Genomic DNA, 55812 nt, shown 5'->3' on the forward strand with positions numbered 1-55812 from the left:
TCCTGCACCGTGCATTGGATAAACGATTTTATCACCAATTTGAAACAAATCATCCACCTCCGTATGTGGTAACTACTTTTAATGATAACATACTAGGATAAAAATGTCAAATTTTATATGATATCACATCTGATATGCTGTAGTCAATATATAAAAGTCGTTTTTTTGTTTGTTTTTTTGCTCTTATAAGTTGAATAAATAGGGGGGATTTTTTTAGAAAAATAGTACAGGCGCAGAAAGAGGGCATATCCACTTATTTTTAAGCATAAAATATAAAATCGCTAATACAATATACCTAAATCCGTTCTTTGCAAGGGAGGGAGAGAAGGTGGGGCGCACAATTAGAATTGATATTACAAATAAAGTTGTAGCTAAATTTAGGCAAGATTATTTGGAATTATATACGAGTAAGTTTATGATAGGTAAGTTTTATGTCTATACTGAAGATAAACAATATGTGTTAGAAGACGGATATATATATGAAGATGGAAAGTTTTATCGCATCATAGATACGCACCGTGGCAATAAACAAGCGGCGGAGGGCTGCGATCTAGGATGGTGTTAACATGATTCGTGTGAAAGTGTTTGATGAAAGTCATGAAAAAGACTTAGAAGACGCTGTAAATGTATTTTTGAAAAAAATTGATGATAGTAACTTTGTAGATATTAAGTACCAAGTCGGTGTTTCTATTAACGATGACGAAAACCAAATTTATTGTTTTTCAGCAATGATCGTTTATAAAGCATAAAAAAGAGCTGGGTGAGCCAGCTCTTTTTTATGTTTTATGTTGGGACAACATGTGTCGGTAATACGTTCATAATAGATTGAGTTGTGCCTAATTTCTTTGTCGCTAAAAGAGGCGCCCCTGTTTCATGGTTTTGGGCATCTGTACACATACCAAGGTGATAACGATCACCTAAAAATGGATCAATATAAAAACCGTTTTTAAAAACTTTATCATTCGGGTGTTTTTCATGGTGAATTTCAGAACAGTTAATGCAATAGAACATAGCTTTCATCTCCTTTTTATTTTTGTTTGAAAAAGTGGGTCGGTAGTCATTTCGCTCCTAAGGAAATGTTGAGGAGAAGAGAAATAACTACCTACCCAAATGGCGGGCATACTCCTTCTGATTTTTACATATCTCGCGTATTGTCCCCGAGGGAAGGAGGAGAGACGAAGTACAGATGAGATAAGTTAGGCGCTTCTCTCAATAGGAGTGATAGAGTTTCATATTGAGGGAATTTTCTATTTTTCATTGCCTTTGTGAGTATATTATGAAGGAATGGTGAGAGGGTGTTTGTCCTGTTGAAAAAATGTTGAGAATTTCTCAACAGTGAAAAAGAGTCTTTCTTGACATGAAACCAAAAGGTGTTATATTGTTAATATGAAACTAAAAGGTGTTATATTTTAATGCCGAATAAAGGAGATATAAAATGGAACAACAAAATACATTAAATGATATTAAACAAACAATCGTTTTTAACGCGCCTATTCAAAAAGTATGGAATGTAGTATCGACTGCAGAAGGAATTGCGTCATGGTTTATGCCAAATGATTTCGAATTGGCGGTAGGACATGAGTTTCATGTGCAATCACCTTTCGGACCATCACCATGTAAAGTGTTAGAGATTGATGAGCCGAATTATTTATCTTTCTCATGGGACACAGATGGCTGGGTTGTTTCATTTAATTTGAAAGACCTAGGAGATAATAAAACAGAATTTACGTTAATTCACGGCGGCTGGAAACATCCTGATGAAATCCTTCCGAAAGCGAATGCGAAGAGCTCTATTATTCGCGATAGAATGAATGGTGGCTGGGTAGCGATTGTAAATGAAAAACTGAAAAAGGTTGTCGAAGGTTAAGTGTCCTCGTCAGCAGCGAAATATGATGTATTTCAAGCAATTGCTGATCCAACCCGCCGAGAAGTGTTACGGTTATTAAGTGATAAAGAGTTACCAATTTCAAAAATAACGGATCATTTTCCGATGAGCCGTACTGCAGTTGTAAAGCACCTTCATATTCTTTCAGAAGCGAATTTAGTGAGTGGAAGAAAGAGTGGAAGAGAGAAGATATATCGTTTGCACCCAGAACCATTAGAGGAATTACAGCAGTGGCTCTCGTACTATGAACGATTTTGGGATAATAAATTGTCCGTGCTTAAACATATTGTGGAGAATGAAGAGTAGATTTTATGCAAAAAGGATGACCAAAATGGTCATCCTTTTTTTATTGTTCACTTGTTTGTTTAGCTGGCTTTAATAGGATCCAAGCGATAATTAATGTGAATACCGCTAATACGAAAGTGCTCATATAAATGACGTGTACACTTGATGCTAATGCGGATTGTGACTCGGTTACCACGTTTGCTGTAGTTCCGCCGTGTCCGCCAGATACAAGATCAAGGTTTTTAATGCCACGTGCATGGATCATCGTATTGAAGATCGTTCCGAAGATTGCAGCTCCTAGTGTTTGACTAAATGTATTAATAAATGTATTTAAACCAACTGCCGTTCCGCGCGTATGGGCCGGTACAGCTGCTTGAATTGTTACCATGTAAATTGGTGTAACAAGCCCCATTCCTAAGCCGAATAATCCGACTGCAACATAAATAAGGAATGATGGTGAATCTGTTGATAATGTAAATAATAAGAAAGTAGCAACTGATAAAATGCTAGCTCCAAGTAAAATAATTTGTTTCGTTTGTAACTTGCCAACTAAGTTACCGGAGAACATAGCACCGAATGTCCACATAACAGGAATCGGCATTAAAATGAGTCCAGCCTCTGTCGCATTTTTTCCTAAAACACCTTGGCTCCAAATTGGAAGATACACTGTAATACTAATAATCATTGCGCCAGCAATAAGTGTTAGTATGTTTATTGTAGATAATGTACGGTTAGAGAAAAGTGCTAGCGGAATTAATGGCTCCGGAGACTTTTTCTCGATGTATAAGAAAATAATGAATGAAACAGCGGCAAAGATTAATAGGCCGATAATTGAAATGTCTCCCCAGTTTTGCTTACTGCTACCTGTTAATAATGCGTATAGTAAAGCAATTGTACTTAATGAGAAAACTGTCGCACCAAGATAGTCGATATGTTGCTTAGCGGCGGACTTAACAGATTCCTTATAAGAAGTGGCAAACATTAAGCAAGCGATAATTCCAAAAGGAACGTTTAAGAAGAAAATATAGCGCCAAGAAAGAGAATCAACTAAAAATCCACCTACTAACGGCCCAATAACACCAGATACACCCCAAACTGCACTCATCCAGCCTTGTGCTTTCGCGCGGTCTTTCGCTTCGCTATATAGATCTCCAATAATCGTCATTGTGATCGGCATAACAGCACCAGCCCCTATACCTTGAAGAGCACGGAAGAAGATTAATTGTTCCATTGATGTAACGACTCCGCAAAGTGCAGAACCGATTAAGAAGATTGTTGCTCCGATGAGCAGAACTTTTTTACGGCCGAATAAATCAGCTAGCTTTCCGTATATTGGAGTCGAAACAGCTGTTGCAAGCATATAGATTGCATATACCCAACTAACAAGTTCGACACCTGACAAATCACTCGTTATACGAGGGATCGCTGTACTAACAATCGTTCCTTCTACCGCAGAAAGAAACGTCATTAGCATTAAAGACATCATGACTTTTTTTCTCATTTGTTTTCCCCTTACCCTTTTTCGAATATTCAACAATATAAAATATAAAGGTACTAAGGTATATAAAGCAACAAAAAAGCAATGGGAAGTTAGGAGGAAGGGACATTTTTGAAGAAACGGTCGATATATTTAAAGTATCGCCAATATAATTTCGTGTACTGCTTTGCTATTTCAACATACTAAAAAAAGAAACAGGAGTCCCTGTTTCTTTTTTTAGTATTGCATTTTCGCATTTTGTCCTGCTGTTGTTCCGGCAATTCGGCCAGTAACAAGGGCAGATGTAATGTTATAGCCGCCAGTATAACCGTGAATATCAAGAACTTCTCCGCAGAAGTATAAACCATTCGTGAATTTCGAAGCCATTTCTTTCGGGTTAATTTCTTTAACGGATACCCCTCCGCCAGTAACGAATGCTTTTTCAATTGACTGCGTACCATTTACATGGACGGTAAATTCTTTAAAGTCTTTCACAAGTGCGCGAATCTTCTCATGAGAAACTTGTCCAGCTTGTTCGCTACCGTCAATTTCATTTTTTTCTAATAAGAATAGGAAGTAACGTTCAGGAACATAGCCTTTTAAAACGTTTTTAATTCCTTTTTTCGGATCTTCTTTCATTTGTTTCAGCATGCGCTGGAACAGTTGCTCACTATTTTCTTCTGGCAATGCATCGATACTCATGTGCACTGTGTTCGTTTTAAACTTTTTCATCGCTTTCACAACGAATTGGCTACAGCGAAGAGCAGCAGGACCAGATAGGCCGAAGTGAGTGAAAAGCATGTCCATTTTATGAGAAATGATAACTTTTCCTTTTGGGTTTAATACACTTAAGTTTACATCTCGTAAAGCAAGACCTTGTAATGTGCGGTCACGAATAAACGGTTCGTTTGAAAGAATTGGTACTTCTGTTGGGAAAAGTTCTGTAATTGTATGCCCAGCTTTTTCAGCCCAAGCGTATCCGTCTCCAGTAGAACCAGTTTGAGGAACAGATTTTCCGCCAACAGCGATAACGACGTGATTCGTTTCTAACACTTCACCTGTTTGTAATACAACTGCTTTCGTTTGACCATTTTCATATTCAATCGTTTCAACAGGTGTATTCGTACGTATTTTCACACCTAAATCTTTTAATCGTGTTAACAGTGCATCTACAACAGATTGCGCTTTATTTGATACTGGGAACATGCGGCCATGATCCTCTTCTTTCAGTTGTACACCGAGATTTTCGAAGAATGTAATAATATCTTCATTACTGAAAATAGAAAAAGCACTGTATAAGAAGCGACCATTTCCAGGTATATGTTTAACGATTTCATCAAGTGGTAGACGGTTCGTTACGTTACAACGACCACCACCAGAAATCGCAAGTTTACGTCCTAGTTTATTTCCTTTATCAAGAAGTAAGACGCTTGCGCCTTCTTCAGCAGCACCGATTGCAGCCATTAGCCCTGAAGGACCGCCGCCGATGACAATAACATCATAATGCATAATATATCGACCTCATTTTCTACATTTCCTGCCTAAAAGAATAGCATGTTTTCCCTTAAAAGAAAAATAGAGTGAAGTACTGCTTAAGAGGAGAATTGTGGTACAATACAAAAGTTAGAGTTCAGCATTATCCTGCTATTTATGGGCAATAAGACTACTATCTTAAGATTTATGAGAAGTAAAGAGGGAGTTAAAAAGGTCCGTAAATGCTCGAATGATTAGTAGGAGGGGAGTCTCCCACTAATTATAGTTTCACTTTATGTAGATGTAGGAGGATTTTCGTATGTCCGATTCAAAATTTCTGCGCGGAACGCTTATTGTGACGTTAGGGACATTTTTAGTAAAGTTCTTAGGCATGATTTACGTTTTTCCGTTTCATGCATTAGTAGGCACAGAAGGCGGAACGCTCTATACATATGGATACATTCCATATACGATATTTTTAAGTATCGCAACGGCAGGAGTGCCGCTTGCTGTTTCTAAGTTTGTTTCCAAATATAATGCACTTGGAGATTATAAAACGAGCCGGAGAATGTTCCGCTCGGGAATGGTTATGATGATAGTAACAGGAGTTCTTTCCTTCTTAGTACTGTACATGACCGCACCATTATTTGCAGAAGCAATGCTTGGTAAACAAAGTTTACAAAATAAGATAGAAGAAGTTACGACGATTATTCGCCTCGTAAGTTTTGCGCTTATTGTTGTGCCGGCAGCAAGTTTGATTCGTGGTTATTTCCAAGGCCACCAATCGATGGGACCGACTACGGTTTCACAAATTATTGAGCAAATTATTCGTATCGTCTTTTTATTAGCGGGTAGTTTCATCGTTATTAAAGTACTTGGCGGTACAGTAGCAACGGCAGTTGGGGTTGCGACATTCGCTGCGTTCGTTTCAGCAGTTGGAGCACTTGGCGTATTAATTTGGTACTGGTTAAAACGTAAAAAATATTTGGATCAATATTTAATTGAGCAAACTGTACCAGAATCGACGGTAAGTACCGCTCAATTGTTTAAAGAGTTGTTTGCATATGCAATCCCTTACGTTGTAATTGGATTAACAATTCCTTTATATCAACAAATTGATACATTGACATTTAACTCTATTATGCAGGCGATTGGTCAAGGAGATATCGCAGAGCGAGCACTCGGTATTTTCACGATGTGGACGCATAAATTAATTATGATTCCAGTATCACTTGCAACAGCGTTTAGTTTAACGCTCGTGCCAGCGATTACAAAGTCGTTTACTGAAAAGCAATACCGTTATTTGAAATTACAAATTACACAAACATTCCAGGCGAATATGTTTTTAACATTGCCAGCAGTTGTCGGTATTTCTACACTTGCATATCCGATTTACACTGCTTTCTACGATTCAGACCCACTAGGTGGACAAGTATTAATGTGGTATGCACCAGTTGCATTGTTATTCGCTTTATTCACAGTAACAGCAGCAATTCTGCAAGGGATTAACCAGCAGAAACATGCGGTTATTGCACTTGTGATGGGTGTTATTTTGAAATTTGCATGTAACGTAATCTTTATTCGTTATTTCGGTACAGTTGGGGCGATTTTGGCTACTGCAGTCGGTTTCTTAGCTTCCGTATGGTATACGAATAGACAAATCAAAAAACACGCACACTATTCATTTGGTGTTGTATATAAGAGAACATTCCAAATTGCAGTATTAACACTTGTAATGGTTATTGCTGTAAAACTATCACAATGGCTTCTATCCTTCGTGATTTCGCCTGATGGCCGTATTGGTGCTCTTATTACAGTTGCGATTTGTGCAGGTATTGGTGGCCTTGTTTACGGATTGTTAGCGATTCGCACGGGAGTACTAGAAAGAGTATTTGGCGGAGAAGCTTTAGAGAAAATCCAGCGTAAACTTGGTAGTAGATTCAAAATAAAGTTGAAATCAAAAGGGGCGTAAATACGTCCCCTTTTCTTATGATAAATGAAGAAGGTGAAGAACATGAGATTAGATAAATTATTAGCGAATATGGGACACGGAAGTAGAAAAGAAGTAAAGAAATTACTGAAAGACGGCGTTGTGAAAATTGATGGAGTACCAGTGAAAGATGCGAAGTTTCATGTGAATGTAGAAGAGCAAGAGGTTATGATTCACGGTGAAGTTGTAGAATATAAAGAGTTTGTTTATTTAATGATGCATAAACCACAAGGTGTTATTTCAGCGACAGAAGATGATAACCATGAAACAGTAATAGATTTATTAGAATTAGAAGATGCGATTTTTGATCCATTCCCTGTTGGAAGGCTCGATATTGATACAGAAGGTTTCTTATTAATCACAAATGATGGGAAGTTAACGCATCAACTATTATCTCCGAAAAAGCATGTGCCGAAAAAGTATTATGCGCACATTTCAGGCGTTGTAACGGAAGAGGATGTAATAGAATTCGCCAAAGGTGTTATTTTAGAAGATGGCTATGAAACGAAGCCAGGCGAACTTACAATTTTAAAAAGTGATGATATTTCTGAGATTGAACTCGTTATTACAGAAGGAAAATTCCATCAAGTGAAGCGTATGTTTGAAGCGGTAGGGAAAAAAGTAGTTTATTTAAAGAGAACAGAGATGGGACCTTTAATGTTAGATGAAGAGTTAGAACTTGGGCAATATCGTGAATTAACAGATGAAGAAGTAGAGATGTTAAAGACGTATCAAGTAGATAACGAAAAGTAACGCCAATTTCAGAGCATAGAAAAGACCCCTTTCAATGAGTTAGAAAGGGGTATGTATTTATTTACATACAATTATTTTTTATTATGAGGTCATTCTCACTTTCTTTCCTGTCGTTGTCCACTTGCCGCGGCAAGGGCTATACACGAGTTCATTAAACTGCAACACATTTAGATCACGTTGTATTGTTCGCGGTGTGATCCCGAACTCATCTACAAGGTCTTTCGTTGTTACCGTACCGTTTTCATTGATGTACATATAAATCGATTTAATGCGTGTTAGCATACGAGTAGTTGTAGGTTTCAAGAGAAAACCGCTCCTCTACTAGTTTTTTTGACCCCATTCAGGAAAGAAGGTCGTTACTACCATTGTACTCTACATGATAAAATTCATGCTTTAATCTACTTAAATTTTACAAAAGTTTAACAAATATTCATATAGAAAAATATTGGTAGTTGACATTTTATATTTGGTCAGTCAACTAACTCATAAATTTCTACGTAAAACGCCAAATTCCTGCAAATTTTTTTGAGAAAATAAAAGAAAAACTAATAAGAAAAATCTGAAATATTATAATTGTTTGTTATTATATTTTCATGTATGGCATAAGAGATTTTCGTTTGCTATGATGAAAGAGACAATATAGTGAAGGATGGATGCGCGATGTCGACGATTAATTGGACAGAAGAAGTTACAAAACGAAAAGATGATTTAATTCGTGATACACAACAATTTTTACAAATTAAAAGTGTATGGGAAGAAGAATCTGCGAAAGAGGGCGCACCATTTGGTGAAGGTGTAGAAAAAGCCTTATCTTTCATGTTACATAAAGGATACGCAGAAGGTTTCGCTTCTAAAAATTTAGAAGGATATGCAGGTCATCTTGAAATGGGACAAGGAGAAGAATTAGTAGGTATTCTTTGTCACGTTGATGTTGTACCAGAAGGAGATGGCTGGACAACTCCTGCGTATAGTGCGGATATTCGCGACGGGAAGATTTTTGCACGCGGTGCAATTGATGATAAAGGGCCGACGATGGCAGCTTATTATGCGATGAAAATCGTTAAAGAATTAGGCTTACCTCTTTCAAAACGTGTTCGTATGATTTTAGGAACAGATGAGGAAAGTAATTGGAAGTGTGTAGATCATTATTTTAAAAATGAAGAAATGCCAACAATCGGTTTTGCGCCGGATGCAGATTTTCCAATTATTAATGCGGAAAAAGGAATTTCTGACATACAAGTTGTGCAAAATGGTGGCGAAGAGAAAGAAGGCGCATTTAAGCTTATTTCATTTGAGTCAGGTCGTCGTTTAAATATGGTTCCTGATTTTGCAGAAGCAGTTATTACAGGAGAAGATGTAAATGCACTTACAGTAGCATATGAAGAGTATTTACAAACTGCTCAAAAAATAGGTAAAGCAATTGTAGAAGGAAATACGGTGACATTGCAAATTAAAGGGATTTCAGCTCACGGATCTACTCCAGAAAAGGGAGAAAATGCAGGTTTATTATTGGCAAACTTCTTAACGACGGTTTCTCTTGATGGAAAAGGGGCTTCATTTGCATCGTTTGTAACAGAAACATTTACAGGTGATATTATTGGAGAAAAAGCTGGTATTTCTTATAAAGATGATATTAGCGGTCCGTTAACAGTGAATGTTGGTCGCTTGTCTTATTCGCAAGAAAACGGTGGTAATTTAGGATTAAATGTACGCTATCCAGTTACAACTAACTTTGAAGAAACGATTGCAAAGTTAAAAGAATATGTTGGTACTCACGGATTTGAAGTAGCGGATTATTCTAACTCTCGCCCGCATCACGTTGACAAAGATCATACGTTAATTCGTACTTTGCAACGTGTATATGAAGAACAAACGGGTGAAAAAGCTGAATTGTTAGCAATTGGCGGTGGTACTTATGCTCGTTCATTGAAAGCTGGCGTTGCATTTGGCCCGTTATTCCCAGGAAAAGAAGAACTTGCGCATCAAAAAGATGAGTACATTGAAATTGAAGATTTATTAAAAGCGACAGCGATTTATGCGCAAGCAATTCATGAATTAGCGAAATAATGAGAGGCCGTCCCAAAAGGTTTTTTGGGACGGTTTTCTGTTAGGAATAGGTTGCTTTTATTGTTGTATTTTGTTGTTAAGTCGATATTTCTTGTCGAAACGTCGATATGATTTCATTTATTATCGCGATCTTAACTAAGAAGAAAATAAATCTATTCAAAGGTTAGACTTTTTGGATGGTTCCCTTCTTTTTAGCTGAATGAGATAAGCAAGAAAAGCAACAATAACATAAAGGAGACGATGTAGATGGTGCCGCATTATTTTGTCGCAGTAACTTTACCACGTCATATAAAAGAAGTGCTCTCTAATTATAAAGAGGAAATGAAGGATGAATTACCATTTCGCTCGTGGGTACATGAAGAAGACTATCATATTACACTTTCATTTTTAGGAAGTGCGACAGAGGAACAATTAGAAGGAATAAAGAATGGATTACAAATGCTTACAGAAACAAAAGAACTATCGTTCACGTTACAAGGATTTTCAACGTTTGGCCTAGAAGAAGAGCCACGTATTTTTTGGGCGAAGGTAAGTGAGAATAATGATTTGGTTCAGTTGCAAAAACAAGTGCATACAATTTGTGAAGAAAATGGTTTCTCTCTAGAGACACGTCCCTATCATCCACATATTACTGTTGCGCGTAAATGGGCAGGAGGAAAAGTATTTGATCTGACAAATGTAAAAGATTTACCCGTAACATCATTTCAAGCAGATACGATTACTTTGTATGAATCCCACGTTAAGGAAACGCCGAAGTATAAATCGATTACTGAAATAAAACTACAAACATAGAATGTATGAAAACGTTTTTTATACAGGTGAATATACTATAGGGAATAATGTGTTACTGTATAGAGCTTCGCTGATAAGAAAACCCTTATCATTTGCAGCTCGTTTCATTTTAACTTTAAGAATGATGGTGATTTTTTATGTTGAAAGTAAAACGTCCATTTGATGCCTATTTAGATGAAATGAATAAAATTACAATTTTGCTCCCGCATGCGTATGGAACAAGCCGGACATTTCGTTTACAAGAAGGAAGCAATGTGAAAGAGTTACCGATTGTTCATACTATTGCTCTTCCAGATGCAACGAAGTATGAATGTTTTATAGAAGAGCCGATAGATGTGGGGAAGTATTATACAGTACGGGATGAACGGAATGAAGAAACAGATTTACAAATAGGCGCTGTGATTCGAACAGTAGTTTTCGATGAAAAATATTATTACGAAGGTACCGACTTAGGTGCTGTGTATAAAAAAGAAGAAACAATATTTAAAGTATGGGCTCCGACTGCAAGGCTTGCGAAAGTACGGATTTATAAAAGTGATAAAGAATATATTGATTATGAAATGTACAGAGAAGAAAACGGAGTGTGGATTCATACATTACAAGGTGATCATGATGGAGCACGATATACATTCCTTGTTTGTATTAATTTAATATGGAACGAAGCGGTTGACCCTTATGCAAAGTCTGCGACGATAAATGGAAAATACGGCGTCGTTATCGATTTGGAAAAAACGAATGTGACAAAACGAGTAGAAGTATCACCATTACAGTCAATGACAGATGCCATATTGTATGAACTGCATATTCGTGACGCTACTATTCACCCAAACAGTGGAGTGAATAAAAAGGGAACATATAAAGGATTGATGGAAGAAGAGACAATGGGACGAAATGGGACATTAACAGGATTGTCTCATATAAAAGATTTAGGCGTTACACATGTTGAACTATTACCTTTACATTGTTTTGGTGGTGTAGATGAAGTGAATCCTGCTTCCGCATATAATTGGGGCTACAATCCGTTATATTACAATATACCAACAGGATTTTATGTTACAAACCTTTCTGATCCATATAACAGGATAGTAGAGTGTAAACAACTAATTGAAACATTTCATGATCACGGCATTCGAGTGATTATAGATGTTGTATATAATCATGTGTATGAAAGAGAATTATCATCATTTGAGAAGCTTGTCCCGGGATATTATTTTCGTCATGGGGAAGACGGTATGCCTTCTAATGGGACGGGAGTTGGAAATGATATAGCATCTGAACGGAAAATGATGAGGAAATTTATTATAGAATCTGTTTTATATTGGCTTACTGAATACAATGTTGATGGATTCCGATTTGATTTAATGGGAATTTTAGATGTTGAAACGATGAATGAATTAGAAAAAGAAGTACGAAAAATAAAGCAGGATGCGCTGTTATTAGGTGAAGGATGGGATTTGCAAACACCGCTTCCTCTTGAAGAGAAAGCGACGTTAAATAATGCGAATAAAATGCCATGTATCGCACAGTTTAATGATCAATTTCGTGATGGAATAAAAGGAAGTACTTTTAATATAAATAAACGTGGCTTTGCATTTGGTGGGCATGTAGACTGTAATCATTTGCAGTATATAGTAGCTGGTAGCCTTTTAAGTATGAAAGAAACAGGATTGTTCCTAGAGCCAGTACAAAGCATCAACTATGTAGAATGTCATGACAATATGACGATGTGGGATAAACTAGTGCAAAGTAATCCAGAATCAGAAGAAATTTTGAAAAGGCGTCATCGTTTAGCAACTGCAATGGTTATTCTTTCACAAGGGATTCCTTTCTTACATGCGGGGCAAGAGTTTTATCGTACGAAGCAAGGGAACGAAAATAGCTATAATGCAAATGATGAAATTAATCAATTAGATTGGGATCAAAAAGAGAAAGAGATGGAGACCGTTAACTATATAAAAGGGTTAATTGCGATTCGCAAAGAGCACGGGGCATTCCGGTTACAAAATGTAGACCTTATAAAAAAGCATATGACTTTTTTGCAAACATCTACAGAAGTACTGGCATACCACCTAGAGCATGTAGAATTATTTGGACCGTGGAAAGAGATTGTAGTTTTATTTAATAGCGGTTTGGAAGCTAAAACGGTGCAGCTTTCAAAAGAAGAAACGTGGCATGTGTTAGTAAACGAAAAGCAAGCGAAAATAGAGCCAATTTCTTCATTTAGAGGAAAGGAACTTCAATTGGCTCCAATTAGCACGTATATATTGACGATAATGTGACAAATCGCTACTTGACGATGAGAATGTAATAAATGTAGAATTGACAAAGGTGACGATTTTCATAAGTTGTCATTCCATGATTGATTTTGTAAAATAAACTAGAAGAACAGGTGATTTATCCTGTTTTCGGCTTATGCCAAGTTTTTTCATTCAAATACAGTAAAATATATGAATCCACAACATGTGTAGAAATGTTGCGGTTTTTCTTTTCATAACTATAAAAGATAAGGATTTGTTAACGGGTAATGAATATGGAATGGTTGGAACAATTATTAGGAAAAGAGTGGAGTCTTATACCGGCTGGTGGAGTAACGGGCGATGCATATATTGCGCAAAACGGACAACAAAAGTTATTTTTAAAGCGGAATACATCGCCCTTTTTAGCGGTATTGTCAGCAGAAGGAATTGTTCCAAAATTACTTTGGACAAGAAGGGTAACGAACGGTGATGTAATTTCTGCTCAAAAATGGCTTCCGGGACAGAAGTTAGAGCCAGAGGATATGAAACTAGAACGTGTTGCGAAACTTTTGAAGAAAATACACTCCTCTAAAGCGCTTGTGCAGATGATTCAAAGGCTAGGAAAGCAGCCGCTTCATGCGCAAGAGTTATTACAACAATTACAGCTCGTTTTAAGAGGAGATATAAGAGTTGATGAAACAATTCAGCAAGGTCTTCAATATTTAACGGATTCATTAAAAGATATTGAGTACAATGAATTCGTTGTATGCCATTGTGATGTAAACCATAACAATTGGATATTGTCGGACGAAGATGAATTGTTTTTAATTGATTGGGATGGGGCTGTTATTGCTGACCCAGCTTTAGATCTTGGTATGTTATTATATTGGTATGTTCCGCGTCATGAATGGAGTGAGTGGCTCGGATATTATGAGATTGAACTAGATGAATCATTGCTTAGGCGTATGAGATGGTATGTGATAGCACAAACGATTTTATCTATGCAATGGCACACAACAAAAAAGCAGCAAGCAGAAGCTAAATATTGGCATCAATATTTACAGCAACTACTTGCTTCAGAATAATACTTAAGAAAAATTGTCCATTCCAGCAATCCACTGAGTAAGTTGTTCTTGATTATTGGAAATATGGTTGTCCAAATTAGAGGAAGATTTACCCGATTGACTATAAGAATATACATCGTTTAGCATTACTTTAGTGTCACTACTTATACTATCGTTTGCGAGTAACGATTGAATGAGTCGCTCTAATTGCTCGCATTCAGAAACTGTCCCGCAGCAATCACTTTGATGGTTGATTAAAATATCTTTTAACACTTCTAATTGATGCTGTTGATTAATTGGCATGAACGGATCATCCTTTCGAGTGTTTTTCTCTCCCTAGAAATGTAAGAGAAAAAGCTGTTTCGTCATGGAATGTTTAATGCTTTATGTAGTTTTTATCAAAATGGTACATCTTATACTTGAAAGAAACGGACCGAGTGCTCGTACGTACTTGGTTTTTTGTTTGATAGATTGATTAAAACAGAAAGAAGGAATTTTTCCTTTAAAATAGTTTTGTAAAGAGAGGGAGACATCTATGCGTTTAAGACATAAGCCTTATGCAATGGATCGAATTAATGAGTATTCACATATCGTAATTGGAAACCCAGAGGAGAGCGCTGGTAACTGGAAAGAAATATTTGGAAATGAACAGCCAATTCATATTGAAGTAGGTACAGGACGTGGCCGCTTCATGTATGATATGGCAAAAGCAAATCCGCATATTAACTATATTGGAATTGAAAAATTCACAAGTGTTGTTGTAGATGCACTTGATAAATTAATTGAAGAAGAAGTACCGAACCTAAAGTTAATTAATAAAGATGCTGAAGATTTAACAGTTTTCTTTGCGAAAGGTGAAATTGACCGCGTTTATTTAAACTTCTCAGATCCATGGCCGAAGAATCGTCATACGAAGCGTCGTTTAACGTATAAAACATTTTTACGCAATTATGAAGAAGTGTTAGTAGATGGCGGAGAAATTCATTTCAAAACTGATAACCAAGGTTTATTTGAATATTCTATTATGAGTATGGCTGAGTATGGTATGTTATTAACTTACCTTAGCCTAGATCTTCATAATAGTGATTATGAAGGAAACATTATGACAGAATACGAAGAGAAATTTTCTAGTAAAGGTCATCGTATTTATCGAGTTGAAGCAAAATATCGTACGGAGCCTATGCAGTAATGCATAGGTTTTTTATATGAAAAATAATCGGAATATTATGTTAAAATTAAATGGAAAAGGGGGATGGGATATGGAACAGTTACAAATTGGAAATATAAAAGTGACGTGGCTAAAAGGTGGGAATACACATTTAGATGGAGGCGCGATGTTTGGAGTTGTGCCAAAAGTACTTTGGTCACGAAAATATAAACATAATGATACAAATCATATTTATTTACGAACAGATCCGTTACTCTTACAAACGAAAGAAGGAAACATGCTTATTGATTCAGGGATAGGGAACGGTAAATTGAATGAGAAAATGAAGCGGAATCAAGGTGTAACAGAAGAATCATCAGTTAAGGAATCTTTAGAAAAATTGGGACTGCATAATGAAGATATTCATTACGTCTTAATGACGCATCTTCATTTTGACCATGCATCTGGTTTAACAAAATGGGAGGGAAATCGCCTTGTTCCGGCGTTTCCGAACGCAACGATTTATGTAAGTGAGACTGAATGGAATGAAATGAAAAATCCGAATGTTAGATCGCGTAATACATATTGGAAGGAAAATTGGGAGCCAATCGTTGATAAGATTGTTACGTTCAAGCAAGAAATAGAAATTACGGATGAAATAAAGATGGTGCATACGGGTGGTCATAGCGATGGACATGCCGTTGTCGTCCTTGAAAGTCAGGGTGAAACGATGCTTCATTTAGCGGACATTTTACCGACGTATGCACATCAAAATGTATTATGGGTAATGGCATATGATGACTATCCAATGACATCGATTGAACATAAACAAAAGTGGATGAAGTATGGTGCTGAAAAAGAGGCGTGGTTTACTTTTTATCATGATGCATATTACCGTGCAGTAAAGTGGAATGAGGAAGGGCATATAGTGGAGAAGATAGAGAGAAAAACAAATATAGAAGCTTAATATTAATAAGAGGAAGGTGTCCAAAAATATTTATTGGAACAATCTCCACTTATTATGTATTGCTGTTATTATCAGCTTTTGTTGGTAATTCTAAAAAAAAAAGAGGTTCACCTAATGGGAAACCTCTTTTTATGCTGCTATAACCTCTAAAACAGTACCTGTTTTAGCATCAACTAAAAATTCAAATCGTTCTTGTATTTCATCTAACATCGTTGTAAGACCGCCGCGATAAACTTCGTACGCGACATCATATTTTTCAAATGCCTCTGGAACCATATGTACCCAAGAGCCAGTAATTTCACCTTTATGACTTAATGCTTGTTTCACCATTTTCAATGCTTTTTCTGAAGAAATATGGGATTGTTCTTGTACTTTGTTTGCAACGAAATAACCAGCTGCGAACCCAACGCCAAGACCTGTGACTAAACCTTTCCAGCTCATATATTCACCTCAATTCTGTAAAATAAAAATAGTGTACCAATAATAATTATAATGCAAATGCAACTAAAAAAGAAGAAACTAGAAACATTTCGAAAATTTCGTTACAATAAAAGAGGTATTCTACTAAGGTTTGAAAGAAGGGGACTTCGTGAATAAAGAGACATTACAATTATTTCGTACGTTAACAGAATTACAAGGTACATCAGGTTTTGAACATGATGTGCGCAGTTTTATGAAGCAAGAATTAAGCAAATATGCTGATGAGATTGTGCAAGACGGTTTAGGTAGCGTATTTGGCCTGAAAAAAGGGGACGAAACTGGCCCGCGCGTTCTTGTAGCAGGTCATATGGATGAAGTAGGTTTCATGGTTACGCAAATTACGAAAAATGGGATGCTTCGTTTTCAAACGTTAGGTGGCTGGTGGAGCCAAGTACTATTAGCTCAGCGTGTACAAGTTATGACGAAGAATGGTCCTGTTATTGGGGTTGTTGGTTCCATTCCTCCTCATTTATTAAGTGATGCGCAACGTGCAAAACCGATGGATATAAAAAATATGTTAATTGATATAGGTGCAGATAGTTATGAAGATGCGATTGAAATTGGCATAAAGCCAGGGCAACAAATCGTTCCAATCTGCCCATTCACGCCAATGGCAAATGAAAAGAAAATTATGGCGAAAGCTTGGGACAACCGCTATGGATGTGGCCTTGCTATCGAATTGCTAAAGGAATTAAAAGATGAAACATTACCAAACACATTATACTCTGGTGCGACTGTACAAGAAGAAGTAGGTCTTCGCGGAGCACAAACTGCTGCAAATATGATTCAACCAGATATTTTCTATGCGCTTGATGCGAGTCCAGCAAATGATGCATCTGGTGATAAGACGCAGTTCGGTCAATTAGGAAAAGGCGCTCTTCTTCGTATTTATGACCGTACAATGGTAACACATAGAGGAATGCGCGAATTCATTTTAGATACAGCAGAAACACATAACATTCCGTACCAATACTTTATTTCACAAGGTGGTACAGATGCGGGCCGTGTGCATACAAGTAACTCTGGTATCCCATCAGCAGTAATTGGTGTTTGTGCACGCTACATTCATACACATGCTTCTATTTTACATGTTGATGATTATGCGGCAGCGAAGGAATTAATTACGAAGCTTGTGAGAGCGACGGACAAAACGACGTTAGAGACAATTAAGAATAACGCGTAAAGAGGAAGGGTGAAAAACCCTTCTTTTTTTAGGTTGAATAGATGACCCAGCGATGAATGGGAGCGGTCAATGCCTAGTTGGTGTTCGAGCGATGTATTAAGACCGCGGGTAGGAAGAGAGAGGAAGGCTGTTTTTGGAAAACCTTTTCTTTTTTTAGGTGGGAGAGATGACACAGAGATGCGTGTGTGCGGTCAGGCGCACTACGGTATAAATCTCAGTCATGAAGACTGATTTGGTGTTCGAGGCTAGTATTAGGATAGAGTGATGAATTTATATAGAGGTGAATGAAATGAAGGTAGTAGTTGGATCGAAGAATAAGACGAAGGTTGGGGCTGTGGAGAAGGTTTGGGAAGATGCTGAAATTACATCTCTTTCTGTTCCATCAGGAATAGCAAATCAGCCTTTTTCAGATGAAGAGACGATGCAAGGAGCAGTAAATAGAGCGAAGAGAGCATTGCAGGAAGGTGCAGCTCATATCGGCATTGGGCTAGAAGGCGGCGTTATGAAAACGGAGCATGGGTTATTTATGTGTAACTGGGGTGCTTTAGCGACGATTGAAGGTAAAACATTTGTTGCGGGTGGGGCGCGTATTAAGTTACCAGACGATTTTTTAGCACCGCTTGAAGAAGGAAAAGAGCTAAGTGAAGTGATGGAAGAGTTTGTAGAGCGAAAAGATATTCGTAGTCACGAAGGTGCTATCGGTATTTTTACAGATGATTATGTCGACCGAACGGAATTATTTGTACACGTTGTTAAGTTACTTGTTGGGCAATATAAGTATGATGAAAAGCAAGCATAAACCTTGCACCATGCGCGATGTATGGTAGTATAAAGAAAAGATTATAGTGTGAAAAAGTGCACTCGTTAGAGGAGGAAATATAGATGAAATCATTAGAAAGCATGGAACAATTCCAAGAATTAAAAAATGAAGAGAATGTAGTCTTCATGTTCTCAGCAGAATGGTGCCCAGATTGCCGTTTCGTTGATCCATTTATGCCAGAAGTAGAAGAGAAGTATAGTGATTTCTCATTTTACTATGTAGATCGTGATGAATTTATTGATTTATGCGTGAAAGTAGACGTATTTGGCATTCCAAGCTTTGTAGCGTACAATAAAGGTGAAGAAACTGGACGCTATGTAAATAAAGATCGTAAAACACAAGAGCAAATCGAAGAGTTTATTGAAGGTTTAAAATAAGACAATTAGCCAATTGAATTGTAAAAACAACCTCTACCTTCGCGGGGGAGGTTATTTTTTTGGAAGGGAGGAAAAAGAGATGAAAATGACAAGTAAAAAGATGAAAGACGAGTTAATGAAGAAATTATCTCGACCAGAATGGGACTGTCATTATGATAGCGAGAAAGAAGTTCTTCGTATTGAACAAACAGACTCGAAAAAAGGTATTAACGTATCACTTCCAGGAGTAGTTGCAAAATGGGAAGTGAACAAAGAAAAAGCAATTGAAGAGGTCGCTTATTACGTACAAGAAGCGCTAATTGCAATGCATAAAGAAGAAAATAGCACGGCGAAAATTTTACCTGTTATTCGCTCTACTTCTTTCCCGAAACAATCAGAAGAAGGAAATCCGTTTATTATGACGGACCATACGGCGGAAACACGTATTTACTATGCGCTAGATTCTAATAAAACGTATCGATTAATTGATGAGCGCTTATTGCAAAAATTAGAGCTTACAGAGGAACAAGTACGTGAAATGGCATTATTTAATGCTCGCTCATTAGGCTATGAATTTAAGCAGGAGACAGTAGCAGGTAATACATTCTACTTTTTAAACACAAATGATGGATACGATGCGAGTCGTATTTTAAACGAATCGTTACTACACTCGATGCGTGAAAAGATCTCTGGTGATATGGTTGTTGCAGTTCCTCACCAAGATGTATTAATTATTGCTGATATCGTCAACGAAATCGGTTATGATATTATTGCACAAATGACAATGAAATTTTTTGCCGAAGGGCATGTTCCGATTACATCACTTTCATTCGTATATGAAGATGGGGACTTCGAACCAATCTTTATTTTAGCGAAGAATCGGAAGAAGACAGATGGAAAAGAGAAAGGATGAACGAAGTGAACGTTTTTTACAACCTTGAAGGAATTGGTGACACTTTAATTGTTACCTTACAAGATATTACTTTAGAAAACCGTACATTTGACCGCAAAGGAGATGTTGCTCGCGTATACGATCGTGAAAGCAACGTAACAGCAGGATTCAACATCTTTAATGCGTCTTCTTATGTAGAAGTAACAGACAACGGAAACGTTACATTAACGAAAGAGTTTGTTGAAAAAATTAACGGAATTTTAGCGAAGAATGGCTTTGAAGAAAAAGTAGAAGCTGATTTCACGCCGAAATTTGTTGTAGGCTATGTAGCTGAAAAAGAGAAGCATCCAAATGCTGATAAATTAAACATTTGTACAGTAGAAATCGGTACAGAAACATTACAAATCGTATGTGGTGCACCAAACGTTGATGCAGGACAAAAAGTTGTTGTTGCAAAAATCGGTGCTGTAATGCCAAGTGGTATGTTAATTAAACCAGCTGAACTTCGCGGTGTTCCTTCTTCTGGAATGATTTGCTCTGCACGTGAGTTAGAGCTTCCAGATGCTCCAGAAGAAAAAGGTATTCTTGTATTAGAAGATAGCTTTGAAGTTGGACAAGAATTTAAATTTTAATTGATGTTAGAAAAAGTAGTCTCGCATATGTGAGGCTATTTTTTTGTGCGAAATTCCTAGGATTGTAACGTTTCCTCTCAAAATCTATATTGTATTTCAAAAACGGATTAGGTAAAATTTAGAAAAAAGAAGGGGGTAGACGTATGAAGCAACAACCAAAAATTGCAGAACTTCTGAAACGAATTGAAACTTCAAAACAGCAAGATATCGAACTAGGTTCCTATGAAATATATGTGTTTAGCGAAAATGAATTAGAAAAAGGACAAATCGGTTATCGATATGATAAACATAAAAATTCATTAATAAGTGAAGAAAGTGGAAAATGGAAAGAGGAATGGATTGTTATCGGATATGAAACGGATATGGGGGATCCTGTTTTCGTAAATGTAGCTGATGATGCTTATCTAGTCTATACCGCAGAGCGTGGTACAGAAACGTGGCAACCCGTTCATATTGGAAATATGGATGAAATTATAAAACAATTATAAGAAAAACTTTGAGACCGGTGCAAAGTGATAGGAGAGAAAAATGAAGTATATAAAAATAATGAGCGCTATTGCAGTCATTGGAATATATATGGGAGGTTGTTCGCAAGAAGAGCCGAAAAAAGAAACAACCTCTTCTATACAAGAAAAAAACAAAGATAATAAGGAAGACGCACCGGTAGAAAAGCAGCAAGAAGAACAAGAAAAGAAAGAACAGCCGCAAGCAATTCAAACGAATGAGCAAGTGGAACATAAGCAGGAGGAAGTGCCGGCTGAGGAAAAGAAAGAGGAAACTACGCCGCTGCAGCCAACTGAGCAACCAGTACAAAATAATGAACAAAAAGTAGAGAGTAATGAAAAACAAGAAAAGTTTCTCGTCGTTATTGATCCAGGGCATCAACAAAAAGCGAATTTAAATTTAGAGGCAATTGGTCCAGGAGCAACTACGCAAAAATATAAAGTAACAGACGGAACAGCGGGAGTTGTAACGAAAAAGAGGGAATCAGTTCTTGTATTAGAGATGGCTTTTATATTGAAAGAAAAACTGGAAGCAAAAGGTATACAAGTATTGATGACGAGAACGTCACATGAGGTTGATATAAGTAATAAGGAACGAGCAACATTCGCGAATGATCATAAAGCGAATTTATTTTTGCGCCTTCACGCAGATGGTTCTGAAAATCCAAATCAAAGTGGATTTGCTGTATTGACACCGGCAGAAGGAAGTCCGTATACGAAAGAGATTTATGCTGAAAGTCTTCAAATCTCTCAAACGATAGTAAATAAAATGAGAGAGAATCATCAAGTGAAAGTAAATGGAATTAAATTTCGGGATGATCTTTCTGGATTTAATTGGTCAAAAGTTCCAGGAGTACTATTAGAACTTGGATTTATGTCAAACCCTGAAGAAGACAAAAAATTATCTGACCCACAGTATGTAAATTCTTTATTGCAAAGTGTAACGGATAGTGTGGATGAATATCGGAAGGGTAAAGATTAAACGAGGTCTTACATGTAAGACCTCGTTTTTCTATATGAAAAACAATCGTGAATTAGAATATTATGGATAAAACTAATATGCTTAATTTTACCTGCACTTTTTGCCGAATGCTGATACAATAAAGGATGTTACTATTTAGTAGAAAGAGTGGTAAACATGTTAGATTGGATGAAAAAGCTGTTTAACAAAGAGGAAGAAAAAACAGTGATGAATAAAGAAGTACCGGCACAAATTGAAAGTCAGCCGAAAATTCCTCGTGTAAACCACTACACTGAAGCAAGAGAAGCACAAATGGCAAGTCGGAATGCAGGGAAATGTCGTTTTCCATTAATACCAGATAATGGCTTCGATGAGGAGGATGTAAGAGAACTGCCTAACTTTGAAGAACAACCTATTCAAAGAGGAGCATATGAAGAACAGCCTACTCAAAGAGGAATAAAAGTGGAAAGAAGCAGACGACCGTATGTGGAAACAGAAGCACCTACATATGAGGAACCGGAATTGCAATATGAACCGGAACCAGAGCCTGTCGTAAAAAAAGCATTCGTACCGTCGCAAGAAAGTAACCGTAGACCATTTCGTCCAACAGAAATGATTTCTCCGATTTATGGATATAACCGTCCTTCAGTAGAAACGAAGGTTGTGCAGGAGGAAGAAAAGGTAAGAGAAGATCTTGAAATATCTGTTGAAGGAAAAGCTGTTGTTGACGCATGGTTAGAGAAAAAGGGATATACATTATCTGACTTTTCGGGAGTTCTACAAGGAAGTTCATCTGTTAAGAACGGAGTGAACGAACGAAGTAATAAAGTAGAAGAAAAATCGGTTGTGGATACATGGTTAGAGAAAAACGGTTACGAAGTTGAACGTCAAGCCCCTTCATTAGAAGAAAGCCTAAGTGATGATTTGCTTCATAAAACAGTAGGACAGCATGTGGAAAAAGAGGCTACAATTGTACAAGCCTTGAAGCAGGAGCAAGATGTAGTGGCGTTATCATCTACAGAAGATAACGAAGAAACTTTACAAGAAGAGTCAATAGATTCTAAAGTAGAGCATGTGTATTCGATATTAACAGAAGAAAATGAATGTAATACAGAAATAGAAGAAACTGTTGCTGAAGTTGCAGCAAATCAAGTCGAAGAAGAAACCTTAGAAGATGTAGTGATTGTAAAAGCAGATGAAAAGCTTGAAGAAACAATTACTATAGAAATACCAGATGCTTTTGAAGAAGCTAAGGAAGCAGAAGAAGTTGTGGAATTAGAAGCAACTGAGGAAGCAACAGAAGAAGTTGTGGAATTAGAGAAATCTGAGGAAGCGACAGAAGAAGTTGTGGAATTAGAAGAAGCTAAGGAAGCGACAGAAGAAGTTGTGGAATTAGAGGAAGCTGAGGAAGCAGCAGAAGAAGTTGTAGAATTAGAGAAATCTGAGGAAGCGACAGAAGAAGTTGTGGAATTAGAAGAAACTAAGGAAGCGACAGAAGAAGTTGCAGAATTAGAGAAATCTGAGGAAGCGACAGAAGAAGTTGTGGAATTAGAAGAAACTAAGGAAGCGACAGAAGAAGTTGCAGAATTAGAGAAATCTGAGGAAGCGACAGAAGAAGTTGTGGAATTAGAAGAAACTAAGGAAGCGACAGAAGAAGTTGCAGAATTAGAAGAAGCTAAGGAAGCGACAGAAGAAGTTGTGGAATTAGAAGAAACTAAGGAAGCGACAGAAGAAGTTGTGGAATTAGAAGAAACTAAGGAAGCGGCAGAAGAAGTTATGGAATTAGAGAAATCTGAGGAAGTGACAGAAGAAGTTGTGGAATTAGAAGAAACTAAGGAAGCGACAGAAGAAGTTGTGGAATTAGAGAAACCTGAGGAAGCAGCAGAAGAAGTTGCAGAATTAGAGGAAGCTGAGGAAGCAGCAGAAGAAGTTGCAGAATTAGAAGAAGCTAAGGAAGCGACAGAAGAAGTTGCGGAGTTAGAGGGTACTAAGGAAGAAGAACCAATTTCTCAAGAAACAGTAATTGAAGAAACGATGAATACAGATTTAGTGGAAAATACACCAGTTGCAGAGCAACCAGTGATTTCTCAGCAAGAAACAATTACGTTCAAGGAAGAAAGTGAAGTATTCGTACCAGTTTCAGAAACGGATGAGCAAACAAAGAAAGATGTTCAAAACTTTGCGAACGTTTTAATTGAAGAAGCGGAAGAAAAGAAGCAAGTTGCTGAAGAACAGCCTGCTTTACAAATAGAAGAACCGAAACGTGAGAAAAAACGTCATGTCCCATTTAATGTTGTCATGTTAAAGCAGGATAGAAAGAAATTAATGGAAAGACATGCAGCAAGAACGAACGTAATGCAATCAACTGTCAGTGAACGAGTGGAAGAAAAGCCAGTGCAGCAAGTGGTAGTAGAACCACAAGCAGAAGAAAAGCCAATGCAGCAAGTGGTAGTAGAACCACAAGTGGAAGAAAGTCCAGTGCAGCAAATGGTAGTAGAACTACAAATGGAAGAAAAGCCAATGCAGCAAATGGTAGTAGAACCACAAATGGAAGAAAAACCGATGCAGCAAGTGGTAGTGGAACCGCAAGTGGAAGAAAAACCGATGCAACAAGTAGTGGTGGCTGGACAAGTACAAGAGTCAATTTCTAGTACGGAAGTACAAGAGAAAGCATATGTTGTAAATCCAAAAGAGAACGATATGCGTAACGTACTACAAGCGCCACCGAAGTATGAACTTCCGCCATTAACGTTGTTGTCAATTCCGCAGCAGGCAGCATTAGATAATACGGAGTGGCTAGAAGAACAGGAAGAATTATTAAATACGACATTTAATAATTTCCATGTTGGAGCACATGTTATTAATGTGTCACAAGGGCCGGCGGTAACTCGTTTTGAAGTACAACCAGACCCAGGTGTGAAAGTAAATAAAATTACAAATTTAAGTGATGATATTAAGTTAAGTTTAGCTGCGAAAGATATTCGAATTGAAGCGCCAATTCCAGGGAAGAGTGCAATTGGAATTGAAGTTCCAAACAAGGAAAGTAAGCCAGTATTCCTGCGTGAAATTTTAAGAAGTCCTGTATTTACAAAGAGTGAATCACCGCTTACAGTTGCGCTGGGGCTTGATATTTCAGGTGATCCAATTGTAACGGATATTCGAAAAATGCCACATGGACTTATTGCGGGTGCAACTGGTTCAGGGAAAAGTGTGTGCATTAACGCGATTTTAACGAGCATTTTATATAAAGCGAAGCCGCATGAAGTGAAGTTGATACTAATTGATCCGAAGATGGTTGAGCTTGCACCATACAATTCTGTTCCACATCTTGTAGCACCTGTTATTACTGACGTAAAAGCAGCTACAGCTGCGTTAAAGTGGGCGGTTGAAGAGATGGAACGTCGTTATGAATTGTTTGCTCATGCTGGCGCTCGTGATTTAACTCGTTACAATACGATTGTAAGTGGTAGAGAAATCCCAGGTGAGACATTACCTTATATTGTAATCGTCATTGACGAGTTAGCGGACTTAATGATGGTTGCTCCTGGTGATGTGGAGGAAGCGATTTGTCGTATTGCACAAAAAGCTCGTGCTTGTGGTATTCACTTATTAGTTGCGACGCAGCGTCCATCTGTAGACGTTATTACAGGTTTAATTAAATCAAACATTCCAACGCGTATTGCGTTTACAGTATCATCTCAAGTTGATTCGCGTACGATCATCGATATTGGGGGCGCGGAGAAGTTACTTGGCCGTGGTGATATGCTATTTTTAGGAAACGGCACATCTAAACCAGTTCGTGTACAAGGTGTATACGTATCAGATGATGAGATTGAAAGAACAGTTGATCATGTGAAAAAGCAAATGAAGCCAAACTACTTATTTAAGCAAGAGGATTTATTAGCAAAATCAGAGCAGAGTGAGTCTGAAGATGAACTATTTTTTGATGCATGTCAATTTGTTGTAGAGCAAGGGGGAGCGTCCACATCTTCTGTACAGAGAAAATTCCGCATAGGTTATAATCGCGCGGCACGTCTAATTGAAGAGATGGAGTCGCAAGGGATTATTTCTGAAGGAAGAGGAACGAAACCGAGAGATGTCCTTATTTCTGAGGATGAATTCGCTGCTATGCAGGAAACAAATGTATAGGAAACGGTTTTGCTGTATACTAATAGAAAATGTTGGATAGTAAAGTAGGGAGTAAAGCGACATGAAAGAAATTGAATTAAAATTAAAAGGTGAAATAAATCGACTAACAAATAAAACATTTAAATTTGATGAACGTGTTGGAGAAGGCTGGTTCTCTGCCGTTTACTTTTTAAAAACTAGAGAAATCATTGAAGAATTTCGCCCGAAAAGTGTTGTAACAATGCAGTTTTTTCAAAAAGAACATGCAGTTCTTTGCGGAGCAGATGAGGTAATCGCATTGCTACAAACATTTGCCAAAAATCCTGAGGAATTAGAAATTCATTCTTTAAAGGATGGCGATAATATTAGTCCGTTTGAAACAGTTTTAACAATTCATGGTCCTTATGAATACTTCGGCTTTTTAGAAGGTGTAATTGATGGGATTTTAGCTCGTCGTACATCAGTTGCGACAAATGTATATAACGTTGTCCAAGCTGCACGTAGTGTAGATAAAGAAAAACCGGTTATTTTCATGGGAGATCGTGATGATCATTATACGCAACAAGCTGGTGACGGTTATGCGGCATACATCGGAGGTATGAGCGCACAAGCGACGCATGCAATGAATGAATGGTGGGGAAGAAGTGGTATGGGGACAATGCCTCACGCATTGATTCAAATGTTTAATGGTGATGTTGTTGAAGCTGCAAAAGCATATCATAAAAAATTCCCAGAAGATGAATTAGTTGTATTAATTGATTACAACAATGATGTCATTACAGATGCACTTCGCGTAGCGCGTGAATTTGGATCAACATTAAAAGGTGTACGTGTCGATACGTCTCGCACAATGATTGATCAATACTTCATTCGTCACCCAGAAGTACTTGGAACATTTGATCCACGTGGTGTAAATCCATCACTTGTATTTGCACTTCGTAAGGCTCTTGATGAGGAAGGGTTCCAACATGTAGATATCGTTGTAACTGGTGGGTTTGATGAGAAGCGTATTCGTGAATTTGAAGCTCAAAATGTTCCTGTCGATATATACGGAGTAGGAAGTAGCTTATTAAAAATGAATATTGGTTTTACTGGTGATAACGTAGAATTAAATGGAAAACCAGAAGCAAAAGCTGGTCGTAAATACCGTCCAAATTCACGTCTAGAGCGTGTTCAATTAGAAACAAAAGAAGATATGTAAAAGCGAGAAAAACTGATAGGTGATTGACCCTATCAGTTTTTCTGTTATCATAGTATAGCGGCTTGTTTTTTGCTATAATAAATGTGTTATGGACATAAAAGAAGTACGTACGAGTTTATCACTGATAAGTGAATATAAAAAGAAATTCACTGCATCAGAAATGTATGATGATTACCAAAATAAGAAAAGATTCATATACTGTCTTATAGATAGGCCGTTGTATTAGTTCGAAATGTTGGAGGTTCTTTAAGATGACAGTTTACCATTTTGTAGGAATTAAAGGAACAGGAATGAGTTCATTAGCGCAAATTCTTCATGACATGAAGCATACTGTTCAAGGGTCTGATTATGAAAAGCGTTTCTTTACACAAACAGCATTGGAAAAGCGTGGTATTTCCATCCTTCCTTTTGATAAGAATAATATTAAAGAAGGACAAGTGATTATCGCAGGAAATGCATTTCCTGATACGCATGAAGAAATCGTAGCAGCAAAAGAATTAAATATCCCAGTACATCGTTACCATCACTTCTTAGGTGATCTTATGAATCAGTACACAAGTGTTGCTGTAACTGGTGCACATGGAAAAACATCAACAACTGGTTTGTTAGCCCATGTAATGCAAGGTGCACACCCAACATCATACCTTATTGGAGATGGAACGGGGCATGGGGTAGAAAATAGTAAGTATTTTGTATTTGAAGCTTGTGAGTATCGTCGTCATTTCTTGTCTTACTATCCAGACTATGCAATCATGACAAATATCGATTTCGATCACCCAGATTATTTTGCAGACATCAATGATGTATTTAATGCATTCCAAGAGATGGCATTGCAAGTGAAAAAAGGTATTATTGCATGTGGTGATGATGAAGAACTTCAAAAAGTTCAAGCGAAAGTACCTGTTATTTTCTATGGATTTGGAGAAGATAATGATTTCCAAGCACGTAACATTCAAAAGAGAACTGATGGTACTATATTCGATGTATTCGTTCGTAATACGTATTATGACACGTTCAAAATTACAGGATACGGCGATCACAGCGTATTAAATGCATTAGCAGTAATCGCGCTTTGCCATTATGAAAACGTTGATGTAGAAGCAGTTAAGCATCAGCTAACAACTTTTGAAGGCGTAAAACGTCGCTTTAATGAAAAGCCAATGGGAGAACAAGTTATCATTGATGACTATGCACACCATCCGACAGAAATTAATGCAACGATTGAAGCAGCTCGTCAAAAACATCCAGAGCGTGAAGTTGTCGCTGTATTCCAACCACATACATTCTCACGTACAGAGAAATTTTTAGATGAGTTCGCGGAAAGCTTAAGTAAAGCTGACCAAGTATACTTATGTGATATTTTCGGATCAGCACGTGAAAACAAAGGTGAATTAACAATTGAAGATCTGCAAAAACGTATCGATGGCGCAGAACTAATTACAGATACAACAACGGATGTGTTAAAGAAACATAAAAACGGCGTTCTTATTTTCATGGGCGCAGGTGACATCCAAAAATTCGAAGCAGCTTACGTAAAAGAAGTTCAAGTTGCAGAGAAGTAATAGAAAAGACGCATAGCTTGGCTGTGCGTCTTTTTTGTTGTGTTCGATATATTTTAAAAAGCGTTGATATGTTGGTATTGTTCATTTTTTTTGTATAGTTGTTTTAATAAGAATATATATAGTGAACTAAAAAGTACATATCCAATTAAATAATAGAATGAAAACATATCGAATTGTTTTGTTATCATAATTCGAATCGCGAAAAAAGTAAATGGAAGAGCGATTAACAGTCTTGAACTAATGGAAATAATTGTTTTAAAGTATTTTAATAAATCTGTATTCCAATGATTTTCTCTAAAAATAAACCAAATGTTGCTGGCAACAAAGGCAAGTAAGAATGGCAAGTTAGCTGAAATATTTATAAACCCAAGTGCAATAGGTACTGATAAAGCACCAAGTGGACCGATAGATAGACCAGAATAATATTTAATAAATGTATTTGTAGATTGCTGTGCATCTTGAATAACATCTGTATATTCTACTGTAATTTCCTTTGCTAATTCTTTTGGAGGAAGAAATTCTTCAATCACTTGTGAAGGAATGCTTGCTGATGGTATCCCTTCACTTTCTTTACTTAATGCATTTTCATATAAATCGGATTTGATTTCTAGCACATGTTGTTCTCTTGCTGACGTAGGTAAGTTCATTAAACCTTTATGAAGATCGTGTAAGAAAGAAACAATGAGTTCATTTGAAAAGAATTGTTCCTTGTTCATTTTTTATCCTCTCCTTTAGCTAGTAACATTAGAGCTTGGTATACTGCATCATAATCATGTAAGCGACTATTTAAAATTTCTCTCCCTTCGTCTGTAATGCGATAGTATTTTCTTTTTGGCCCATCACCGGACTCTTCCCAATAGGAAACAGCCCAATTGTTTTTCGTGATTCGATTTAATATAGGGTAAATCGAACCGTTCGGGATATGAAACACAGGGATATCTTGTAAGGCACTTGTAATTTCGTATCCATACATAGGTTGTTTGCTTATTAAAGACAAAATAGCGAGATCAAAAACACCTTTACGTAATTGAATTATAAAATTATCATTTTTTTCCATACTTTAACTATATATGATTCATATCTAGATATCAATCATATATAGTGATTATTCTTATATAAAACCGAAAAAGTGCGAATGTTTAACTTTTTTCACCTATAAGTGTTAGAATAATAGGAAAATTAAAAGGGGCTAAAAAAACATGTTCACACTCCGAGTAGATGACGAAATCGAATTACAGTTATTAGAGAAGCATCATAAAGAGGAACTATATGAATTAATAGACCAAAACCGTAATCATTTACGAAGATGGCTTCCTTGGGTAGATGGGACGAAATCTGCTGATGCGTATAATGAGATTTTTCCGATGTGGTTAAAGAAATTTGCAGAGGGAGATGGGTTTGAGGCTGGTATACGCTATAAAGGAAAGCTCGTTGGGATGGTAGGTATTCATCCGGTGAGCTGGGGTAAGAAAGCTACGAGTCTTGGATATTATCTTGCAGAAGATGCTGGCGCGAAAGGTATTATGACGCGAAGTGTGAAGGCTGTGCTTCATTATGCATTTGATAATTTAAAGCTGAATAAAATTGAAATTCGTTGCGGTGTTGAAAATGCGAAAAGCCGTGCGATTCCAGAACGTTTAGGTTTTAAATTAGATGGTATTTTAAGAGATGACGAATGGTTATACGATCATTTTCAGGATATCGCTGTGTACAGTTTACTAGCTTCAGAATGGAAAAAAATTCGATGAACGAGAAGATTTGTATTATTCCGTATGAAAGTATGTTTCAAGAGGAAGTAGTAGATCTTATCGTTCATATTCAGCGAAAAGAGTACAAGGTCCCTATTACGAAAGAAGAGCAGCCGGACTTACTTGAAATAGAAACGTTCTATCAAAGGGACAACGGAAATTTTTGGGTAGCAACTTATGATGGTAAAGTAGTTGGAACGGTAGCTTTATTAGATATTGGGAAGCATCAAGTAGCGCTAAGAAAAATGTTCGTGAAGAAAGAGTTCCGCGGAAAAGAATGGGGTGCATCAAGTATGCTACTTCAAACAGCAATTTCTTGGGCGAAGGAAAAGAAATTGGAAGACATTTATTTAGGAACAACAGTTAAATTTCTAGCAGCACACCGTTTCTACGAAAAGAATGGTTTTCAAAGCGTGAGTATAGAAGAGTTGCCAAGAAGTTTTCCAGTGCTAGAGGTAGATAAGAAATTTTATAGATATATTATTTAAAAGGTCATTCATAAATGGCCTTTTTTTATGAACTAAAATGGAAAACATGGTATAATTTGGTTAGCGGAGGTGTGTGTATGGATTTTCCAATTCAAAGAAGTAAGTCAGCGGTAATTTTCGTTAGTCTCACGTTAGCTTTTATGTTTGTATATCCAATTTTTGTGTTCTTTACAAGAAAAGGGGATTGGGCTCCAGCTCTAATTGGGATGGGATTATGTTTTATTGTAAATATCCCTCTCGTTTGGGAAATATTCATTAAAAAACATAAAGTAGAAAATGGTATTTTAAAATATGGAATTTTAAATGACGACGTTGTATTAAAAGATATAAGAGTTGTTCGTCAAGTTGGGAAATCCCTTGAAATTACGACGAATGCATATAAAGTACATATGATTGCGATGCCGCAAGATATGACAAGTTTTTTGTCACTTGTTGAGAAAGAGAATCCACATGTGAAAATAGAAATGGTAGGTAAGAAATGAAATATGTAAAACTTTTGTTTTGTTTGGAAATTTTGTTTGTGCTTGTTGGTTGCACTAGAGTATATATGAAATGGGATCTGCCCTTATATGTCCCAATATTAATAGGTACTATCGCAGTGACGCTTTTATTTTATTTTCATTTTCAGCAAACAAAAAGCGAGAAAAATAGCTCCATATAAAGTAGGGGGATTAGAAATGAAAAAGATCTATATGTTGTTTTTGTTTCTGCTAACTGCATCCATTCTTTTAATAGGATGTAGTGCGAAGAAAGAGAAGTCTGATGTTAGTTTAGAAAAGGCACAAAAAATTGAAATTGAATCGCTTATTGATTCGAGTGATAAAAAAACAATTACCGATAAGAAAGAAATCACAAAGTTGTTTGAATCAATCAAAATGGATGAGTGGGAAATGGAATCGGCTCCTTTAGATACTCCGCAAGGGAAAACGTTTAAAATGTATCAAGAGGATACACCGAAATTATTGGATTCGGGTAAAGATAAAAAAGAGTTACATGAAATTGGTACTATGACAGTATATAAAGATGTCCCTTATGTTGAGGTTGAATTGAAAATTAATAAAATAAAAAATAAAAATAGTTTTAAAGTACCAGAAGATGTGGCTAAAAAATTATTGGAGTATTAATGAAAAAGCGCTCGGGATTCTATCCGAGCGCTTTTCATATTATTTTAAGTTCTCTGGGTTTAAAGCTTCTAGTTCAGTTACAACGAAGCGTCCGTCTTTACGGATTAATACGTCGTCGAAGTAAATTTCACCGCCGCCGTATTCAGGGCGCTGAATGCATACTAAATCCCAGTGAATGTTAGAGTTGTTGCCGTTCCATGCATCATCATAAGCTTGTCCAGGTGTGAAGTGGAAGCTGCCATCGATTTTTTCATCGAATAGAATGTCTCCCATTGGATGTAAGATGTATGGGTTTACGCCGATTGCGAACTCACCAACGTAGCGTGCACCTTCGTCTGTATCGAAGATTTTGTTAATGCGCTCTGAATCGTTTGCAGTTGCATCAACGATTTGGCCATTCTCAAATTTAAGTTGTACATTTTCAAATGTATAACCGTTGTAAGGAGATGGTGTGTTGTAAGAAACTGTACCGTTAACAGAATCGCGAACTGGTGCAGAGTATACTTCACCATCTGGAATGTTTAAATGACCCGAGCATTTAATAGCTGGAATGTCTTTAATAGAGAATGTTAAGTCAGTTCCAGGGCCAGTTAAGCGAACCTTATCTGTTTTATTCATTAATGTAACAAGGCTATCCATCGCCTTATCCATTTTACCGTAGTCTAAGTTACAAACTTCGAAGTAGAAGTCTTCGAAAGCTTCTGTGCTCATTTTAGCAAGCTGCGCCATAGAAGCATTTGGGTAGCGAAGAACAACCCAGCGTGTTTTCGGAACACGGATGTCTCTATGAACTTTTTTGCCAATTGTTTGGCCGTGAACTTTCATACGTTCACTTGGAACGTCAGCTTGTTCGTTAATGTTATCACCAGAGCGAAGGCCGATATAAGCGTCCATATCTTTCATTACGCTCGCTTCATATGCAGCGATTTGTTCGAAATGTTCTTCAGTAGCACCCATTAATAAAGAGCGATCTACTTGATGATCTTTTAAAGAAACGAATGGGAAACCACCAGCTGCATATGCTTCTTTTACAAGTGCAGTTACAAGTTCTTTTTGTAAGCCAAAGTTTTCAATTAATACTTTTTCGCCTTTTTGTAAACGAATAGAGTAGTTAATTAAATTGTATGCTAACTTTTCAATGCGTGGATCTTTCATATGTAAAGCCTCCCTACTAATTATGTATCCTCTCCTATTGTAACCTACTTAGTGGAATTTGTTGAATCATTTATGTTAAAGTTAACGAATAAGTATGAAAATTCTAATGAAAAGATAGGGATTAGAATGAAACGGAAAATGATTGTATAATGGGAGAAAGTATGAAAAAGATAAAGGAAGTGATGAAATGCAAGTTCTTCTATATGTAAGTGCGGCTATTATCGCGGTTGCTTTCGCAGTATTAGTAGTGTATGTATGCAGAACATTGTTATCGGTTCAGAAGACGTTAGAAAACGTTGCGAGCACGTTAGAAGGTTTAGAAAAGCAAATGCAAGGAATAAGCGTAGAGACGGAGCAATTATTACATAAGACAAATGCGTTAGCTGATGATATTCAACAGAAGTCACAGTCGCTAAATAAAGTAGTAGAAGGTGTGGATGGAATCGGAACGACGATCCACTCTTTAAATACGAAGCTTCGCAACGTTTCAGAGTCTGTTACGGACGAAATTGAAAATAATGCAGATAAAGTGGCACAAGTTGTACAGTGGAGCAGCGCAGCAATTGAAGTATATAATCATTACCGTACTACGAGACAAGAGAAAAAGATTGAAAAAGAAGAGCGTAAACTTGAGAAAGCTGAGCAGAAGGCTGAAAAGAGAGAGAAGCGCTCTAGACTTCGCATGAGAGGTGAGTAATGATGAGTATGATGAAGATTGAAACAATTGAAGAACTTGAAGCGTTAGTAGAAAAGAACGAGCCTTACGTTCTTTTTAAACATAGTGCGACATGCCCAATTAGTCACGGTGCATATACAGAGTTTCAAGCGTATTGCGGTGAAGAAAGAGAAGTGCCAGCATATTACTTATACGTACAAGAGGCGAGAGATGTTTCGAACCATGTTGCAGAGCAGTACAGCATTAAGCATGAATCTCCGCAAGTGTTATACATAAAAGATGGAATGGTAGTATGGCATACATCGCACTGGAATATTAAAAAAGAAGCTTTAGAAGAGAATGTAAAATAGGGGGAGGCAAGCGGAGGGCTTGCTTCTTTTTTATTTTGTTGCAATATATTTAGTGGTACACTAGAGATACTTTAAAACTAAGTAAATTGACTTTTGAAAGTGGGTTTTAAGCAATGAAGAAAATGGCATTATGCATCGCAAGCTTAAGTTTATTACTGGGGGCTTGCAGCAATAATACTATTGAGAAGAAGGATGAAGTTGTACAGAAAGATACGAAAGAAAAAAGTATGATTCCAAGAACTGCTGTTTCTAAGGATTACTATAGAACTGTTATTCCTTTAAAAGAACAAAAGGTAATTAATACAGTTAATGTTAAAACTAATTCTAAACTAGATTTAGCAGAATATGAAAATGGTTTAATGGATATTGCTTCAAAACAATTCGATACAGAAAATTACGTATTACAATTAAATCAATATATTCCAGAGAAAACAATTGATGAATTAGTTACGAAACAAGAAGTACCAGTTTTGACTAATATTATAGAACAGGACTACTTCGGCAAACAAAATTCAAATGAACTAAGCTTATCTGGTGTTGTTATTGGTTTATCTATGTCTTCAAGTGTATCTAATGAGGAAGCTATTTCTAAAGGTACTGAAGTCGCTAAGGGGCTTATAGAAGCTATTAATAAAAATGATAAATATAACAAATCTCCAATTACATTTGCTATATTCAAGCAAGAAAGTACAAGTTCTTTAAAGAATGGTACTTATATTTCAAGCGCTACTGTTCAAAAGAACGAGACTAATCTTGGAAATTGGGATACTATTGATGAAAAGTCGTATTCGTATCCTTCTCAAGAATTTGGGGGGGCACATGGAGAAGATAATGATAAGCTAAAGAAATTTTCTGAAGCAATGAAGGCATTTTCTCCAGGAGATTATATCCCTGTTAATGCTAAGATTTCTTATAAGCAAAATAAGATGGATAAATTAAAGATGGATATTGTCGTTAAATATAACGGTAAGTCAGAATTAATGGCACTCTCTCAAACGGCTGCTCAAAGTATGTTAGAACAATTTCCTAAAGATGCTAAAGTTCAATTACAGATAAAGTCCGAGAATAAAATCGAGGCTGTTATTATAAAAGAGAAGAACAGCGATAAACCGTTTGTTTCTTTCCTATAATAAAAAAAGACAGTTTTTAAGCTGAGGCTACTGAAAAAGTGAATACTTCGAGAAAAACATTTCGAATTTCCTAAAGATGTTGAAAGAAGAAAGGAGGTCATTACCTGTACATAGTAGGGAATGACCTCTTTTTTCTTATGAAATAGACTCTTTCAGTGCCCTCTTTAAAGTGTCAGATTATGTTGATGTTATTCAAATTGGCGCTCGCAATATGCAAAACTTTGAACTGTTAAAGGCAGCTGGTGCTGTAAATAAACCAATAGTATTAAAGCGTGGTTTATCAGCAACAATTGAAGAATTTATTAATGCAGCAGAATATAGTATGGCAGAGGGGAATGGTAATATCATTTTATGTGAGCGTGGTATTCGCACATATGAAACAGCAACGCGTAATACGCTTGATATTTCCGCTGTGCCAATTTAAAAGAAAGAAACACATTTACCTGTTGTTGTCGATGTAACGCATTCTACAGGGCGACATGACCTTCTCTTACCGTTTGCAAAAGCGGCTATGGCAATTGGTGCTTTTGCTATTATGGCTGAAGTACATCCAGACCCAGCAGTTACATTATTCCGCTATTTGTGGGCAGTTGATCTCCCACCTCAAAATTCGGCTGAAGCAAAGAAGTTAGGTGGGAGATCAACTGCCCGTAAAAGCCCGATTGGTTCAACTATTAATCAGCGGGGGATGAACAAAACCCCCACTGATTAAAGTTTCACTTTATCAGATGAAGCGCAGCAAATGGACATTCCAGAATTCAATGAGTTTATGAAAGAATTAAAAGCATTCGGAAGTAAATTATAAAAAGATTTCTTAGTCTATGTAGCCCTTGTTACATAGCTTTTTTACAAAAATTGACCTTTTTTGCATAAAAAATACGAAAATACGAGAAAAGAAGCGAATTTTTTCGAAACTTTTGCGGGAAAATATTGTATGACCCTGTGTTTTTAGCGTATCATTAGTAAAAGGAAGAACTCGGGACGATTGTTGGCATCTGCAAATAGAGTTGATGTCTTTTTTTCATTCAAGTGAACCGATACATAAAAATAGATAACATAAATAGAAGGAGTGTGCGAAGAGATGAACGTAACAATCTATGATGTAGCGCGTGAAGCAAATGTTTCAATGGCTACCGTATCACGCGTTGTGAATGGTAACCCAAATGTAAAGCCTACAACAAGAAAGAAAGTATTAGAAGCAATTGATCGTTTAGGATACCGCCCGAATGCGGTAGCACGTGGACTAGCAAGTAAGAAGACAACTACAGTGGGTGTTATTATTCCTGATATCTCAAATACGTTTTATGCAGAACTTGCTCGTGGAATTGAAGATATCGCAACAATGTACAAATATAACATCATTTTAAGTAACTCTGACCAGAACAAAGAGAAAGAGTTCCACTTATTAAATACGATGCTTGGGAAACAAGTGGACGGGATTGTTTTCATGGGTGAAGATATTACAGATATTCACGTTGAAGAGTTCAAAAAATCTCCAGTACCAATTGTATTAGCAGCGTCATTTGATGAACAAAATGAAACGTCATCAGTAAATATTGATTATACACAAGCAGCTTACGATGCAATGAAGCATTTTATTGAGCAAGGACATAAACGTATCGGTTTCGTCTCTGGTCCTTTCATTAATAAAGCAGGAAGCGCGAAGAAGTTACAAGGTTATAAAAAAGCTTTAGAAGAAGCAGGTATTTCATATGATGAAAATCTTATAATTGATGGAGATTACACATATGATTCAGGTATAGAAGCGTTTGAAAGACTTTGGGGCATGGATGAAAAACCAACAGCAATCTTCGTATCTTCTGATGAAATGGCACTAGGTGTAATCCACGCAGCACAAGACGCGGGATTAAACGTACCAACGGATATCGAAGTGCTTGGTTTTGACAACACACGTCTTGCATTAATGGTTCGTCCGCAACTTTCGACAGTTGTACAACCAATGTATGATATCGGTGCAGTAGCAATGCGTCTACTAACGAAATATATGAACAAAGAAAAAGTAGAAGATCACTCAGTTATCTTACCTCACCGTATCCAATTTAGAGATTCAACGAAGTAAGAATAAGAGAGCTCACAGCGATAGCTGTGAGCTTTTATTCATATTCAGGATAATGGTGTTTAACTACTGTCTCTACACTTTCAGTTTTCTTAACATGTAAAAAGCGTGCATATAATTCTTTTCCTGTCTCAAATGGTGTGTCATCTAATTCGAAAACATGCAACACTTTTCTAAACGTCCATGTTACTTGCTCACCGTACATATTATCGTACGTATCTTCAGACTGTAGAGCTATCTTTTCACCTAGCTTGTGAGCTTCCTCTAAACTGTTCGCCTTAACGAGAATGATACTTTCTTCAAAAAGTGTATCGTGATTCTCTTCATAATGTTCATCAATTTTACTAGGATTAGGCTCACCTGAATGGACAGATTCAAATAATAATTTTACAGCATACACATGAGATCAGTCTCCTTATGCTGAATGTTTTACTTTATAAACAATACTCGCGATAAGTGAAGCGGGTATTGTAAATATGTTGCTTTGATAATGGTAATGTATTTGGGATTCTTTATAAGACATTCGCTACAGTTGGGGTTATTCCTTGTTATATGTCACACAAGTGCAAATTTAACTATTATAGGGCAATGTCATGTATAATAGAAAGAAAAGGCTTGTGAGGGGGGAGAAGAGATGATCGTTCTTTGGATAATTACGCTTTGCATGACTGCTATTTTTGCATATATGACGTTAAAACAAAATGGCTTAAAGCGATTTGTTCCAGGAAGTATTCTTGCAGGAATCGCCCTTATCACGTATGTAATTTCTATTTTTATTGAAAGTGTATCAGTGGACATGAGCACAAGTTTAATGTTCATGGGTATTACACTATTTGCAGGTAGTATTATGGTACTTATGGTTGCAGGTATTATTTTATTTATTCATATGAATTCAGAAACGTTATAGCATATAGAAAAGGCATGTCCCGAGGGGGCATGCCTTTTTATCCGTTCAATTATGCTCTATCTTTAGAAGAATTTTGTTGTTTTAGTAAGTCGCGAATTTCGCCAAGAATTTCTTCTTCTTTTGTTGGCTCTGGAATTTCTTCTGTCTTTTCTTCTTCTTCTCTTTTAGATGTTAGTTTGTTGAAAACTTTAACGAACATAAAGATAGAAGCTGCAATAATTAAGAAATCAAAAATAGTTTGGATGAAGTTACCATACATAACAGCAGATTTACCATATCCAAAATGTAAATCTGTAAAGTTAACGCCGCCCAGTACCATACCAAGTAATGGTGTGATGATATCTTTTACTAAAGAACTAACGATTTTACCGAATGCAGCACCGATTACAACCCCGACAGCTAAATCGATTACATTCCCTTTGAATGCGAATTTTTTAAACTCGTTCCACATGTGTTAATCCCATCCTTTCCACGATTCAATATGAAATTTATAATTCCTATCAACATATTCTATAGAAGTTTGCGAGAGAAATAAAGAGGAAATGGGAATGAAAGTAAATTCTGAAAAATGTATCCGTTTTAATTTTTAGTTGCATTCTCCAGTAGAGATTGCAACAGTTGCTGCGTTTTTAATCCTTCTAATCCATCTACAACAGGTTTTGTATCTCCGTGAACACATTCGATAAAATGATGAACAGCATCTTCAAAACCGCGCTGTTTTAACGTCGTATCCCATGATGGTGAACCGCTTTGCGAAACGGAGTTTTCTTGTTCAATTTCAAATGTATTCATATTTTTTACGCGAATAATTTTCCCTGTCGTTACAAGTTCAATTTGTTCTAAGTTTGTACCTGCATGGCGATGCATCGCGGTAGAAAGTAACAGTCCATTTGCAGTTGTATATGTATGATGTCCGTAAAGAAGTTCGTTCTTTTCATTGATTTGCATCATATTATGAACGATGTTAAGGTCATCGTTAGCTAACCAGCGAGCAGTATCTACAATATGTAAGTAATCATCTAACATAGTAAAGTCATACGTATATGGCCCCACCTTATTTGTGCGGTGCTTTTCAATTCGAATCCATGAAATATCATTTGCTTGATCTTTGGCAGCAACGTACATAGGAACGAATCGGCGATTAAATCCGACCATCAACTTTCGGTTATACTTCTCGCTCAACTCGACTAGTTTCTCAGCTTGTTCTACTGTAGCTGCTAGCGGCTTATCAACATAAACATCGATTCCTTTTTTCAGAAGTTCAGAAACGATTTCATAATGTGTAGCAGTTGAACTATGAACGAAAGCCGCATCACATTCTGAAGCGAGTGCCTGAAGGTTAGCGAAATCTTGAATACGATATTGCTCGCAAATTTGTTTTCTTTTATTAACATTAGGTGTAAACGCTCCCACAAAAGTCCAATCAGTTTCCTTTGTCAGTGTTGGAAGGTAAGCCTTTTGTGCAATACTACCTAATCCAATCATTCCAATACGAGGTTTGCTCATGTTTTTTTCCCACCCTATTATAAATATATAAGTTGTCTAGCTGTATAGCTATGTGACGAAATAACTGTAGCATAGACTGGGGAGAATGGCAAAAAATAGATTTGAAAATGATACGTTTTTTATAGGAAATGAGCTTTTATTTATTTGTCGCTAATAAAATCTTCTCTATCTCTTCAAAGTTATGAGCACGGGCGTGTTGCAATGGGGTAATACCATCATTGTCGGGAATATTTATATCAGCACCATGTTCAATAAGAAGTTGAATGACTTGTTGCTGTGTTTCGTTTCCATTACTTAGTACGATGGCTTCCATTAAAGCGGTCCACCCGAGATTATTTACATGGTTAACATCAATAGTTGTTCGCGTAAGGAGTTCTTTAATAACATCAATATAGCCATGTTCTGACGCGGGAATAAGAGCTGTTCCGCCGTAACGATTCGTAAGCGTTGGATCCGCACCAGCATCAATCGTTAGTTTTAAAATGTCCAAGTAACCTTCTGCACCGGCGTATAGAAATGGATTGTTTTTCATATCATCTTGGATATTTACGTCAGCACCAGCGTCGATAAGAGCTTTGGCGGTTTTTACATCATTTTTGTATGTAGCAATCATAAGAGAAGTACGTCCTTTATTGTCCGTTATATTTATGTCAGCCCCTTTTTTGAGTAATGATATAACAGTATTCGTTTCTTGTTTCTCAGTAGCTGTTAGTAGCGCTGTCTCCATGTTTGTCATCTCCTTTTTTACTTCTTGTTCTTGCGAGCATCCTTGCAAAAAAATTACGCAACAGATCATGCTTAATGTTTTTTTGAACATGGAATTTCAACCTCCTCATTGCAACTGTAAAATAAGAACATTAAATTTTTATAAACTGACGCTAAAATTACTATAAAATCGCTTGAGTATTTGAACATATATTTTTATGCTTATGAATAACAAGGTTTGTTAAAGTGAGGATGTAAGATATGTCTATTAAAACAAGATTTTTATTTTCTTATATAGCTGTTATTCTCGTTTCCATCACGCTCATATTAGTCGCGGGATTTTTAATTGTTTTTTCCATAACAGGAGACTTGGAATCAGTGAAAAATTTCTATAAAAGTTCCTATATTCAAAAGCCGCTTACGCCAGAAGAAGAGAATACGTATATTGAATTGAAATTAGCGGCAAAGAAAAATCAATCACAACTATTAGATGAATCGTTCGTTTCATCACTTGAAAAAGAAGGTGTGAAAATAGTTGTAAGAAAGGGAGAAAACATTTCTTATGCTACAAAAATATTTGAAGGTGTATCTTTAAAAGAAGCCATTCCGAAATTTGAATCAGCAAATATTAATAGTCGTGGTACAACGGAACTAGGCGATACATTTTATCGATATGTAAAATTTGATTTTTATTTTCCCGGAGATGAAGAAGGGAGTATATTTGTACTAAAAAGGCAGAGTTCATTTGTCGATCTTACACAAAAATTATTTCCAATTTTGTTCGGAGCGCTTTTACTGTTAGCCATTTTACTCATAGGGTTATTAAGTTATTTCGTCTCAAGAAGTGTGATAAAACCAATTTTTGTATTGAAAGATGCGACTGGGAGAATTAAAGAAGGGGATTTAGATTTTCAAATTCCAGTTACATCCTATGATGAGATTGGGCGATTAAATCAAGGGTTTGAGGAAATGAGGAAGAGATTAAAAGAGTCGATAGAGATGCAAACACAGTATGAAGAAAATCGAAAAGAACTCATTTCAAACATATCTCATGATTTAAAAACACCGATTACATCTATTATTGGATATGTAGAAGGCATAAAAGATGGAGTCGCAAATACGCCAGAAAAAATGGATAAGTATTTAACGACCATTCATACGAAGGCAAAACATATGGATACACTCATTGATGAGCTCTTTTTGTTTTCAAAGCTTGATTTGAATCGAGTTCCCTTTCAGTTTGAAACGATAGAGTTAAACGTGTTTATGCAGGAATTATTAGAAGAGATGCAGATGGATTTAAGTGAGGAAGGTATAGAAGTTTACTTACAATTACAATCATCACCACTATATGTAACGGCTGATTGCGAAAAGATAAATAGAGTTATATCAAATTTGATTCATAATAGTGTGAAATACATGGATAAAGAAGAGAAGAAAATTACTGTAACAGTATTGAGTGATAACAATAAAGTTATTGTGAAAGTGATGGACAATGGATCAGGTATAGAAGCTGATACGCTGCCGTATATATTTGAGCGGTTTTATCGTGCAGAGCAATCGCGAAATTCTAGCACAGGTGGAAGTGGACTTGGCTTAGCGATAGCGAAGCAAATTGTTGAAGAACATGGCGGGGAAATTTGGGCGGAAAGTAAGCTTGGGGAAGGTACAAGTATTTTCTTCTCATTGAAAAAAGTACAGGAATGTGGTGAGTAGAATGAAGAGAATTTTACTAGTAGAAGATGAAATAAGTATTGCAGAATTACAGCGAGATTATTTAGAAATTAGTGATTTTCAAGTCGATGTAGAGTATTCAGGTGAAATAGGTCTACAAATGGCTCTTCAGGAAGACTATGATTTAATTATTTTAGATATTATGCTTCCGAAAATGAATGGTTTTGAAATTTGTAAACAAATACGTGCTATAAAAGACATTCCGATTTTACTTGTTTCAGCAAAGAAGGAGGATATAGATAAAATTCGCGGACTCGGTTTAGGCGCGGATGATTATATAACGAAGCCGTTTAGTCCAAGTGAATTAGTCGCAAGAGTAAAAGCACATATTTCTCGTTATGAAAGATTATCAGGAAATGTGAGTAAGCAACGCGATACGTTATATATTCATGGAATTTCTATCGATCAGCGAGCGAGAAAAGTTTTTATAAACAATGAAGAAATTGCGTTTACAACGAAAGAATTTGATTTATTAACATTCTTTGTAACGCATCCAAACCAAGTATTAAATAAAGAACAGTTATTTGAACGTATTTGGGGACTAGAATCAGCTGGCGATTTAGCCACTGTCGTTGTTCACATTAGAAAGCTACGTGAAAAAATTGAAAGAGATCCTGCTCACCCGCAATATATTGAAACAGTGTGGGGAGCTGGTTATCGCTTTAACGTGTAATGTACCTGCCAAGTAATTGGTAGGTTTTTTATGTTATTCGAACAAAAAGGGAACAATAGGTAATTTATGTTAAAATATAAAGAGAGATAAAACATAGGAGAGCATGAGAGGGCGTGCTACATTTTGGGAGATACATTAAAAGATAATAAATCAAACAAGGCTTTAAAGATTGGAACCAATATCATACTTATCTTATTAATTATCGGTGCAATACAAATGTTTTATGATGAAGATTCTACGAATGATCATTTCGGTGGGTTATTTATGATGGTCTTTTTTGGAATTAAAATAATTTCTAATTTTATGATGAGTATAAAAGCAGGAGATAAAAAGTCGATATTCATTGATGTAGGCTTAATGATTTTTTTGTTCTTCTTGTTGTTTTTAGTGTGAAATATTTCTTTTGAAAAAAGTTCATATTCTTATAGAGGCTGTGAGCTTTCCTTAGTAATAACGGTACTAGTGTAACGATTTATAAAATGTTTGAGTAGTAGAAGTAAACTGAGCAGCTTCTTCTAAAAAAGGATAATGGTTACTCTCCTCAAATATCACAAAGATAGAATTACGTATACCCTCATGCATCTCGATAGAATATTGGATCGGGCACTGTACATCATGTCTTCCGCATATAATAAGGGTCTTTGTTTGGATGGAAGGTAAATTCTCTCTTAAATCAAATGACGGATATTCATTGGCGAAAGTGTTCATCCGGCTAGCGGACATAGTTTTTTTGATTGGTTTACAAAAATAAAATTTGTAGTTTTCGGGTTTATACAATGATAATTTTGTTCTCTTAGTAGATAGTTCTTTCCGTTCTTCACTTGTAAGGTGAGGGCTTTTTAAAGTTTCGATGAGTTGTTGCATATAATGAAACTGAGGATGTGCTGGGTGATAAATGCAAAATAGTGTTTCGATATAGTTACTTGCTGCGGCTCCAACGATGACTAATGATTGTAAGGAATTTGGATATGTAATCGCATATAAAAGTCCAAGCATACCGCCTGTTGAGTGGCCAGCGAAATGCCATGTTGGGAGTTGTAAAGCTTCTCGTATTGCTTCTAAGTCGTGAACGGTTTCAATCATACTTAATTCTTTTTCTGAATTGGCTTTTGCTGAGTTACCAGCGTTTCGTAAATTAATGAGGAATACACGATGCGTAGCAGTGAAAACATCCGCAAAGTAATCGCCAGTTTCATTAAATTGTGAATAGTGATGTGTAATGCAAAGCGGTTCGCCATTTCCTTTTGTAAAGATTTCAAATGTGCCACGTTTCGTGTTGATTATTTGTTGTGTCCACATAATATCACGACCTTTTCTCATAAAAGTTGGACCGGCTAATTCTTAAATAAAATATATCAGCGAATCTCAAAATATATCGACTTACCGACAGAAAACGACAATAATAGCTAGCTATAAATAAAAGGAGGCTGTTCAAAAGCGAGCCTCCTCTCTGTTTAATATAAAGATTTTGTCATATTATTCCGAATAATTTCAAGAGATTTCGCTACAGTTAATGCATTTTTTTCTTCGATTTCTGGTTTTCTAGGGATAGGTTGATACATGTTGTCTGGATCTTCCCATGTAAGGGGAAGGTCGGTTTCTGCTTGTCCTTTCCAAGCGTCAATCCATTCTGGAGGGAGATAACCTGAGATGTTTTGGATGTTGTTCATTTCGAGCCAAATGAGTGCCCAAGCTCTTGGTACGACGCGCCAGTGATCATAGCCACCACCGCCGACAGCAATCCAGCGACCGTCGCAATATTCATTAGCGATTTCACGAGCGAGCTTCGGTATTTCACGGTAAATATTCATCGTTGCGCAAAGGTGTGTAAGTGGATCGTAATAATGTGCATCAGCACCATTTTGCGTTAAAATAATATCCGGTTTAAAGTATGCTGCCACTTCTTTTACAACTGTTCGATATGAATCTAAAAACGATTCGTCTTCTGTAAAAGCGTCGAGTGGAACGTTAAAAGAATAATTATATCCATTTCCTTGTCCACGTTCATTTACTGCGCCAGTTCCAGGAAATAAATAACGCCCAGTTTCGTGTAATGAAATGGTGCATACGTTAGGATCGTCGTAAAAAGACCATTGTACCCCGTCACCGTGATGAGCATCTGTATCAATATATAAAACGCGTAAACCGTATTTCTTCTGAATATATTTCATTGCGATAGAGCTATCGTTATAAATACAAAAGCCAGATGCTTTACCACGAAAGCCATGATGTAAGCCGCCACCTAAATTGAGGGCGTGCTTTACTTTCCCAGAAATAACAGCATCGACAGCTGTTAATGTTCCGCCAACGAGTAATGCACTTGCTTCATGCATATTTGGAAACATCGGTGTATCTTCTGTTCCGAGTCCATATGTCATCGCAATTGATTTTTCTAACTTTCCTTCTCCAGCAAGTTTTACCGCATTTATGTACTCCTCTGTATGAATGAATGCAATTTCCTCATCTGTAGCCATTCTTGGCGAGATGACTTGAGAAGGGGAGATAAAACCACTCTTTTGTAATAAGTCATAAGTAAGTGTGACGCGTAGTTGGTTAAAAGGATGATCAGGGCTAAAAGAATAGCCCCGAAAGTCATCCGAATAAATGAAGGCGCTACTCATGCTTGCATCCCCATTATGTTCGGCCATAAAACACGATAGCCTTCTGTTTCAAGTGCTTCAATAACCCTTAAAGGATTCATCGTTTGAATGCGGAAAACGAGTACTTTATCATTCTCATCTTTTGCTGGATAGACGAGAACGCTCACAATATTAATTTGTAAATTGCTAAAAATAGCAACTACTTTTCCGAGAATACCAGGTTCATTTTTCACTTGAATTTCAATTTGTGAACTAGGCTGATGTGCTCCTGTTAATTTCACTAATGTGTGTAGCACTGTAGATTCGGAAATAATTCCTACTAACTTTCCAGCCTTTGTGACAGGGAGGCAGCCAATTTTATTTTCAAAAAATAAAGTAGCAATTTCCTCAACGAAATCAAGAGGATGGCAAGTCATGACAGGGTGTTTCATAATAAGTTCGAGCGGTTGCTGTAGCATATCGAGTGAAACTTGTTCATCAAGAATTGATGGACTTGCATCTCTTACATCTCGATCAGAAATAATGCCTACTACGTGATTATTTTGATCGACAATTGGAATGTGCCGAATACCTTTCGTACGTATCGTTCGGATTGCTGTTTCGATTGTGTCATCTGGATGCAATGTTACTACATTTTGATTCATAATTTCTTCTACAATCATTCCAGTTGCCCCCTTTATTAATACATAAAACGATTGTGAAAACGTAGACGATCGAATGCTTGAATGGAATCCGTATCAACACGTTTACCGATGCGGACCATTAAACAGTTGGCAGGATGTGAACAAATTTCAGGATCATCTGTAGCCATCCATTGTAAACCACCAGCATTCATCATTTTTTCCATTACTTTTCGGTATTCCCAAACATTTAAGCCTGTTTGTTTTAAATCCCAGTGCCAATAATATTCAGTCGTTAATATAATGTAATCTTCCATATGATTGTCCATCATTGAAACTTCTAATAAATTTTTTCCGACAGAGCAACCGCGAAAGGCTGGGACAACTTCAATCGCCCCGAGTTCAATTAAGTTTTCAATCTTTCCTTCTGACCATCGCTCGAGCGGATCAGGATATAAGTATGTAACATATCCAACGATCGTTTGGTCATGTCTAGCAATAATGAGACGAGCTTCTGGTAATTTAGAAATTTCGACAATTGCTTTATATTGCTGCTCGGCAGGACGAAACGCAATTAAGTCTGGATGAAATTCATACATTTCAAGATTATGTGTAGAGACAGGACCTTCAATAATTAAAGTGCCTTTCGCTGTTTTTAAGTTTCTGGCATTATATATTTTTTTATGAATCAATTTATTGCTCACCACCTTGAGGGTTTGTGAATCTATTAATATCGTACTTTATAATATATGCGATGTGAATCGAATTTTGTCATTAAAAATTTGTCTAAAAATCAACAAAAATACTGAAAATTTTAAATAATGTTATTATAATAGATAATAGAATACATAGGAGGGGGATGTAAAGTATGAAAGTGGAAACGCTTCCTGTCATTAAAGGAGAAAATAATTTGCCGAATTATGAAGAGGCATACGCGAATTTTAACTGGGAAGAGGTTAATAAAAATTTTACTTGGAATGAAACTGGCCGAGTAAATATGGCGTATGAGGCAATTGATAAGCATGCGAAATCCGATCGAAAGAATAAAGTAGCACTTTATTATCAAGATGGATCGCGAAAAGAGAAATATACGTTTAAGGAAATGAAGGATTTTTCTAATAAAGCAGGAAATGTCCTGAAAAACTATGGCGATGTTGAGAAAGGCGATCGCGTTTTTATTTTTATGCCGCGTTCCCCAGAATTATATTTCGCACTTTTAGGTGCAGTGAAATTAGGGGCAATTGTTGGACCATTATTTGAAGCATTTATGGAAGGCGCAGTTCGCGATCGTTTAGAAGATAGCGAAGCGAAGGTGTTAATTACAACTCCTGAATTGTTAGAGCGCATACCATTAAATGATTTACCTGCTTTAAAAACAGTCTTCCTTGTTGGAGACAATGCAGAAGAAGGCGGTAAAACTGTAGCGTTCAATCCTTTATTTGAACAAGCTTCAAAAGAATTACATATCGAGTGGTTAGGCCGTGAAGACGGTTTAATTCTACATTACACATCTGGTTCTACTGGTAAGCCAAAAGGCGTCCTTCATGCTCAAAACGCAATGGTTCAGCACTATCAAACAGCGAAATGGGTATTAGATTTAAAAGAAGATGATGTATATTGGTGTACAGCTGACCCAGGCTGGGTAACTGGAACAGCTTACGGTATTTTTGCACCGTGGTTAGTGGGAGCATCAAATGTTATTTTAGGCGGGAGATTTAGTCCAGAGGCATGGTATGAAGCACTGCAAGATTACGGTGTAACAGTTTGGTATAGTGCACCGACAGCGTTCCGTATGTTAATGGGAGCTGGACAAGACGCAATTAAAAAATATGATTTATCACAAGTGCGTCACGTATTAAGTGTTGGTGAGCCATTAAATCCAGAAGTAATTCGCTGGGGTATGAGCGCATTTGGACTTCGTATTCATGATACGTGGTGGATGACAGAAACAGGTGGACAAGTTATTTGTAACTATCCTTGTATGGAAATCCGTCCAGGTTCAATGGGGAAACCAATTCCAGGTGTGAAAGCAGCGATTGTTGATAATGAAGGAAATGAAGTGCCTCCATACACAATGGGGAACTTAGCAATTGGTAAAGGTTGGCCATCTATGATGCGTGCGGTTTGGAATAACCCGCAAAAATATGATTCTTACTTCATGCCGGGAGATTGGTACGTATCAGGTGACTCAGCTTATATGGATGAAGACGGATACTTCTGGTTCCAAGGACGTATTGACGATGTAATTATGACGTCAGGTGAGCGTGTTGGTCCGTTTGAAGTAGAAAGTAAATTAATCGAGCACGCTGCTGTAGCAGAAGCTGGTGTAATTGGTATTCCTGATCCAGTACGCGGGGAAATCATTAAAGCATTTATCGCGCTTCGCGTGGGATACGAACCATCTGATGAATTAAAAGAAGAGATTCGTCAATTTGTGAAAAAAGGCTTAGCAGCTCATGCAGCTCCAAGACAAATTGAATTTAGAGATAAATTACCGAAAACGAGAAGTGGTAAAATTATGCGCCGCGTATTAAAAGCGTGGGAATTAAACTTACCAACAGGCGATTTATCAACGATGGAAGATTAAAAGAGGAAGGGTCTGAATGAATACGTTCAGACCCTTCTTTTTTATGTTATTATAAACTTATATATACGTGTTGGAAGGGGAGAGGGAAATGAAAACAGAAAAAGAAAAGATGATACAAGGGGAAATGTACATACCGGCTGATCCCGTTTTAGTAAAGGACAGGGAGCAAGCTCGTATATTAACGAGAAAATTAAATGAAACACCAGAAGTAAAACTAGAAGAACGTAGTGCAATCGTAAAAAAACTATTCGGAACGACTGGAGATAACATTCATCTCGAATCTTCTTTTAGATGTGATTACGGTTATAACATTCACGTTGGTGAAAATTTTTATGCAAACTTTGACTGTACTATTTTAGACGTATGCCCAGTTACAATCGGAGTGAACTGTATGTTAGCGCCAGGTGTTCACATTTATACAGCGACGCATCCGCTTGATCCAGTAGAGCGCATAAGCGGATCGGAGTACGGAAAACCAGTTACAATTGGCGATAACGTATGGATTGGCGGAAGAGCGATTATTAATCCGGGCGTAACAATTGGAGATAATGCTGTCATCGCATCTGGCGCTGTTGTAACGAAAGATGTGCCAGATAATGTAGTAGTTGGCGGGAATCCTGCGAGAATCATAAAAAAAATAAAATAATATTTGAACGAAGCGCCTTCCTCGTCTGTATACATTTATGAAAGAATAGATGAGGGAGGCTTTTTTATGTCTAATAAATTGATGCTGACTTTTGCTTTAATTGGAATTATAGTTGTGTTTTCTTGTGGTATGTTATTACCTATACCAATTGGATTTAAAATTTCAATGATTACATTTGGGATTATTATGATTGTTATTTTTTCAATCCTTATTCCGTTTCATAAGAAGTATATTGTACGAAAAAATGGAAATAAAATTGATTTTACAAAAACAAAAATATATTTTCGTTGGAATGTATTTGATACAATTTCGGTCTGTCTTGCAGTGTATGCATGTATATGTGTGCTAGCGTTAAATATTTTAGTTTCAATTGGATTCACGATTCAAAACCCATATGTTCAATTTTTTGCGAATCAATCACAAGTATGGATTATTGTCGCAAGTGCATATTTAATTTCCCGTATTTCATTAACGTTAAAAGGAATAAAGGAGATCAAAAAAAATGGCGCAGATTGGGATTGAGGAGGAGCTCATGCTTGCGTACCAAAATGGAGATAAGCAAGCGGGAGAAAAACTATATGTTTTAATCAAACCAGCGCTATATACATTTTTGTATCGATTTAATCGTGATGAACAACTGAGTATAGATCTCGTTCAAGATACGTTTTTGACTCTAGAGCGTAAGAAACATATGTATGAAACCCGAAAAGGAAAAATTAAAACGTATTTATTTCAAATCGGTTATCGTCTTATGATTAATAAATTAAATAGAAGAAAAAAGTGGCGTTCGCTCTTACCGTTTTTAGTACCAGTGCAAGAGGTAGAGTTTTCCCACGAAGACCAGCTTACGGTAAGAGAAGCAATTTTGAAAGTTCCTGAAGAACAGCGAGCGGTCCTGATTCTCTCTTATTATCATGATATGCAGCAAAAAGAAATTGCAGAGGTACTGGATATTCCTGTTGGAACAGTGAAGTCGAGACTTCATAACGGGATAAAGAAATTGAAACAATTGCTGGAGGTGGATGAAATTGAACGAAAATCCCTTTAAGAATGAATATAAATTAAAGCAGCATTTAGATAGCGATCATGTAGAAATACCGGATTTTCCAAAAACGGTAAGCCGCTTCGAGCGATTTCTTGGATTTCTTGCTTCTCCAGCGAAAGATCCTGTGGAAGCGACGATTGGGAATGATTTATCGGTTGTGTTTCATGTGTCGTTATTAGTTGGTGTTCCAGTTATTTCTCTTATTACGATATTCCTTGCGACTTTATAAAGGATTGGTAGGGAAAGAACTCATACCTCTATTTGACACGCCTATATAAATGATGGTATAAAGAAAAGTATATGAATAATTGAGCGTGGAAAGGGAGAAGTAGTGATCATTTCCCTGTTTTAGAGAGCTGATGATCGGTGGAAATCAGCACATAGATGATCGCGAATTACGCCCCTAGAGCATCTTTTTTCGATTGAAGTGTATTCAAAAGGGAAAAGACGGTGCTAAGCCGTTATGTAAATAAGGTGGTAGGCTTTTTTTGCCTGCAACTAGGGTGGTAACGCGATAATCAAAATCGTCCCTTATTTAAGGGGCGATTTTTTTATGTTTTCAACCTTCACGCCAGTAATGAACTTAAAGGAGAGTATGTAGGATATGGGTATTTTACAAGATCTTGAATTTCGCGGTTTAATTAATCAGCAAACAGATGCTGAGGGACTTGAGCAATTATTAGAAAAAGAAAGCGTTAAATTATACTGTGGTTTCGACCCGACAGCGGATAGCTTACACATCGGTCATATGTTACCAGTATTAATGTTACGTCGTTTCCAATTAGCTGGTCACCAACCAATTGCACTTGTTGGCGGTGGTACTGGCATGATCGGTGACCCAAGTGGTAAAAAAGCAGAGCGTACATTAAATACGAAAGATACAGTTGCTTACTACACAGAAAGCATTAAAAACCAACTTTCAAACTTCTTAGAGTTTGAAAACGTGGACAACCCAGCAACAATGGCTAACAACTATGACTGGCTTGGTAACTTAGATGTAATTTCATTCTTACGCGATATCGGTAAAAACTTCGGTTTAAACTATATGTTAGCAAAAGATACAGTAGCATCTCGTTTAGATACTGGTATTTCATTCACTGAGTTTAGTTATATGATTTTACAATCATACGACTTCTTAAACTTATACCAAAACCATAATTGCCGTCTACAAATCGGTGGTAGTGACCAATGGGGTAACATTACAGCTGGTCTTGAATTAATCCGTAAATCAGAAGAAGATGCGAAAGCGTTCGGTTTAACAATTCCACTAGTTACAAAATCTGACGGTACGAAGTTTGGTAAAACAGAAGGCGGCGCAATTTGGTTAGACCCAGAGAAAACAACTCCTTACGAGTTCTACCAATTCTGGATTAACACAGATGACCGCGACGTTGTTAAATACTTAAAATACTTCACATTCTTATCTCATGAAGAAATTCTTGAGCTTGAAAAGCAAGTAACTGAAGCACCAGAAAAACGTGCAGCACAAAAATCATTAGGATCTGAAATGACAAAACTTGTTCATGGCGAAGAAGCGTTAGAGCAAGCAATTAAAATTTCAGCTGCATTATTCAGTGGCTCTGTAGCAGAACTTACTGCAAGCGAAATCGAGCAAGGATTCAAAGACGTACCATCTGTAGAACGTACTGCAGAAGATACAGTATTAATCGACTTACTTGTAGAAAGCAAAATTTCACCATCTAAACGTCAAGCACGTGAAGATGTAACGAACGGTGCAATCTACGTAAACGGTGAGCGTACACAAGCGCTAGACTACGTTGTAACAGAAAACGACCGCATCGAAGGTAAATTTACAATCATTCGTCGCGGTAAGAAGAAATATTTCTTAATTCGTTACTAATCAGAAACGAATTTAAAACAAATAGTACCCCGAATGGTAGGCTGAAAAGTTTATCGTTCGGGGTTTTTATGTATGCATTTAAATTGCCTCATGATTTCTTTTAAATAGAATATGAAGAATTAATACGAGCATGTAAAGTAAGCTAATTAGCATAACGACAAATGCCCCGGGATAAAATTTTGCCGCATATATAAAGAAATCGATTTGATAAATATCGTCATAATGTGAAACGTACCCTTTAAAATAATTCGTAAACTTAGCGCTATATTTCCATTCATCAGGATTATCTATTAAATTACTCCCTTGATACCAACTCATAAGTGCTGAAGTAATAAAAAGCATACAGACACTACCCAATTGAACCATTTGATTTATTGTCAAAATGAAACAACCTCCTATTTAATGGTTATTATAGCGTGCATTCGTATTCCTGTAACCTTTTTGTTGTAATCTCCTTTTCGAGTTCATACGGAAATCACATGTAAGCGGTATGATAAATGTATAACAAATAGAAAGGAGTGGTAAAACAAAATGTCACTAGAAGCGCTCATTATTTTTTCTTTGCTAAACGCTGGTCAGCTTGCAGAGAGCACGAAGGTTGATGTACATAAAGAGCAGAAAGATGCTTATGTATATGTTCAAAAAGAGGAAAATAAATAATTTTATTTTATATATAAAAATGAAGGCTGTTTGAAGTAACTGTTTAGTTGCTTTAAACAGTCTTTTTTAGCTAGAAAGAATAAATCTGTCTAAGGACGTCGTCGATAAATCAAAGAGAAAATGTCGTTATTATATGCGTAGTTTTAACTGTAATTATTAGATGTAAATTAAAAAAGTCTTTTTTAAAAAATAAAGGGGGTGTGAAATGTCTACGAAAATCTATAAATTATTACATAATAAAAGCCACAACTCATATGAGTGTGACTTAAATGTTTTTATTCAGCCTCAGCCTCGAAGCGTAAAGTGATTAAAACTCAAATGAAACCATAAGATATCTAGCAGGATTTATTTTCCTAGATTTGAAATTGTTATATCAATTTTGTTTCTTTTTGCAGTGTTTAAAGCGTTGCTTAGTAAATCTAAAAAAATTGTACCTGTTGGAGTAGCATGATAATTGGCTAAACTAGTTATTTTATTGGGGATTTTATTTCCCCAAGGTGGCTGTTTTTCCATGTGCTCAATATCCCAAATGACTTCTGCAGGAGGTAATTCACTTAAAATTTTTCTTATCTCTTCTACATTTTGAAGTGCTTCTTCTGTGTCCTCCCAACGTAACTTGTCGAAATATAAATTCTTCATTAATAGTGGGTACTTAGTGCCCCAACCTTCAGACTCTGTATGATATGACATGGTTGAAAAAAAGCTATGTAAAAAATCAGGGTGTCCTGTTTCATAGAAAAATATATCTACTTTAAATCCTACTGCCATTAATATCAATCCTCTCGTTTAAATATTACCTCGGGTGTTTCTTTAGACTTTTCTCTTATTTTTCTTACGATATCAAATAAAGCCTCTTCAGGAACAGTTTGTCCTCGTATATCAATGATGACAGTTTGCTTTGTACCTATAGGTAAATTATCAACCCTATCATTAACTTGTTTAACAATAACTCTAACTAGGTTACTTCTTTTTAATGCTTTATTTTGCATTATTAGTGAAAAATAAAAAAAGCCCAGGCCCCTTGATAAACAAGGTTCCTAAGGCTTTTAATAATACTCTTTGCAGAGTACCGAGATTAACGAGAGTAGAACTCTACGATTAATGCTTCGTTGATTTCAGCTGCTAACTCAGAACGCTCAGCGTGACGAGTGTAAGTAGCTTCTAGCTTATCAGCATCGAAAGTTAAGTATTCTGGTACGAAGTTGTTAACTTCGATCGCTTCTTTAACAACAACAAGGCTGTTAGATTTTTCGCGAACGCTGATAGTTTGGTTAGGTTTAACGCGGTAAGATGGGATATCTACGCGAGCGCCATCAACCGTGATGTGACCGTGGTTTACTAATTGGCGAGCTGCACGACGAGTGCGAGCTAAGCCCATGCGGTAAACTAGGTTGTCAAGACGAGCTTCAAGAAGGATCATGAAGTTTTCGCCGTGCTTACCAGGCATTTTACCTGCTTGGTCAAATGTGCGACGGAATTGACGCTCAGTCATGCCGTACATGTGACGAAGTTTTTGTTTCTCTTGTAATTGTAAACCGTATTCTGAAAGTTTCTTACGTTGGTTAGGACCGTGAGGACCTGGTGCGTAAGGGCGTTTTTCTAATTCTTTTCCTGTGCCGCTTAGAGAGATTCCAAGACGACGAGACAGTTTCCATGCTGGACCTGTATAACGAGCCATAGTTGACTCCTCCTTTAAAAATGTTTTTATTTTCGTAAAATAAAAACAGACGTAATCGATATTTACGGGTATTTTGTTTTCATGTACCTTCGCTCCAGCAGCAGGGAGTTACGAGATACACCTCCGCAGAGGAACAAAATACAAACGATAAACTCACATTACAAGGCTGCCTTTTTATTTTACACAAACGCTATTATATCTTTTACTTACAGTTTCGTCAAGAGACTCCCTTTTTGTTTTATGCAGATAAATTTTGGAAATTAACAAGAAGGAATTTAACGTATTATCAAAAAGAAGTCTCTTTCTCAAGCGTCTGAAGGATGATAGTCCAACGGCAGGTGGGAGATGAATTCTGGATTGCAATAATCAGAAAAATTTGTTTTTTTATTTATTTAACTTCTGATATAATCAGTTTTATAAGAGGTAAAGTTTGGTATAACAATGAAATTAGATAATAATAATGCAGTGTTCATGTTGTGTTATCACCGCCACAGATAAAGTAGAACCGTTTATGGGAAATCAAGGCGAAAAGTGAGATGAACTAATATGACAAAGCGTAATAAGGCGTACAAATTTCGTCTGTATCCAACAGAAGAACAAGCAAATCTGATACGTAAAACTTTTGGGTGTGTACGCTTTTTGTATAACAAAATGCTGACTGAATGGAAAGAAGTATATGAAAAGTACAAAGAGAACAAGGAAGAACTAAAGAAACAAAAATTGTCTACTCCTGCGAAATACAAAGTAGAGTATGAATGGTTGAAAGAAGTCGATTCATTAGCGTTAGCAAATGCTCAACTAAACTTGCAAACCGCGTATAAGAATTTTTTTAGTGGTCAAAATGATTTTCCTACATTCAAAAGTAAAAAAAGTAGAAAATCCTACACAACGAATATGGTAAACGGAAATATTATGTTATTTCATGGTTATATCAAATTACCGAAACTGAAAATGGTGCGACTGAAGCAACATAGAGAGATACCGCAA

65 protein-coding genes, 3 pseudogenes and 1 other annotated feature (2 of these 69 running past the window's edge) are annotated in these 55812 nt (G+C 36.7%); of the genes and pseudogenes, 45 read left to right on the forward strand and 23 right to left on the reverse strand.

What is annotated here, in order from left to right:
* A protein-coding gene (locus JFU20_RS18920; RefSeq protein ID WP_002143447.1) for a CarD family transcriptional regulator crosses the window boundary here: on the reverse strand, nucleotides 1-48 show its beginning. 432 nt of this gene lie to the left of the window's left edge; the window shows 48 of its 480 coding nt (coding positions 1-48); its start codon is at nucleotides 46-48; its stop codon lies off the left edge, out of view.
* A 280-nt stretch (nucleotides 49-328) separates the two neighbouring features.
* Here JFU20_RS18920 and JFU20_RS18925 point away from each other — a divergent pair, with 280 nt between their 5' ends.
* Together JFU20_RS18925 and JFU20_RS18930 are read left to right on the forward strand one after the other, a co-directional pair.
* Complete coding sequence (locus JFU20_RS18925) at nucleotides 329-565, forward strand: DUF2553 family protein (RefSeq protein WP_002089059.1); 237 nt, start codon at nucleotides 329-331, stop codon at nucleotides 563-565.
* 1 nt (nucleotide 566) lies between these two features.
* A complete protein-coding gene (locus tag JFU20_RS18930) occupies nucleotides 567-749 on the forward strand; it encodes a sporulation protein Cse60 (RefSeq protein WP_000621751.1) in 183 nt (60 codons plus the stop codon).
* Between the two features lie 34 nt (nucleotides 750-783).
* On the opposite strand, the gene JFU20_RS18935 is transcribed toward JFU20_RS18930, so the two are convergent.
* Complete coding sequence (locus tag JFU20_RS18935) at nucleotides 784-1011, reverse strand: DUF3973 domain-containing protein (RefSeq protein WP_002129470.1); 228 nt, start codon at nucleotides 1009-1011, stop codon at nucleotides 784-786.
* 424 nt (nucleotides 1012-1435) lie between these two features.
* On the opposite strand from JFU20_RS18935, the gene JFU20_RS18940 reads away from it, so the two are divergent.
* Together JFU20_RS18940 and JFU20_RS18945 are read left to right on the forward strand one after the other, a co-directional pair.
* Nucleotides 1436-1867 (forward strand): SRPBCC family protein, encoded by a 432-nt coding sequence (locus JFU20_RS18940; RefSeq protein WP_002015664.1) that lies wholly within the window; start codon nucleotides 1436-1438, stop codon nucleotides 1865-1867.
* Complete coding sequence (locus JFU20_RS18945; RefSeq protein WP_002015665.1) at nucleotides 1868-2191, forward strand: ArsR/SmtB family transcription factor; 324 nt, start codon at nucleotides 1868-1870, stop codon at nucleotides 2189-2191.
* 40 nt (nucleotides 2192-2231) lie between these two features.
* Here the strand turns inward: JFU20_RS18945 and JFU20_RS18950 are convergent, their stop codons facing one another.
* Nucleotides 2232-3671 carry an MDR family MFS transporter gene (locus tag JFU20_RS18950; protein WP_002164945.1) on the reverse strand — a complete coding sequence of 480 codons (1440 nt, stop codon included), beginning with the start codon at nucleotides 3669-3671 and terminating at the stop codon, nucleotides 2232-2234.
* A 213-nt stretch (nucleotides 3672-3884) separates the two neighbouring features.
* The gene (locus JFU20_RS18955; RefSeq protein ID WP_002015633.1) at nucleotides 3885-5156 is read right to left on the reverse strand and encodes a BaiN/RdsA family NAD(P)/FAD-dependent oxidoreductase; all 1272 of its coding nucleotides are present in this window, start codon (nucleotides 5154-5156) and stop codon (nucleotides 3885-3887) included.
* Between the two features lie 283 nt (nucleotides 5157-5439).
* On the opposite strand from JFU20_RS18955, the gene JFU20_RS18960 reads away from it, so the two are divergent.
* Both JFU20_RS18960 and JFU20_RS18965 read left to right on the forward strand, forming a co-directional pair.
* Nucleotides 5440-7092, forward strand: coding sequence for a putative polysaccharide biosynthesis protein (locus tag JFU20_RS18960; RefSeq protein ID WP_002015631.1), 1653 nt, complete (start codon nucleotides 5440-5442; stop codon nucleotides 7090-7092).
* A 42-nt stretch (nucleotides 7093-7134) separates the two neighbouring features.
* Entirely contained in the window at nucleotides 7135-7863 is a 729-nt protein-coding gene (locus JFU20_RS18965; protein ID WP_002164946.1) for a pseudouridine synthase, read from the forward strand.
* 81 nt (nucleotides 7864-7944) lie between these two features.
* On the opposite strand, the gene JFU20_RS18970 is transcribed toward JFU20_RS18965, so the two are convergent.
* Nucleotides 7945-8166, reverse strand: coding sequence for a DeoR family transcriptional regulator (locus JFU20_RS18970; RefSeq protein WP_000805512.1), 222 nt, complete (start codon nucleotides 8164-8166; stop codon nucleotides 7945-7947).
* A gap of 357 nt (nucleotides 8167-8523) precedes the next feature.
* On the opposite strand from JFU20_RS18970, the gene pepV reads away from it, so the two are divergent.
* From pepV to JFU20_RS18990, 4 genes are all read left to right on the forward strand, one after another.
* Complete coding sequence (gene pepV / locus JFU20_RS18975; protein ID WP_201038833.1) at nucleotides 8524-9930, forward strand: dipeptidase PepV; 1407 nt, start codon at nucleotides 8524-8526, stop codon at nucleotides 9928-9930.
* Nucleotides 9931-10176: 246 nt separating this feature from the next.
* The gene (thpR, locus tag JFU20_RS18980; RefSeq protein WP_002015628.1) at nucleotides 10177-10722 is read left to right on the forward strand and encodes an RNA 2',3'-cyclic phosphodiesterase; all 546 of its coding nucleotides are present in this window, start codon (nucleotides 10177-10179) and stop codon (nucleotides 10720-10722) included.
* Between the two features lie 137 nt (nucleotides 10723-10859).
* On the forward strand, nucleotides 10860-13001 hold the full coding sequence (pulA, locus tag JFU20_RS18985; RefSeq protein WP_242488153.1) for a type I pullulanase: 2142 nt from the start codon (nucleotides 10860-10862) through the stop codon (nucleotides 12999-13001).
* 245 nt (nucleotides 13002-13246) lie between these two features.
* Nucleotides 13247-14044: a phosphotransferase family protein gene (locus tag JFU20_RS18990; RefSeq protein ID WP_002015626.1), complete on the forward strand. Its 798-nt coding sequence runs from the start codon at nucleotides 13247-13249 to the stop codon at nucleotides 14042-14044.
* Between the two features lie 3 nt (nucleotides 14045-14047).
* Here the strand turns inward: JFU20_RS18990 and JFU20_RS18995 are convergent, their stop codons facing one another.
* Nucleotides 14048-14326, reverse strand: coding sequence for a YtzH-like family protein (locus JFU20_RS18995; RefSeq protein ID WP_002015625.1), 279 nt, complete (start codon nucleotides 14324-14326; stop codon nucleotides 14048-14050).
* A gap of 232 nt (nucleotides 14327-14558) precedes the next feature.
* Here JFU20_RS18995 and trmB point away from each other — a divergent pair, with 232 nt between their 5' ends.
* Entirely contained in the window at nucleotides 14559-15212 is a 654-nt protein-coding gene (trmB, locus tag JFU20_RS19000; protein ID WP_002015624.1) for a tRNA (guanosine(46)-N7)-methyltransferase TrmB, read from the forward strand.
* 70 nt (nucleotides 15213-15282) lie between these two features.
* Nucleotides 15283-16137, forward strand: a complete 855-nt coding sequence (locus JFU20_RS19005; RefSeq protein WP_242488154.1) for a YtnP family quorum-quenching lactonase — start codon at nucleotides 15283-15285, stop codon at nucleotides 16135-16137.
* A gap of 129 nt (nucleotides 16138-16266) precedes the next feature.
* Here JFU20_RS19005 and JFU20_RS19010 read toward each other — a convergent pair whose 3' ends face one another.
* Nucleotides 16267-16578, reverse strand: coding sequence for a PepSY domain-containing protein (locus tag JFU20_RS19010; protein ID WP_002015622.1), 312 nt, complete (start codon nucleotides 16576-16578; stop codon nucleotides 16267-16269).
* Between the two features lie 148 nt (nucleotides 16579-16726).
* Between JFU20_RS19010 and JFU20_RS19015 the strand changes: the two genes are divergently transcribed.
* The 10 genes from JFU20_RS19015 to murC all read left to right on the forward strand — a co-directional run bounded on the left by JFU20_RS19015 (nucleotide 16727) and on the right by murC (nucleotide 28855).
* Nucleotides 16727-17800 (forward strand): M42 family metallopeptidase, encoded by a 1074-nt coding sequence (locus JFU20_RS19015; RefSeq protein ID WP_078184718.1) that lies wholly within the window; start codon nucleotides 16727-16729, stop codon nucleotides 17798-17800.
* Nucleotides 17801-18089: 289 nt separating this feature from the next.
* Nucleotides 18090-18599 carry a DUF84 family protein gene (locus JFU20_RS19020; protein ID WP_201038835.1) on the forward strand — a complete coding sequence of 170 codons (510 nt, stop codon included), beginning with the start codon at nucleotides 18090-18092 and terminating at the stop codon, nucleotides 18597-18599.
* A gap of 83 nt (nucleotides 18600-18682) precedes the next feature.
* Nucleotides 18683-18997, forward strand: a complete 315-nt coding sequence (locus JFU20_RS19025; RefSeq protein WP_002015619.1) for a thioredoxin family protein — start codon at nucleotides 18683-18685, stop codon at nucleotides 18995-18997.
* A 79-nt stretch (nucleotides 18998-19076) separates the two neighbouring features.
* A complete protein-coding gene (locus JFU20_RS19030; protein ID WP_002089043.1) occupies nucleotides 19077-19889 on the forward strand; it encodes a DUF1444 domain-containing protein in 813 nt (270 codons plus the stop codon).
* Nucleotides 19886-20500 (forward strand): YtpR family tRNA-binding protein, encoded by a 615-nt coding sequence (ytpR, locus tag JFU20_RS19035; RefSeq protein WP_002089041.1) that lies wholly within the window; start codon nucleotides 19886-19888, stop codon nucleotides 20498-20500. The genes JFU20_RS19030 and ytpR overlap by 4 nt, the downstream gene beginning before the upstream one ends.
* A gap of 143 nt (nucleotides 20501-20643) precedes the next feature.
* The gene (locus tag JFU20_RS19040; RefSeq protein ID WP_002015616.1) at nucleotides 20644-20988 is read left to right on the forward strand and encodes a hypothetical protein; all 345 of its coding nucleotides are present in this window, start codon (nucleotides 20644-20646) and stop codon (nucleotides 20986-20988) included.
* 40 nt (nucleotides 20989-21028) lie between these two features.
* Complete coding sequence (locus tag JFU20_RS19045; RefSeq protein WP_002015615.1) at nucleotides 21029-21985, forward strand: N-acetylmuramoyl-L-alanine amidase; 957 nt, start codon at nucleotides 21029-21031, stop codon at nucleotides 21983-21985.
* 156 nt (nucleotides 21986-22141) lie between these two features.
* Nucleotides 22142-26113: a DNA translocase FtsK gene (locus tag JFU20_RS19050; RefSeq protein WP_201038836.1), complete on the forward strand. Its 3972-nt coding sequence runs from the start codon at nucleotides 22142-22144 to the stop codon at nucleotides 26111-26113.
* A gap of 61 nt (nucleotides 26114-26174) precedes the next feature.
* Nucleotides 26175-27293: a nicotinate phosphoribosyltransferase gene (locus JFU20_RS19055; protein WP_002015597.1), complete on the forward strand. Its 1119-nt coding sequence runs from the start codon at nucleotides 26175-26177 to the stop codon at nucleotides 27291-27293.
* A gap of 251 nt (nucleotides 27294-27544) precedes the next feature.
* On the forward strand, nucleotides 27545-28855 hold the full coding sequence (murC, locus tag JFU20_RS19060; protein ID WP_002015598.1) for a UDP-N-acetylmuramate--L-alanine ligase: 1311 nt from the start codon (nucleotides 27545-27547) through the stop codon (nucleotides 28853-28855).
* Between the two features lie 53 nt (nucleotides 28856-28908).
* Here the strand turns inward: murC and JFU20_RS19065 are convergent, their stop codons facing one another.
* A complete protein-coding gene (locus tag JFU20_RS19065) occupies nucleotides 28909-29571 on the reverse strand; it encodes an HAAS signaling domain-containing protein (RefSeq protein WP_201038837.1) in 663 nt (220 codons plus the stop codon).
* Complete coding sequence (locus tag JFU20_RS19070; protein ID WP_012261844.1) at nucleotides 29568-29912, reverse strand: PadR family transcriptional regulator; 345 nt, start codon at nucleotides 29910-29912, stop codon at nucleotides 29568-29570. The genes JFU20_RS19065 and JFU20_RS19070 overlap by 4 nt, the downstream gene beginning before the upstream one ends.
* A gap of 142 nt (nucleotides 29913-30054) precedes the next feature.
* On the opposite strand from JFU20_RS19070, the gene JFU20_RS19075 reads away from it, so the two are divergent.
* The 5 genes from JFU20_RS19075 to JFU20_RS19095 all read left to right on the forward strand — a co-directional run bounded on the left by JFU20_RS19075 (nucleotide 30055) and on the right by JFU20_RS19095 (nucleotide 32215).
* Nucleotides 30055-30603, forward strand: a complete 549-nt coding sequence (locus JFU20_RS19075; RefSeq protein ID WP_201038838.1) for a GNAT family N-acetyltransferase — start codon at nucleotides 30055-30057, stop codon at nucleotides 30601-30603.
* Nucleotides 30600-31091 (forward strand): GNAT family N-acetyltransferase, encoded by a 492-nt coding sequence (locus tag JFU20_RS19080; RefSeq protein WP_033715950.1) that lies wholly within the window; start codon nucleotides 30600-30602, stop codon nucleotides 31089-31091. The genes JFU20_RS19075 and JFU20_RS19080 overlap by 4 nt, the downstream gene beginning before the upstream one ends.
* Before the next feature lie 77 nt (nucleotides 31092-31168).
* Nucleotides 31169-31573 carry a PH domain-containing protein gene (locus JFU20_RS19085; protein WP_201038839.1) on the forward strand — a complete coding sequence of 135 codons (405 nt, stop codon included), beginning with the start codon at nucleotides 31169-31171 and terminating at the stop codon, nucleotides 31571-31573.
* Entirely contained in the window at nucleotides 31570-31752 is a 183-nt protein-coding gene (locus JFU20_RS19090) for a hypothetical protein (RefSeq protein WP_078175974.1), read from the forward strand. Before JFU20_RS19085 ends, JFU20_RS19090 begins: the two co-directional genes overlap by 4 nt.
* A 16-nt stretch (nucleotides 31753-31768) precedes the next feature.
* The gene (locus tag JFU20_RS19095) at nucleotides 31769-32215 is read left to right on the forward strand and encodes a hypothetical protein (RefSeq protein WP_098665479.1); all 447 of its coding nucleotides are present in this window, start codon (nucleotides 31769-31771) and stop codon (nucleotides 32213-32215) included.
* A gap of 39 nt (nucleotides 32216-32254) precedes the next feature.
* On the opposite strand, the gene JFU20_RS19100 is transcribed toward JFU20_RS19095, so the two are convergent.
* Nucleotides 32255-33370: an aminopeptidase gene (locus tag JFU20_RS19100; protein ID WP_002067601.1), complete on the reverse strand. Its 1116-nt coding sequence runs from the start codon at nucleotides 33368-33370 to the stop codon at nucleotides 32255-32257.
* A 187-nt stretch (nucleotides 33371-33557) separates the two neighbouring features.
* On the opposite strand from JFU20_RS19100, the gene JFU20_RS19105 reads away from it, so the two are divergent.
* The 6 genes and pseudogenes from JFU20_RS19105 to ccpA all read left to right on the forward strand — a co-directional run bounded on the left by JFU20_RS19105 (nucleotide 33558) and on the right by ccpA (nucleotide 37606).
* Nucleotides 33558-34067: a DUF948 domain-containing protein gene (locus JFU20_RS19105; RefSeq protein ID WP_012261840.1), complete on the forward strand. Its 510-nt coding sequence runs from the start codon at nucleotides 33558-33560 to the stop codon at nucleotides 34065-34067.
* Between the two features lie 2 nt (nucleotides 34068-34069).
* On the forward strand, nucleotides 34070-34396 hold the full coding sequence (gene ytxJ, locus JFU20_RS19110) for a bacillithiol system redox-active protein YtxJ (RefSeq protein WP_201038840.1): 327 nt from the start codon (nucleotides 34070-34072) through the stop codon (nucleotides 34394-34396).
* Nucleotides 34397-34509: 113 nt separating this feature from the next.
* The gene (locus JFU20_RS19115; protein ID WP_002015611.1) at nucleotides 34510-35526 is read left to right on the forward strand and encodes a CamS family sex pheromone protein; all 1017 of its coding nucleotides are present in this window, start codon (nucleotides 34510-34512) and stop codon (nucleotides 35524-35526) included.
* Nucleotides 35527-35701: 175 nt separating this feature from the next.
* Nucleotides 35702-36238 (forward strand): annotated as a pseudogene (locus JFU20_RS30210) (hypothetical protein); the annotation flags it as partial.
* 6 nt (nucleotides 36239-36244) lie between these two features.
* Nucleotides 36245-36331, forward strand: a pseudogene (locus tag JFU20_RS19130) (bifunctional 3-deoxy-7-phosphoheptulonate synthase/chorismate mutase); the annotation flags it as partial.
* 276 nt (nucleotides 36332-36607) lie between these two features.
* Nucleotides 36608-37606 (forward strand): catabolite control protein A, encoded by a 999-nt coding sequence (gene ccpA / locus JFU20_RS19135; RefSeq protein WP_002034370.1) that lies wholly within the window; start codon nucleotides 36608-36610, stop codon nucleotides 37604-37606.
* Nucleotides 37607-37640: 34 nt separating this feature from the next.
* On the opposite strand, the gene JFU20_RS19140 is transcribed toward ccpA, so the two are convergent.
* A complete protein-coding gene (locus tag JFU20_RS19140) occupies nucleotides 37641-38003 on the reverse strand; it encodes a DUF4288 domain-containing protein (protein ID WP_002015593.1) in 363 nt (120 codons plus the stop codon).
* 15 nt (nucleotides 38004-38018) lie between these two features.
* Nucleotides 38019-38126 (reverse strand): annotated as a pseudogene (locus tag JFU20_RS19145) (DUF3949 domain-containing protein); the annotation flags it as partial.
* A 111-nt stretch (nucleotides 38127-38237) separates the two neighbouring features.
* Between JFU20_RS19145 and JFU20_RS19150 the strand changes: the two are divergent.
* Nucleotides 38238-38510, forward strand: coding sequence for a DUF3917 domain-containing protein (locus tag JFU20_RS19150; protein ID WP_000636592.1), 273 nt, complete (start codon nucleotides 38238-38240; stop codon nucleotides 38508-38510).
* Nucleotides 38511-38559: 49 nt separating this feature from the next.
* On the opposite strand, the gene mscL is transcribed toward JFU20_RS19150, so the two are convergent.
* The 3 genes from mscL to JFU20_RS19165 all read right to left on the reverse strand — a co-directional run bounded on the left by mscL (nucleotide 38560) and on the right by JFU20_RS19165 (nucleotide 40833).
* On the reverse strand, nucleotides 38560-38961 hold the full coding sequence (gene mscL / locus JFU20_RS19155) for a large conductance mechanosensitive channel protein MscL (RefSeq protein ID WP_002067610.1): 402 nt from the start codon (nucleotides 38959-38961) through the stop codon (nucleotides 38560-38562).
* Between the two features lie 128 nt (nucleotides 38962-39089).
* Nucleotides 39090-40016: a Gfo/Idh/MocA family protein gene (locus JFU20_RS19160; RefSeq protein ID WP_002164963.1), complete on the reverse strand. Its 927-nt coding sequence runs from the start codon at nucleotides 40014-40016 to the stop codon at nucleotides 39090-39092.
* 136 nt (nucleotides 40017-40152) lie between these two features.
* A complete protein-coding gene (locus tag JFU20_RS19165) occupies nucleotides 40153-40833 on the reverse strand; it encodes an ankyrin repeat domain-containing protein (RefSeq protein ID WP_002164964.1) in 681 nt (226 codons plus the stop codon).
* A gap of 149 nt (nucleotides 40834-40982) precedes the next feature.
* Between JFU20_RS19165 and JFU20_RS19170 the strand changes: the two genes are divergently transcribed.
* The 3 genes from JFU20_RS19170 (at nucleotide 40983) to JFU20_RS19180 (ending at nucleotide 43521) form a co-directional block, all read left to right on the forward strand.
* Nucleotides 40983-42437 carry a sensor histidine kinase gene (locus JFU20_RS19170; RefSeq protein WP_002015587.1) on the forward strand — a complete coding sequence of 485 codons (1455 nt, stop codon included), beginning with the start codon at nucleotides 40983-40985 and terminating at the stop codon, nucleotides 42435-42437.
* A 1-nt stretch (nucleotide 42438) separates the two neighbouring features.
* Complete coding sequence (locus JFU20_RS19175) at nucleotides 42439-43128, forward strand: response regulator transcription factor (RefSeq protein ID WP_002015585.1); 690 nt, start codon at nucleotides 42439-42441, stop codon at nucleotides 43126-43128.
* 123 nt (nucleotides 43129-43251) lie between these two features.
* Complete coding sequence (locus JFU20_RS19180; protein WP_002129432.1) at nucleotides 43252-43521, forward strand: hypothetical protein; 270 nt, start codon at nucleotides 43252-43254, stop codon at nucleotides 43519-43521.
* Nucleotides 43522-43587: 66 nt separating this feature from the next.
* Here JFU20_RS19180 and JFU20_RS19185 read toward each other — a convergent pair whose 3' ends face one another.
* The 4 genes from JFU20_RS19185 to acuA form a co-directional block, all read right to left on the reverse strand.
* Nucleotides 43588-44448: an alpha/beta fold hydrolase gene (locus JFU20_RS19185; protein ID WP_002015583.1), complete on the reverse strand. Its 861-nt coding sequence runs from the start codon at nucleotides 44446-44448 to the stop codon at nucleotides 43588-43590.
* A gap of 134 nt (nucleotides 44449-44582) precedes the next feature.
* Nucleotides 44583-45749 (reverse strand): acetoin utilization protein AcuC, encoded by a 1167-nt coding sequence (acuC, locus tag JFU20_RS19190; protein ID WP_078175968.1) that lies wholly within the window; start codon nucleotides 45747-45749, stop codon nucleotides 44583-44585.
* A complete protein-coding gene (locus JFU20_RS19195; RefSeq protein WP_002015581.1) occupies nucleotides 45746-46390 on the reverse strand; it encodes an acetoin utilization AcuB family protein in 645 nt (214 codons plus the stop codon). The genes acuC and JFU20_RS19195 overlap by 4 nt, the downstream gene beginning before the upstream one ends.
* 17 nt (nucleotides 46391-46407) lie before the next feature.
* The gene (acuA, locus tag JFU20_RS19200) at nucleotides 46408-47040 is read right to left on the reverse strand and encodes an acetoin utilization protein acetyltransferase AcuA (protein WP_002138645.1); all 633 of its coding nucleotides are present in this window, start codon (nucleotides 47038-47040) and stop codon (nucleotides 46408-46410) included.
* Between the two features lie 176 nt (nucleotides 47041-47216).
* Here acuA and acsA point away from each other — a divergent pair, with 176 nt between their 5' ends.
* The 6 genes from acsA to tyrS all read left to right on the forward strand — a co-directional run bounded on the left by acsA (nucleotide 47217) and on the right by tyrS (nucleotide 52487).
* Nucleotides 47217-48935, forward strand: a complete 1719-nt coding sequence (gene acsA, locus JFU20_RS19205) for an acetate--CoA ligase (RefSeq protein ID WP_002015579.1) — start codon at nucleotides 47217-47219, stop codon at nucleotides 48933-48935.
* A gap of 88 nt (nucleotides 48936-49023) precedes the next feature.
* Entirely contained in the window at nucleotides 49024-49581 is a 558-nt protein-coding gene (locus tag JFU20_RS19210) for a maltose acetyltransferase domain-containing protein (RefSeq protein WP_033715944.1), read from the forward strand.
* A gap of 66 nt (nucleotides 49582-49647) precedes the next feature.
* The gene (locus tag JFU20_RS19215) at nucleotides 49648-50103 is read left to right on the forward strand and encodes a hypothetical protein (protein ID WP_201038841.1); all 456 of its coding nucleotides are present in this window, start codon (nucleotides 49648-49650) and stop codon (nucleotides 50101-50103) included.
* Entirely contained in the window at nucleotides 50084-50629 is a 546-nt protein-coding gene (locus JFU20_RS19220) for an RNA polymerase sigma factor (RefSeq protein WP_201038842.1), read from the forward strand. Before JFU20_RS19215 ends, JFU20_RS19220 begins: the two co-directional genes overlap by 20 nt.
* Complete coding sequence (locus JFU20_RS19225; protein ID WP_002129419.1) at nucleotides 50610-50855, forward strand: hypothetical protein; 246 nt, start codon at nucleotides 50610-50612, stop codon at nucleotides 50853-50855. The genes JFU20_RS19220 and JFU20_RS19225 overlap by 20 nt, the downstream gene beginning before the upstream one ends.
* Before the next feature lie 77 nt (nucleotides 50856-50932).
* Nucleotides 50933-51161, forward strand: a binding site (T-box leader).
* A gap of 69 nt (nucleotides 51162-51230) precedes the next feature.
* Nucleotides 51231-52487, forward strand: a complete 1257-nt coding sequence (tyrS, locus tag JFU20_RS19230; protein ID WP_002015575.1) for a tyrosine--tRNA ligase — start codon at nucleotides 51231-51233, stop codon at nucleotides 52485-52487.
* A gap of 78 nt (nucleotides 52488-52565) precedes the next feature.
* On the opposite strand, the gene JFU20_RS19235 is transcribed toward tyrS, so the two are convergent.
* Nucleotides 52566-52868, reverse strand: coding sequence for a YjdJ family protein (locus JFU20_RS19235; RefSeq protein ID WP_201038843.1), 303 nt, complete (start codon nucleotides 52866-52868; stop codon nucleotides 52566-52568).
* A gap of 150 nt (nucleotides 52869-53018) precedes the next feature.
* On the opposite strand from JFU20_RS19235, the gene JFU20_RS19240 reads away from it, so the two are divergent.
* Nucleotides 53019-53147 carry a hypothetical protein gene (locus JFU20_RS19240; RefSeq protein WP_002015573.1) on the forward strand — a complete coding sequence of 43 codons (129 nt, stop codon included), beginning with the start codon at nucleotides 53019-53021 and terminating at the stop codon, nucleotides 53145-53147.
* A 345-nt stretch (nucleotides 53148-53492) separates the two neighbouring features.
* Here JFU20_RS19240 and JFU20_RS19245 read toward each other — a convergent pair whose 3' ends face one another.
* From JFU20_RS19245 to rpsD, 3 genes are all read right to left on the reverse strand, one after another.
* Nucleotides 53493-53915, reverse strand: a complete 423-nt coding sequence (locus JFU20_RS19245) for an immunity 70 family protein (RefSeq protein WP_002015572.1) — start codon at nucleotides 53913-53915, stop codon at nucleotides 53493-53495.
* A 5-nt stretch (nucleotides 53916-53920) separates the two neighbouring features.
* The gene (locus tag JFU20_RS19250) at nucleotides 53921-54136 is read right to left on the reverse strand and encodes a hypothetical protein (protein WP_043313835.1); all 216 of its coding nucleotides are present in this window, start codon (nucleotides 54134-54136) and stop codon (nucleotides 53921-53923) included.
* 86 nt (nucleotides 54137-54222) lie between these two features.
* On the reverse strand, nucleotides 54223-54825 hold the full coding sequence (gene rpsD, locus JFU20_RS19255) for a 30S ribosomal protein S4 (protein WP_002015568.1): 603 nt from the start codon (nucleotides 54823-54825) through the stop codon (nucleotides 54223-54225).
* Between the two features lie 546 nt (nucleotides 54826-55371).
* Here rpsD and JFU20_RS19260 point away from each other — a divergent pair.
* Nucleotides 55372-55812, forward strand: the start of a protein-coding gene (locus JFU20_RS19260; protein ID WP_201038844.1) for an RNA-guided endonuclease TnpB family protein. The gene runs 672 nt beyond the window's last position; 441 of the gene's 1113 nt are visible here — the first part of the coding sequence; it begins with the start codon at nucleotides 55372-55374; its stop codon lies beyond the right edge, outside the window.

The sequence above is a fragment of the Bacillus sp. TH30 genome (assembly GCF_016650875.1).
Taxonomy (GTDB): Bacteria; Bacillota; Bacilli; order Bacillales; family Bacillaceae_G; genus Bacillus_A; species Bacillus_A mycoides.

Excerpts from the sequence above, each read along its gene's own strand:
- murC (WP_002015598.1), top strand. The coding sequence starts at position 27,545 with ATGACAGTTTACCATTTTGTAGGAATTAAAGGAACAGGAATGAGTTCA.
- pulA (WP_242488153.1), top strand. The coding sequence starts at position 10,860 with ATGTTGAAAGTAAAACGTCCATTTGATGCCTATTTAGATGAAATGAAT.
- thpR (WP_002015628.1), top strand. The coding sequence starts at position 10,177 with ATGGTGCCGCATTATTTTGTCGCAGTAACTTTACCACGTCATATAAAA.
- JFU20_RS19240 (WP_002015573.1), top strand. The coding sequence starts at position 53,019 with ATGTCACTAGAAGCGCTCATTATTTTTTCTTTGCTAAACGCTGGTCAG.
- JFU20_RS18995 (WP_002015625.1), bottom strand. The coding sequence starts at position 14,326 with ATGCCAATTAATCAACAGCATCAATTAGAAGTGTTAAAAGATATTTTA.
- JFU20_RS18950 (WP_002164945.1), bottom strand. The coding sequence starts at position 3,671 with ATGAGAAAAAAAGTCATGATGTCTTTAATGCTAATGACGTTTCTTTCT.
- JFU20_RS18940 (WP_002015664.1), top strand. The coding sequence starts at position 1,436 with ATGGAACAACAAAATACATTAAATGATATTAAACAAACAATCGTTTTT.
- ytpR (WP_002089041.1), top strand. The coding sequence starts at position 19,886 with ATGAACGAAGTGAACGTTTTTTACAACCTTGAAGGAATTGGTGACACT.
- ytxJ (WP_201038840.1), top strand. The coding sequence starts at position 34,070 with ATGAGTATGATGAAGATTGAAACAATTGAAGAACTTGAAGCGTTAGTA.
- JFU20_RS19030 (WP_002089043.1), top strand. The coding sequence starts at position 19,077 with ATGAAAATGACAAGTAAAAAGATGAAAGACGAGTTAATGAAGAAATTA.
- JFU20_RS18955 (WP_002015633.1), bottom strand. The coding sequence starts at position 5,156 with ATGCATTATGATGTTATTGTCATCGGCGGCGGTCCTTCAGGGCTAATG.
- JFU20_RS19040 (WP_002015616.1), top strand. The coding sequence starts at position 20,644 with ATGAAGCAACAACCAAAAATTGCAGAACTTCTGAAACGAATTGAAACT.
- JFU20_RS19025 (WP_002015619.1), top strand. The coding sequence starts at position 18,683 with ATGAAATCATTAGAAAGCATGGAACAATTCCAAGAATTAAAAAATGAA.
- rpsD (WP_002015568.1), bottom strand. The coding sequence starts at position 54,825 with ATGGCTCGTTATACAGGTCCAGCATGGAAACTGTCTCGTCGTCTTGGA.
- JFU20_RS19090 (WP_078175974.1), top strand. The coding sequence starts at position 31,570 with ATGAAATATGTAAAACTTTTGTTTTGTTTGGAAATTTTGTTTGTGCTT.
- JFU20_RS19010 (WP_002015622.1), bottom strand. The coding sequence starts at position 16,578 with ATGAGCTGGAAAGGTTTAGTCACAGGTCTTGGCGTTGGGTTCGCAGCT.
- JFU20_RS19185 (WP_002015583.1), bottom strand. The coding sequence starts at position 44,448 with ATGAGAAAAGGTCGTGATATTATGTGGACACAACAAATAATCAACACG.
- JFU20_RS19215 (WP_201038841.1), top strand. The coding sequence starts at position 49,648 with ATGTCTAATAAATTGATGCTGACTTTTGCTTTAATTGGAATTATAGTT.
- JFU20_RS19115 (WP_002015611.1), top strand. The coding sequence starts at position 34,510 with ATGAAGAAAATGGCATTATGCATCGCAAGCTTAAGTTTATTACTGGGG.
- JFU20_RS19095 (WP_098665479.1), top strand. The coding sequence starts at position 31,769 with ATGAAAAAGATCTATATGTTGTTTTTGTTTCTGCTAACTGCATCCATT.
- JFU20_RS18930 (WP_000621751.1), top strand. The coding sequence starts at position 567 with ATGATTCGTGTGAAAGTGTTTGATGAAAGTCATGAAAAAGACTTAGAA.
- JFU20_RS19070 (WP_012261844.1), bottom strand. The coding sequence starts at position 29,912 with ATGGAAAAAAATGATAATTTTATAATTCAATTACGTAAAGGTGTTTTT.
- JFU20_RS19195 (WP_002015581.1), bottom strand. The coding sequence starts at position 46,390 with ATGATTGTAGAAGAAATTATGAATCAAAATGTAGTAACATTGCATCCA.
- JFU20_RS19150 (WP_000636592.1), top strand. The coding sequence starts at position 38,238 with ATGATCGTTCTTTGGATAATTACGCTTTGCATGACTGCTATTTTTGCA.
- JFU20_RS19165 (WP_002164964.1), bottom strand. The coding sequence starts at position 40,833 with ATGTTCAAAAAAACATTAAGCATGATCTGTTGCGTAATTTTTTTGCAA.
- pepV (WP_201038833.1), top strand. The coding sequence starts at position 8,524 with ATGTCGACGATTAATTGGACAGAAGAAGTTACAAAACGAAAAGATGAT.
- JFU20_RS19080 (WP_033715950.1), top strand. The coding sequence starts at position 30,600 with ATGAACGAGAAGATTTGTATTATTCCGTATGAAAGTATGTTTCAAGAG.
- JFU20_RS19100 (WP_002067601.1), bottom strand. The coding sequence starts at position 33,370 with ATGAAAGATCCACGCATTGAAAAGTTAGCATACAATTTAATTAACTAC.
- tyrS (WP_002015575.1), top strand. The coding sequence starts at position 51,231 with ATGGGTATTTTACAAGATCTTGAATTTCGCGGTTTAATTAATCAGCAA.
- JFU20_RS19105 (WP_012261840.1), top strand. The coding sequence starts at position 33,558 with ATGCAAGTTCTTCTATATGTAAGTGCGGCTATTATCGCGGTTGCTTTC.
- JFU20_RS19065 (WP_201038837.1), bottom strand. The coding sequence starts at position 29,571 with ATGAACAAGGAACAATTCTTTTCAAATGAACTCATTGTTTCTTTCTTA.
- acuC (WP_078175968.1), bottom strand. The coding sequence starts at position 45,749 with ATGAGTAGCGCCTTCATTTATTCGGATGACTTTCGGGGCTATTCTTTT.
- JFU20_RS18935 (WP_002129470.1), bottom strand. The coding sequence starts at position 1,011 with ATGTTCTATTGCATTAACTGTTCTGAAATTCACCATGAAAAACACCCG.
- JFU20_RS19245 (WP_002015572.1), bottom strand. The coding sequence starts at position 53,915 with ATGGCAGTAGGATTTAAAGTAGATATATTTTTCTATGAAACAGGACAC.
- JFU20_RS19020 (WP_201038835.1), top strand. The coding sequence starts at position 18,090 with ATGAAGGTAGTAGTTGGATCGAAGAATAAGACGAAGGTTGGGGCTGTG.
- mscL (WP_002067610.1), bottom strand. The coding sequence starts at position 38,961 with ATGTGGAACGAGTTTAAAAAATTCGCATTCAAAGGGAATGTAATCGAT.
- JFU20_RS19210 (WP_033715944.1), top strand. The coding sequence starts at position 49,024 with ATGAAAACAGAAAAAGAAAAGATGATACAAGGGGAAATGTACATACCG.
- JFU20_RS19055 (WP_002015597.1), top strand. The coding sequence starts at position 26,175 with ATGAAAGAAATTGAATTAAAATTAAAAGGTGAAATAAATCGACTAACA.
- acsA (WP_002015579.1), top strand. The coding sequence starts at position 47,217 with ATGAAAGTGGAAACGCTTCCTGTCATTAAAGGAGAAAATAATTTGCCG.
- ccpA (WP_002034370.1), top strand. The coding sequence starts at position 36,608 with ATGAACGTAACAATCTATGATGTAGCGCGTGAAGCAAATGTTTCAATG.
- JFU20_RS19160 (WP_002164963.1), bottom strand. The coding sequence starts at position 40,016 with ATGAGCAAACCTCGTATTGGAATGATTGGATTAGGTAGTATTGCACAA.
- JFU20_RS19220 (WP_201038842.1), top strand. The coding sequence starts at position 50,084 with ATGGCGCAGATTGGGATTGAGGAGGAGCTCATGCTTGCGTACCAAAAT.
- JFU20_RS19085 (WP_201038839.1), top strand. The coding sequence starts at position 31,169 with ATGGATTTTCCAATTCAAAGAAGTAAGTCAGCGGTAATTTTCGTTAGT.
- JFU20_RS19250 (WP_043313835.1), bottom strand. The coding sequence starts at position 54,136 with ATGCAAAATAAAGCATTAAAAAGAAGTAACCTAGTTAGAGTTATTGTT.
- JFU20_RS18960 (WP_002015631.1), top strand. The coding sequence starts at position 5,440 with ATGTCCGATTCAAAATTTCTGCGCGGAACGCTTATTGTGACGTTAGGG.
- JFU20_RS19050 (WP_201038836.1), top strand. The coding sequence starts at position 22,142 with ATGTTAGATTGGATGAAAAAGCTGTTTAACAAAGAGGAAGAAAAAACA.
- JFU20_RS18965 (WP_002164946.1), top strand. The coding sequence starts at position 7,135 with ATGAGATTAGATAAATTATTAGCGAATATGGGACACGGAAGTAGAAAA.
- JFU20_RS19045 (WP_002015615.1), top strand. The coding sequence starts at position 21,029 with ATGAAGTATATAAAAATAATGAGCGCTATTGCAGTCATTGGAATATAT.
- JFU20_RS19175 (WP_002015585.1), top strand. The coding sequence starts at position 42,439 with ATGAAGAGAATTTTACTAGTAGAAGATGAAATAAGTATTGCAGAATTA.
- JFU20_RS18990 (WP_002015626.1), top strand. The coding sequence starts at position 13,247 with ATGAATATGGAATGGTTGGAACAATTATTAGGAAAAGAGTGGAGTCTT.
- JFU20_RS19170 (WP_002015587.1), top strand. The coding sequence starts at position 40,983 with ATGTCTATTAAAACAAGATTTTTATTTTCTTATATAGCTGTTATTCTC.
- JFU20_RS19005 (WP_242488154.1), top strand. The coding sequence starts at position 15,283 with ATGGAACAGTTACAAATTGGAAATATAAAAGTGACGTGGCTAAAAGGT.
- trmB (WP_002015624.1), top strand. The coding sequence starts at position 14,559 with ATGCGTTTAAGACATAAGCCTTATGCAATGGATCGAATTAATGAGTAT.
- JFU20_RS19075 (WP_201038838.1), top strand. The coding sequence starts at position 30,055 with ATGTTCACACTCCGAGTAGATGACGAAATCGAATTACAGTTATTAGAG.